The sequence below is a fragment of the Enterobacter cloacae complex sp. 394F7 genome, from assembly GCF_057320385.1.
In genome coordinates, this window is the sequence record NZ_JBXWCS010000006.1 from 56841 (window position 1) to 114511 (window position 57671).

Here is a 57671-nt window from a genome sequence, read left to right on the forward strand (position 1 = left end):
GCTAACGCTGAACGCGGCGCAGATCGTCAACAGCGGTACGCTTTCCGGTGTCCGGGGGCTCACCACCTCAGGGAAGACGTTCACCGCCAGCGCAACGTCAGTGACCCACAGCGACGGGGATGTGGCGCTGAACAACACCGATACCACGCTTGCAGGTGAAACCAGTGCCGGTGGTGCCGTTACCGTGCAGGGCCGCAGCCTCAACACCACGGCCACGGCACAGACACAGGGCAACAGCGTCGGCGTGGCCGTGCAAAGCGCAACACTTGAAGGAACTCAGGCTGCCAAAGGCAACATGACGTTCAAGGCTGACAGCAGCCTCAACCACACGGGAAAATCATCAGCTTCAGGGCTTAAGGTTGAAACCGGCCATCTCAGCAACGGTGGAACCCTGACGGCCCCCTCGCTTGCAATCGACAGCCCTGAGGTCATTAACGGTGGTCTGATTCACGCCGGACAAACGCTGTCGCTGGTTACCCGTCTGCTGGATAACCGCAGCAGCGGCGTGCTGTACAGCCCGTCGGCACTGTCACTTTCCCTCTCTGAACTGAACAACGCCGGTATTATCACCAGCGACGCGGCGCTTTCCCTCTCTGGTTCAAATCTGACCAACAGCGGCGAGCTGAGCGGTACTTCACTGGCAATTGATTACGAGACGCTGAAGAACAGCGCGGAGGGGATGCTGCTGGCTCAAGGGGCAAACCGCATCACGGCACAGTCGGTGTCCAGTGCGGGCAGCATGGTGGGCAACACCCTGACGCTGAATGCCGATCGCCTGGAAAGTGCCGGTCTGTTACAGGGCGATAGCGCATTATCACTGACCGCCGGAATCCTGAATTTACTGACAGGCTCCCGCACGCTGACGGGGGGAGAACTCGGCCTTTCAGGTACCACGCTGACTACCGCAGGGCAGCTCCAGGGACAGGATGTCAGCATCCGTGCCCACGACTGGACTAACCGCGGAAGTTCCCTCGCGACCGGCTCACTTGACGTGACGACCGCTGGAACGCTCAGCAATACCGGCGAACTGATGAGCCAGGGCAACGGCACGCTGAATGCGGTCAATACCGTTAACAGCGGCAATATGTTGTCGGCCGGTGACCTTTCGCTTAACGGAAAGACGCTGCGCAACAGTGGTACGCTTCAGGGGAATCGCGTCACCGCGCATCAGGACAACATCACGAACAGCGGAACGCTGACCGGGATTGCCGCCCTGACGCTGGCCGCGCGCCTGGAGATGGCGGCGCCATTACTGACGCTGGTGAATGACGCGTCGGGATCGTTGCTGACCGCGGGCGAGTTGTCCGTGACGGGCGGCGATCTGCGTAACGCAGGGCAATGGCAGGGGAAACGGGTACTTATTCATGCGCAGGCGCTTACGAACGGCGGTGCGATCCAGGCAGAAAATTTACTGGATGCGCAAATTGTCAGCACCCTTACCGGGACAACGGGCAGCAAAATCACCTCCAATGGAGAACTGGCGCTCTCAGCACTGACGCTGGCAAACAGCGGGCAGTGGATTGCAAAACACCTCACGCTGGGGGCCAGTACCCTGAACAACAGCGGTGAGATCACCGGCGTTGATGCGCTTTCGGTCGCCCTTACGCAGATGAATAACCAGGCCGGAGGAAAACTGCTCAGTGCAGGCGCGCTGACGCTTGATGCGGATAATGCAACGAATGCCGGGCAAATCCAGGGGAAAGCGACCACGGTTACCGCCGGGCAACTCATTAACAGCGGACGGCTTCAGGGAGAAGCGCTGACGCTGAATGCCTCGGGCGCGCTGAACAATACCGCCAGCGGTGTGCTGCTGAGCGAGAATGCGCTGACGGTATCGACAGCCACGCTGAACAATCAGGGCACGCTACAGGGCGGTGGGGAATCTTCGGTGAAGGCCACCACCCGCGTACAGAACGACGGCAAAATGCTCTCCGGTGGCAAACTCACGCTGACCGCACCGGAACTGGCGAACAGCAGCAGTGGTCTGGTTCAGGCGGTGAGGTTGCTGCTGGATGTGGTGAACGCGGCAAATAGTGGGCGGATACTCGCCACTGACAACGCTGAGCTACGGGGAACGACGCTGACCAACGACGGCATGCTGCAGGGTGCAGACCTGCTGGTTAATTATCAAAAACTGAGTAACAACGGTACGGCTCTCGGTACCCGTTCGCTTACGGTGAAGGGCGATGAGATTACCCATACCATCAGCGGTAAGTTGTTCAGCGCGGGTAACCTCACGCTCAACAGCGGCACGCTGAAAAACGCCGGACAGATTGTGGCGCTGGGAGATGTCACGCTTCATCTGTTAAATGCGCTTGAGTTCAGTGGAACGCTGGCCGCCAGCAACACCCTGTCTCTCACCGCTCAGGGGGATATCACCAATAATGGCACCCTACAGGGAAACAGCCTCGTTCTGAGCACGGGTGGAGTATTAACCAACAACGGCCAGTTCACTGCAGGTAAGGGTGATAGCACGTTCAGCGCGCAACGTATTGTGCTCAATGCAGCCGGTAGCCTCTCGGCAGGCGGCGACGTGGTATTTAACAGCCTGAGTGACATAACCGTAAATGGCTTTACCGGTACGGCTGGCAGCCTGACGATGAATGCTGTGGGCACCTTGCTCAATACCGCACTGATTTATGCCGCGAATAATATGCAGCTCTTTGCCGACCGTATTCATAACGTCTACGGCGATATTCTGGCAGGGAATAGCCTGTGGATGCAGAAAAATGCGGCGGGTGCGGCTAACAGTGAAGTGGTGAATACGTCCGGGAATATTGAGACGCAGAAGGGTGACATTACGATCAATACAGCCCACTTATTAAATGAGCGGGATGGAAGTAATTCGAATACACAGATAACTGATTTGGATAACCCTTCCTGGGTTGGCGAATCATCCTTTGTCGTAAGCCTGGATGATATGGAGGAAGGAAGTTATTCAACAGAAAAAAATCGTACGGATGTCTGGGTAGGAAGCTGCATGAGTTTTCCAACCTATCCAGGTGCGTGCAGCATGGATGAGCCTTTCTTTACCACTTCTTATCGGATTAATGATTCGGGTCAAACCAAACGTTTTGCGATTAAAAGAACTGAGGTTGATGTAACCAGTACTGGCCATGCAGCGCGCATCGCATCAGCTAATAATCTCAATATCACTGCCAATTATCTCGACAATAGCGGTAGCAATATACTTGCTAATCGCGATATTAGCCTAAAAGGTGAGCAGCTCAACAATCAAAGCTACCAGGCGAGTTCTGAGACTGAATATCTTGTCTACACGGCATCAACCATTAATGCTGGTGGTGTAACCTATATTCTGACTGGGCGTGAGGCCGAATCAGAAAATACCGCTAATGTTGTCAGAGCTGTAATACAGGCAGGCGGTAATGTCTCTGCCACCTTCACCAACGACATCAGCAACACTCTCGTCACCGCCAACACGGATGGCTTTAGCAATACGATTGCCGCCCCTACGCTGACTCCGCTCAGCAACCAGTCCATTACCAGCAGCGAGCAGGCGCAGTCCCTTGTCGAAGCGGATGCGCAGGACATCACCACCCCGCAATGGCGTGATGCGGTGAGTGACGCCCTGAAAGATATCTCCGGCGGTTCATCACTCTCCGACCAAAACGGCAGCAGCGGTAACTATCCACTGCCGTCCGGCAACAACGGCTATTTTGTTCCCTCCAACGATCCCGATAGCCCGTATCTGATTACGGTGAACCCGAAGCTCGATGACCTCGGCAACATGGACGACAGCCTGTTTAATGGACTGTATGACCTGCTTGGCATAACACCCGATGCCACACCGCGTGAAACCAACAGCGCGTACACCGACCGGAACCAGTTCCTTGGCTCGTCCTATTTCCTGGACAGGCTCGGCCTGAACCCGGATCGCGACTACCGGTTCCTCGGCGACGCGGCGTTTGATACCCGTTACGTCAGTAACGCGATTCTGAACCAGACCGGCAGCCGCTATATCAACGGCATCGGCACCGATCTCGATCAGATGCGCTACCTGATGGACAGCGCCGCAGAGCAACAAAAAACGCTGGGGCTGAAATTCGGCGTGGCGCTCACGGCTGAGCAGGTTGCTGCACTCGATAAAAGCATGCTCTGGTGGGAGTCAGCGACCATCAATGGTCAGACGGTGATGATCCCGAAAGTCTACCTGTCGCCGAAGGATGTCACCGTTCACAGCGGCAGCGTGATTAGCGGCAATAACGTCCAGCTGGCGGGCGGTAACGTCATTAACAGCGGTAGTACAATTGCGTCGCAGAATGGGCTCTCAATCGACAGCAGCAACAGCCTGAGCAACCTCAACGCCGGACTGCTGAGCGCAGGCGGCGGGCTTAACCTGAGCGCGCTGGGGGATATCAATAACATCGGATCCACCATCAGCGGCAAAACGGTAGGGCTGGAGAGCGTCGCGGGCAGCATTAACAACATCACCCGCGCACAGCAGTGGAATGTCGATGCGGGAAATGTGCATTTCAGTGGCACCGATGTCGGCAAGACGGCCTCCATCATCGCCACCGACGGGCTGACGATGCGCGCCGGACAGGATATCAACGTGACCGGCGCAAACGTGTCGGCGGGTGGCAGCCTGGGTATGGCGGCGGGGAATGATATCAACATCACCGCCAACGAGATCGCGACCAGCGAAGGACGTGCCGGGCGCAACCGTGCGACCACGGAGACGGCGTCCGTCGCGCATCAGGGCAGCACCCTGAGCGCGGGCGGTGACCTCACCCTGCAGGCGGGTAACGACGTGAATGCCCGTGCGGCGGCGATAGCGGCGGAAGACGATGTGGGCATTCAGGCCGGTCGGGATGTGAACCTGCTGGCGGAAGCGTCGATGGAACGCTCCAGCAGCCATGCGAAGAAAAAAACCGCCATTGACGAATCTGTTCGTCAGCAGGGTACGGAGATTGCCAGCGGGGGGAATACGGTGATCCTCGCAGGGCGCGACGTAACCGCGCAGGCGGCTGACGTGACAGCGCAGGGCGATATTGGCGTGGCGGCAGGCCGCGACGTAAATCTGACGACGGCGACGGAGAGCGATTACCGCTATCGAGAACAAACTAAAACCAGTAGCGGCTTCCTGAGCAAAAAGACCACCCACACCATCGAGGAAGACAGCGCGACACGGGAGAAAGGCTCGCTGCTGAGCGGCGACAATGTAACGGTGTCGGCGGGTAACAACCTGCGGGTGTTAGGTTCTGCGGTCGCTGGCGACGGCGATGTGGCCCTGTCCGCAGGCAACAATGTGGACATCGTGGCGGCGACCAACACCGACACGGCCTGGCGCTTTAAGGAGACCAAAAAGTCCGGTCTGATGGGCACGGGTGGCATTGGCTTCACCATCGGCAGCAGCAAGTCCACCCACGATCTTCGCGAGCAGGGTACCACCCAGAGCGAGAGCTTCAGCACCGTCGGCTCGACGGGCGGCAACGTCAGCATTGCAGCGCGCAAACAGGCGCATATCGGTGGGGCAGATATCATCGCACAGAAGGATATCAGCCTGACCGGTGACAGCGTGGTGATTGAGCCGGGGCATGACAAACGCACCCGCGATGAGACCTTTGAGCAGAAGAGCAGCGGGCTGACGGTGGCGCTGTCCGGGGCGGCGGGGAGCGCGGTGAACAGTGCAGTGCAGACGGCACGTGACGCGAAAGGCGAGAGCGATGACCGCCTTGCGGCGCTGAAGGCCACCAAAGCGGCACTGTCAGGCGTACAGGCGTCGCAGGGTGCAGAAATGGCGCAGATTAACGGCGATCCCAACAGCGGTATCGGCGTCAGCGTTTCGCTCTCTTCGCAGAAATCGAAATCCGAGCAGCACATGCAGAGTGACACGGTTGCGGGCAGTACGCTGAATGCGGGGAATAATCTGTCCATTACCGCGACCGGAAAAGGGAAAGGGGAGAACAGCGGCAACATCCTTATCGGCGGCAGCCAGCTGAAGGCGGGCGGCGACACCGCGCTTGTCGCAGCGAACGACATAGTGCTGGGCGGTGCGGCCAGCACACAGCAGACGACAGGAAAGAACAGCAGCAGCGGTGGCGGTGCAGGCGTCAGCATTGGCGGCGGCAAGAGCGGTTACGGCATCGGTGTGTTTGCGAATGTGAATGCTTCGAAAGGCAGTGAAAAGGGCGACGGTACGGCCTGGACGGAAACGACGCTCGACAGCGGCGGTACGGTCTCCATGACCAGCGGTCGGGACGCCATTCTGAACGGCGCGCAGATAAGTGGCGATAAAATCGTTGCGGATATCGGGCGCGACCTGTGGATGAGCAGCCAGCAGGACAGCAACGATTATAAATCGACGCAGAACAGCACGGCGGCAGGCGGCAGCTTCTCGTTCGGCAGCATGACGGGGTCCGGCTACATCAGTGCCAGCCAGGACAAAATGAAGAGCACGTATGACTCGGTGCAGGAGCAGACAGGGCTCTTCGCGGGCGATGGCGGTTTTGATGTGACGGTGGGACGCCACACGCAGCTTGACGGTGCGGTGATTGCCTCGACGGCGACGGCGGACAAAAACAGTCTCGATACAGCAACGCTGGGCTTCCGGGATATCCACAACGAGGCGGATTACAAGGTCAGCCACAGCGGCGTCAGCCTGAGCGGCGGCGGTGACTTTGGCGGTGATGCATTCAAGGGCAACCTGCCGGGCGGCGTGGTATCGGCAGCGGGCAGCAGCGGTCATGCGGAGGGTACGACACAGGCGGCGGTGGGCGAGGGTAACATCACCATCCGTGATACCGAAAACCAGCAGCAGGATGTGGCCAGCCTGAGCCGGGATACAGAACACGCAAACGACAGCATCAGCCCGATATTTGACAAAGAGAAGGAGCAGCGGCGGCTCGCGCAGGTGAGTGCCATCAGCGATATCGGCGGGCAGGTGGCAGACATCGCCAGAACGCAGGGCGAGCTGAATGCGCTGAAGGAAGCGCGTAAGACGCACCCTGACCTGACGGTTGAGCAACTGAAAGAGACGCAGACGTACCGGGATGAGCAGGCGAAGTTTGGTACGGGCAGCACCATTCAGCGTGGCATTCAGGCGGCGACGGCTGCGCTTCAGGGGCTGGCAGGCGGAGATATCGCCGGCGCGCTGGCGGGAGCCTCGGCACCGGAGCTGGCGCATCTGCTGAAATCGACGGAGGGCAATCCGGCGGTCAACACCATTGCGCACGCGATACTGGGCGGCGCGGTTGCGGCGCTGCAGGGGAACAGTGCAGCGGCGGGTGCGGCCGGTGCCGCTACGGGGGAACTGGCTGCGCGTGCAATCATGCAGGCGATGTATCCGGGCAAAGCGGTGAGTGACCTGAGCGAGGAGCAGAAGCAGACGGTCAGCACGCTGGCGACGATATCGGCGGGGATGGCTGGAGGAATAGCGGGAGACAGCACGGCTTCAGCAGCTGCTGGGGCGCAGGGCGGGAAGAATGCGGTTGAGAATAACTATCTTAGCGTGTCTGAAAAGACAGAGCTTGAGCTGGCGAAACAGACTCTCCAGAACAGCAAAGACCCAAAAGAGCGTGAGTTAGCGAAACAGAAATATGACGCTCTGCGCGAGAAAGACATTGCCAGTGATAAAGACGTTATTGATGCCTGCGGAAATGGTAATGCGGGTAGCTCAGCGTGTGCAGGTGCAAGACTAAAAGTCATTGCGACAAAAGAGGGGTATGAAGATGGCCCGTATAACTCGAAATATAGCCAACAGTACTCTGATGCGTATGGGCAGATAGTCAATCTCCTTGATATCACTAGTGTTGATGCACAGAATCAGCAGCAGGTGAAAGATGCCATGATTAACTATTTCATGGTCACCAAAGGGGTTGATCGTCAGACCGCAGAAAGCTACACCGAAACGAAGCAGGGTCTGGAGATCATTGCGACTTCAGTAACACCAATTTTGGGTTCTGCTGCAGCAAAACAATTAAGTAAAATCGTTGATGCTAGTCTTAAGGTCGTGGCAAAAGGTAATGTTGATGGAGCAAAGTTCACTGATACTAATCAGGGGGCAAGACCTTCTAACTTAGCAGATGTGAATAAGCCAACACTCATCGATGGACGAATCCAGGCTAAAATAGATAAGCAAAACAAGCCTCTTCCTAACGGCAATATGGCTACAGCTCATGCGGAAGTAGGTGTTATACAGCAAGCTTTTGAAAAAGGGATGTCTCAAGGGCGTGAGATGACAATGAGTGTATCTAAAGAGCCTGTATGTGGTTATTGCCGCGGTGATATAGCAGCTATGGCTGATAAAGCGGGGCTAAAATCTTTAACAATTTATGAAGAGGCTACTGGATCAGTCCTCTTCTGGCAGCCTGGCATGAAATCTCTCAAGGTTAGGGATTAAAATGAATTTTAAAATGAGTTGGACACTGGACGAAATTGGTGGCAATAAACAGATCCAAAATTTGGATATGGTATTAAATCAGTTTAAACTAATTCAGGGGAAAAAAGGAACCCTTACTCTTGATATACTGAATAGTAGCGATGATAGCGCTGAAATGCTTCAGATTAGAACGGAGAATGGTTATTATTTGATAACATTAGGTGAAATTGTTGAGGATGAATACCAAGTAAGAACGTACTGGGATTCATCTAAACCTGATACAGGAATATTGATTCTTGGAGATTACTGGCCAGAGTCTCAGCTTACAAAAGACTCTGAATTTATTGTAAAGATCTTAAAAGAGTTTTTTGATACTGGCAACGTATCAAAGGAACTTCTTAGTTGAAATATAAATCCAAGATTTCAGCATCCTAATTGATGCTGAAGTTTGCTTATATGATGGTGCTGCGATAGATCTTGTGTCACGGCTGGGCGGTAGCGTCTCCGGGCCAGGAAAGCGCGTCGGGGTAAAAAGTTGGCAGGGACAAAATGTTTAAGCGAAACGGCCTGTAACAATCTGATTTAAAACGGAAAAAGCCTTTCATTCTCAATGAGTGCATCGGAGCGAGTTATTGTTGAGAATAATGCGCTAAGTGCCGATCAGATTGACAGTTTTGCGGCAAGGGCGAGAAGGTGTGAGACTCGTGGCGACTGCAAACAGGTCGTCAAGGAGATGGAAGATCTCAGCCTGAAGCAACAGCAGGAAATGATCGCTGTCTGTGCAACAAACCCGGCGGCCTGTAAAGAAAAAATATGGAGATATACCTGCTAACGGAATGCTGGTACGAGAAGCTATTAATCGCGTGTTAGGTGCAGATGTGCAGATGTGCCGTCTGCAATGAAGAACGATATGTCCTCGTTGCTGGCGCAACAGATCGAAGCAGAAGGTGTTGTTACCAGTACTGAGTTTGCCAGCCAGTTACAGAGTCGTTATGGTATCGACAAGCAACAGGCCGAAATTCTTGCTGTGGCTGCGCTTGGGGCTGTAACCGGAGGGATGAGTAAAGGCGGGAAACCAGCCGCGGGAACAGAAGGAAAAAACATTGTCATTGTTGACTCCGGTAAGAAAGGTGCTTGGAACAAGACCTTAAATAAACCTGAGCCGAATACGGTTTATAAGGTTGATGGTAACAAGACCTATCATACTAATGAACTTAGCAGACCAAGTGACATTAAAGCCACCCTCGAGTTCTCAAAAAATGATCGCAATACATATCAGCAATGTGTTGGTGGGAAATGCGGTAATCCTGGCGATGAGGGCGGTCATTTAGTAGCCAGTATTTTTGGTGGACCTGGAGAAAGATTAAATATAGTTCCTATGGATGGGAATCTAAACAAAGGCGTTTGGAAACAGATGGAAAATAGCTGGGCGAAAGATCTTAAAGCGGGTAAAAAGGTTGATGTGCAAATACAACCCATCTATGCTGACAACAGCAAGCGGCCCAGCAGCTTTAATGTGACTTATTCTGTTGATAATGGAAGGCCAACTCGTGTAAACATTGACAACGCTCCAGGAGGCAAAAAATGAGTCTAGATGATGAAATATACAAAGAAATCGGACAGTTGCTTTATAACTCGGCTCCTGGTGATGCAAAGTTAGTCATAATGGAAGCAGAGCTATCTCCGGAAGGCGATAGCTGCCATTTTAATTATGATTATATTAACGAGAAAAACGAAAAAAATTGGTTTTTACCTGAGGATGGGGTAACGGATCAAAGATTAAGGGAGTTATTGGTTTTACTTAGAAGGTTTTTTATAGAGAATTTTAAATCAAAAGAAAAACCGTTTTGGCATGGTTGTATAGCTAAGCTTGATATACCGAAATCAGAGATAACTATCGATTTTAAATACAACTGATGAAAGGATTCCGGAGAGTTGCTTGTACACTGCACATCACTGGTGTACAAGCTCTTTCCTTCCCCCGATATGGCTGTCCGACATTTACAGACAGGGCTGTTGCAGAGGCTGTAACAAGTAAAGCCATTGATAGTAACCAAGCAAAGATCCAAAATTATTTATCTGGTAGCCAAAAAGGCTACTTAGAGCTTGACTATCAATCCTCTACTCCTATTGGCATTAGTGTTACTCGCGGTTTAACAAGTGCTGTACCTGTAACAAATGCCAGAATCATCATAGGAAGAGATCCTTCAATGCCAGATGGCTATAAAATTATTACTGGATATCCAATGCAATGAATATTAGAGAAAAATACCCATCTCTTACATATCTACTAAGGTGCTATTTTAACCAAGATTTTGAAGTGCTATTTGGAAATGCGGATGAAACATTTGCTGCTTACAAAGCTACTGAAACTGTGGAAAAGCAGTTGCAGCTGAAATCTGAAATAGATTATCTGTTGGCTCTTTCGCTATCAGATGATGAATTACAGGACATAGTACTTAATCAAATGGATTGTAATTATTATTATCCTAACGAATGGCCTTCATCTGAAGAATGGCTGAAACATATAAGTATTCAAATCAAATGATCAGTCCCGGCCACTGAGCAGGGACCTTTTACCTGTTAGTTCTTAATCCCTCTCTTCATGCACCACTAATGCCGGAGGGGTATGATGTTGCGGCTATCAGCTCTTTACCATTACTGGGAAAAGTAGAGAACGGGGTGCAAAACTGCGTATTGAGGCATTGCGCCCTATTCAGTGGAGTGTTCGGGAGAAAGTAGTTGTAACATACTGATGTAGCAGTGGAAATGTAGCTCCGGCGGTCTGCGTCATATCGGATAAAGTTGTTGTTGAGAATAACTCGCTTAGCAAGGATAAGATCTTTGACATAAACCCAATGCTGAAGATAGGTATTGAAGAGGCTGATGACGATCCGCTGAAAGGCGGTGGTGGAATAGCTAAAGGTGAAAACCGTACAGTTAGTGCCCTGGAAGGGACGAAACTAAAAGAATGCTCCGACAGACTGAGAAATATGGGAAGGCTGGAGTTAAGGAGCTGCATAATGGAAATTATCGCTTTTATGGTGGAATGACGCCTTCCAGAACAACTGGGGAAATGGCTGGGGCCAGATTGATAAGATAGTGGGATCCAAAAAACAGGCCAAATCAGATCCTGGTATGAAACACTCGACCATTCTGGAAATATTCATAGTGTGGCTACGAAAATCGTTACCAATGATAAGATCCACCATATTTTTGATGCTGATGGTAATTATCGAGGAAGGAGATAAGTATGAACATATTTCCATCGCGTTATGAAATTGCTAGCGTAATTAATAAGTTAAAATCGGGTACGCTAGATAGAACCAATATTGCGCAATGGGCTTTTTCAATTATTGATGCAGATGATATTAGAATCACAGATCAAGTTGCCTGGAAAGTGATTCAAAGCTTAGGTGCGGTCGATCTTCCTTCCTCAGATCGAGATTATTTGTATGGTATTGATGATTTTGATGATTGGTTGCGATTATTGGAATCATGATATTAGAGATCCCGCCTCTTGCGCCGGGATCTTTCCCTCGACGATTACTACAGCGGTCGGGACGCCAGCCTGAACAGTGCGCAGGTGAGTGGCGATAAAATCGTTGCGGATATCGGACGCGACCTGTGGATGAGTAGCCAGCCAGGACAAAACTATAGGGCGGAGTGGTTTTGGGAGCGGGCAGCGGCAGCAAAAGATTCTCCAAACTGAAGACTGAAGGGGTAATACAAAGGGATTATCAGTATTACTGAAAAAAATTAGTAATAGCGGTTCTGAGCACCTGCTCGGAATCCTTGTGGGATGAGGGCATTATGGTGCCTTCTAAATTAGGATAAAATTTATTAAGGATATTTAAATATGTCAAAAAAATTACTGTTAAGTGTTGCTGTAGCATCAATGTTACTGACTGCTTGCTCTGCATTTAACGGCGGTAGTGAATTATTGTCTGATAAGAATAACAGTGACGCTTTAATTAATTCAAAAATAATAGACGGAGAAACAAATGTCTCTTCTTTGTCCAGTGTTATTGGCAAAAAAGATGAATCCCGTTCTGCTTTAAAGAAAACATTCCCTGATGGGAAGCTTTCGGTTGCTTCATATACAGGATTTTTGAACGGCATGACCGGCACTTATGCACATAGAGTTCTTTCAGTAGTCTATGGGCCTGATAATATTGTCATTAATCATGGTATCTTTGTAAAAGATTTACATAATCCTAATAAATATAATCTTGATTATGTAAGTGCCCGTAATTTGGCATTTACAGAATTAGAAAAAGGTAGTGATAAAACGAAAGTAATAAATTTATTAGGTAATCCTGATGGTATGACGTTCACGGATGAGGGTAACCTTCTGCTTATCTATTCTAAAACGGATGTTTCCAGAGATGCCTCATCTTATATCCCAGTGGTTAACATGATAAGTGGGACAGAGTCTGGTGTATCAGAAAGACTCTATATTGAGATGAGTAAAGATGAAAAAGTAAAAAATGTTATTTCAGCTACTGTGCAAATTATTCAGGGAAGAGGTATTGGCAATGCGGATAGTTATAATGAAAAATACGAAAATATTAAAAGTAAGTTCTAGATAGCGTATCAATGTCAAATCATAATCGTAAATGCTAATAGCATTTTGCGATTTTATATTTCTTCATAAATTGACATTCCTGTTAGCCCAGTAATTATTTACTGGGCTGCTCAGTAGCAGAGCATTGATATCGGCGAGCAGATGGCAGGCATAGCCAGAATGCAGGCATAGCCAGAATGCAGGCCATAAAATTCCTAAAATGTGTAATTTGCCAGCGACATCACTTTATCCTGCTCTGGATTGTACATCTTCCATGTTAAAATACGTAGCAAACAACATTGTTAAAGGACAAACGATAAAAATGAAGCTTTCCCTGTTTTGCGCAAATACAGGTTTAAGTAAAAAGGACTTCCCCTTATGGTCAGATGTTTACGATGCGCTTCATCAGCTCAGGACGAATACGGGAAGCGTTAATATTGTAGATGTTGATAATCAAAAAACGCTCAGCATCCATTCGGATGGTATGCATTTCCTGCTCTCATTAATTGAGGGTAAGGATGATAAAACAAAAATACAAAGCATCCAGACTGCTTGTTTTGAAAGGAAAGAAAGTTCTGTTCCGCCTGTTTTTCTGAGTCATTCTCATGGCCTGATAAGTGATTTCGAGTTTGTGACTGAGGTTTCCAGAACCTTTTTCATCACAGGACAGGTTTAGCGTTTTGCTGCATTAAAACAACCTGTTATATCCGGCATCTAAATTCCAAACCCATTTATTTAAATCATTATGCCTAATGAAAAGTAGGTTGTGGTCGTGTATTTCGTATTTTTTCTGAATTATTCTCAAACCAGACAAACCTTGTCCAGATTCATCCCGTGGTAGGCTATGGTATACATCGCGTAATGAAGCCGTTAATGCCTCAGGAAAGAATAAACAACAATGATGAAAATACTGCTTGTGGATGACCATCCGGCAATCTGCTTTGCGCTCAAGGTGCTGCTTGAAAAGAATCCGGATTTTATCGTGACGACATCCTCCGGCGAGAACCTGCTGGCGCTGCTGCATCGGGAACAGCCGTCGCTGCTGATCCTCGATCTGGAACTCAAAAACGCTGACGGGCTGGATATTCTCCCGCGTATCAAGCACCACTTCCCTGCGCTCAGGGTGCTGGTTTATACCAACCAGCCTGCAGGGATCTACGCACTGCGTACGCTGAAGGCCGGGGCGAGCGGGTTTATCAATAAAAGCCTGGCGCTGGAGCGCGTCGAGCCGGTTTGCCAGCTGCTGCTGGACGGCTATCACTGTTTCCCGGAAGAGACGTTCACGAAAATCGTCGAGGCTACTGAAATACAACATGATAGCCGGGCGCTGCTGGCGAGTTTCTCCGATCGTGAAATCGCGGTGCTGAACTATCTGAAGCAGGGCAAAAGCAACAAGGAGATTGCCGACCGGCTGGCGCTCAGCAACAAAACCATCAGCACCTATAAGGCGCGAATGATGAAAAAAAGCGGCTTTGCGCATTTTGAACAACTTTTCGATCTTATTGATACTTCAGAGCCAGAGACGTGAGAGCCGTTACTTTTATCCTGCTTTTTTGTATTGCCTTTACCGTGTGCGCCACACAACCGGGGGAATCCCTTCGCCTGCTGGCGCGTAGCCATGAAAAGGTGATCGAGCCGGGACTCAGCGGCAGCGAATGGCGCTGGATGCGCGAACACCGCAAAATCCGTCTGGCGGTCTGGGAGCCGATGATGCCCCCTTACGACATCACCACCGGGCTGAATGATTACGGTGGTATCAATGCGGATTTCACCGGGCTGGTGGCGGAAAACCTCGGCCTGGAGATCGAGGTGGTGCGTTATCCCACCTATGAGGATGCCTTGTCAGCATTGCGGGCAGGCAAGGCGGATTTTATGCCTCAGGCAGGGGATAGCCAGCAACAACAGGGGCTGATGCTGAGTGTGCCCTACAGCGACAACATCCCGGTTGAAGTGGTGAATACCGATGCCTCGCCCGATGAGCCGGTGAAAAGGATCGCCGTTTCGCCTGTCTACAGCCGCAGCGACGTGCTGGCCCGTTATCCGGGGGCTGACATTGTGAATTTCTCCTCCACGCGGCATGCGCTGGAGGCGCTGGCGTTTCGCGAAATCGATCTGTTCTTCAGCGATGCGATCACCGCGCGCTATCTGGCGAGTCAGTCCAATTTAAGCAATCTCAGTATTCGTCCGGTGGCGGACACGTTCGAGGCGTCGGGATTCTCGTTCGCCGCGATGCCAAAGATGGCGGTCTGGATCGCGATCCTCAACAAGATGCTGATGGCGCTGCCGGAGAACGCGGGCGTGGAGATCCACCGTCGCTGGAGCGGGGGGATCCCGCTTTCCCTGAGCGAAGAGCCACCGCGTTACACCTCGCTCGAACATAAATGGATCAAAGAACATTCCCGGATCCGCGTCGCGGTGGCGCAGGATAACGCCCCCATTGCCTTTTTCAACGAGCGCGGGCAGCTGCGCGGCATCCTGGCGGATCTGCTGACCGCGCTCCGCCTGCGTACCGGGTTTACCTTTGAAATCCGCCGTTATCCCAGCCAGGCCGCCGCCTTCAGGGCCATAAATCGCGGAGAGGCCGAGCTGATTGCAGGCGTCACGCAGGAGGGGATCTGGCAGGCGGATCTCCTCACCACCCGAACCTGGTTGTATAACTCCTGGGTTATGGTTGGACGTGCGCTCCCGGGGAAGGAGGCGCTTCAGCCCCGTGTGGTGAGCCTGCGCGGTGAAGCGCCTGATGACTGGCTTGGCCGACAAAATAGCGGCCAGACGGCGAAGGTCGATACCTGGTGGCAGGGTTTTAATAGCGTGGTGAAGGATAAAAACGACATGATGGTGGTGCCGCTGATCATTGCCAACGCCCAGCTCACCCGCAAAGAATTTGCCTCACTGAAAATTCTTGCCAGCATCGATGCCGAACCGTTGCGCTTTGCCTTTGGCGCATCGCGGCAGGCCTGGCCGCTGATCACCATTCTGAATAAAGCGCTGATCAACATCCCGCCGGAAGATCTCCACGCCCTGACGCGCGGCAGCAATACGGGCAATGCGTTTGCCTCTGTGTCAACGTCGGCGCTGTCGATTACGTGGATGGTGACGTTCACCGCCACCGGTCTGGCCTTGCTGGCGCTGGTGGCCGGGTGGATTTACCGTCGGCGGCGCATCCAACAGGCGCGCATCCGCAAGCTTATTCAGACGCTGCGTGCGGCGAAACAGCGCGCAGAGCGAGCCCGTCGGGGAAAAAGCGCCTTTCTGGCGACCATGAGCCATGAAATTCGCACGCCCGTCAGCGCCATTATCGGCATGCTGGAGCTGGTGATGAAACGTCCTGACCATGCCCCGCAAAACCCGCAGTCGATACGGGTCGCCTGGGACGCGGCGCAGTCGCTGTTGCTGCTTATCGGGAATATCCTGGATGTGGAGCGTATTGCGTCCGGCCGTCTGGTGCTCCGCCCGGAGCGCGCCTCGCTTCGAAACCTGATTGAAGGAACGGTGTCGCAGTTTGAGGGGCTGGCGGCGCAGAAATCATTGAAGCTGCTGCTGGAAATGGATACCGCCCTGAAGGGGGACGTATTGATCGATGTGATGCGTTTTCGTCAGATCGTCACCAACCTGCTGGGCAACGCCATTAAATTCACCGACCACGGTCAGGTGATGCTGCGGGCGCAGCCGCAATGGCAGGACGGCGAGTTTATGCTGCTGGAGCTGACAATAGCAGACACCGGCGAGGGGATTGATGCTGCGACGCAACAGCGTCTGTTCCAGCCTTTTAGTCAGGGTGAGAGCCGTACCCGGGCGCAGGGCAGCGGGCTGGGGCTCTATATCTGCCGCCAGCTCGCGGACATGATGGATGGGGATCTCACGCTGAATAGCGTGCCGGGTGAGGGGACAACGGTCACGGTGACGCTCAGGCTGCCCGTCATGGCCGCACTGCCAGAGAAAGAGACTAAAGCTTGTGTGCCACCCGGCAAACGCGCAGCCTTGACCATCATGGTGGTAGACGATAATCCGGTCGGGCGGATGCTACTTACCCAGCAGCTTGAGTGGCTGGGGCATGCTGTCACCCAGCACGACAGCCCGGCAAAGCTGCTTGAGAGCCTGGCAATCCGACAGCCGGACGCGGTGATCACCGACTGCAACATGCCCGAGATGAGTGGCTATGCCCTGTCGCGCATCATCAATGAACATTACCCCAGTGTCACGGTGTTTGGCATGACGGCGGACGCGCGTGAATCCGTGCGGGATGAGGCGCGGGAAGCAGGCATGCGCGACTGTATCTTCAAGCCGGTCACGCTGGTTGCGCTGGAAAATCTGCTTGCCCCTCTGGCCCCCTCCGGTAAATCGCCGGTTGCTTCGCCATATTCCATCACGCTCCCCCCAGCACTGCTGGACGGTGAGCATCTGGCAACGTTTCTGGATTTGCAGATAACCGTGCTGGAGGAGACGCTGGGCGATATTGCGCTGTGGCGAAAGGACCCCGGTACACCCTTGAAGGACGCGCTGCACCGACTGCGGGGCGGTATTCAACTGCTCGGTATGACGGCGCTTGAGGCGCGCTGTCTGGAGCAGGAGCGGGCTGCCGACAGCGGCGGCATCCGTCAGCTTGAGGAGGAGATTCAGGCATTAAGGGCTGCATTACAGCGCTGGCGCGAGACGGGACTACAACCGGGCGAGACCGTCCTACAGCAGAATGAGGACGGGCGTACAGCGTAAGCTTCCCCTCCATCGGGGTACGCTTTTAGTCGGGGAAGTTCACATATAAAGGAGATATCCCGATGAAAAAACTCGTATCCGCGCTGGCCGTTATTGCCTCTGTTGGTATGTTCACCTCCGCCCAGGCGGCAGAAAGCTGCTCTGCCAAAGCCGCGGCACTGGAAAAAGAGATCCGTATTGCCCAGCAGTACGGTAATACCTATAAGGTCAACGGGCTGAAAAAAGCACTGGCCGAAGTGAAAGCACACTGCACCCCGGCAAGCGTACAGGCTGATGCGCAAAAAGAGGTGAAGAAGCTGGAGAAGAAACTGGCCGAGAAGCGTGAAGATATTGCCGAGGTTCAGGCAGATCTGCGTGAAGCGAAAGCCAAAGGCGACAGCAAGAAAGTGGCGAAATACCAGCGCAAACTGGCTGAAAAACAGAGCGATCTGAGCAGCATTCAGCAAGAGCTGAGCCGTGCTCGCGCTGCGCTCGCCTCCCTGCAGAAATAACGCTTTTTTGTAAAACAGGTGAGGGGGCGTGAGCCTCCTCACCTTTTTGCGCTGCCTGCCATCATGATGCGACTCCATCTTCTTTTTTTTGTGCTGCTTTTCGCCATGGCAGAGAGCCGCGCGGCCACCCAAAAGACGTGGGTGATCCTTAATAACCTCTACAAAGGGGCGATTTCGTTTGAGGTGTCTGCCTCGGGGCCTTGCCTTAGCCAGCCGCTGATGGAGGAGTGGGGCGTACGTGACGCGGTGCTTGCGCGTCTGGTCTGGGATGCCAAAGGGTGCCTGACGCCACAGTCTGCGGAGCAGTTTAACCTCAAATACTGGTATCGCCCGCAGGCGCAACTGCTGACGCTTCTGTTCCCGACAGACGCCATTAGCCCGCAGCAGAACGGCATCAGCACCAGCCGCTGGGATGATGGCATCAACGCGCTGTTTATTAACTATCGTCTGGATGCGGATCACAGCCAGGCGCAGTACGACTGGGAGCGTTCCGGTACTGACGCCACGCTGAGCCTGGACAACGGCCTTAATGTGGGCCCCTGGCGTTTGCGTTATCAAAACACCTTCTGGCATGAAAAAGAGGGACAACACGGTTCGTACACCAATGCGATGTCGCTCTGGCGCAGCATCACGCCGCTGCGTTCGCGTGTGACGCTGGGCGACGGCAATACCTCTTCAAATATGTTCGACAGCCTGGCGTTTCGCGGTGCATCGCTCGCCAGTGACGAGGCGATGTACCCTGATAGCTGGCGACCCTATTCGCCGTGGATCAACGGCTATGCCCGCACAGAGGCGGAAGTCACCATTCACCAGAACGGGGTACGTGTTTACCGTATTCACGTCCCGCCCGGGCCGTTTACCATTCGCGATTTTTATCCACCGGACCCGGACGGCAACCTGGAACTGACGGTGCAGGAGAGCGACGGTACGGAGCGTACCCGCCTGCTGCCCTATTCCAGCATGCCCAATCTGGTGCATCACGGGCTCTTTAGCTACGAGCTGGCCGCCGGTCGGTATAAACCTTTTCACGGTATCGACAGGGACAAGGATCGCTTCTGGCAGAGTACGTTCTCGTGGGGAGTTGCCCCGCAGGTCACCGTGTTTGCCGGGCTGCAGCAAGGGGAGCACTATTTCAGCCAGGTCGCGGGTTTTGGCGCTAACCTCGGGCGGTGGGGGGCGTTTTCCGCAGATGTCAGCGCGGCTCGCTATACGCAAGAGGCGGAGACGCAACGGGGCAAGGTGTGGCGTCTGCGCTATGCCAAAGCGTTCTTTACGACCGAAACCAGCCTCACCGCTCAGCTCCAGTGGTATCCACGTAATGAACATTACCGGTCGCTGGAAGAAAAAATCACGCGGGCGGAGCTGCTGAGATACGGCTGGGACGATGACGTCACCCGGCGGGCGCTGCGCGGGCAGCTGGAGCTTAACCAGAATCTTGGCGAGGACGCCAGCCTGAGCCTGTCGTGGCACGGGTTGAAGTCACGTGAACCTGACGCAGGTAGCATGGGGATGACGCTGAGCCTGGATGCGACCTTACAGAATGTGGATGTCAGCCTGTACGGCGGTTATGAACGCTACGGTAAAAACCCGGATGAAACCACCGTGGGTATCAACATCAGTGTGCCTTTATCCCTTTGGGGGACGATGAGTAATGTCGGCTATATCACCGAGCTCGCCAGCCGGGAGGAAGATAGCCATGGAGTGACTGTGTACGGTTCGGCGTTGAGTGATTACAGCCTGCGTTACGATCTGCAGGCGACGCATACCCTACACCGCAATGATGAGTTGTCTGCGAGCCTGGGCTATCAGTACAACGCGGGCGAGCTGAACCTCAGTATGGTACGCGGGGGAACGCGCCGTGATTATCATGCCGACACCAGCGGCAGCATTCTGGTGCACGCTGACGGCGTGACGCTGGGCCAACAGCTCGGCAGCACCGCTGCGCTGGTGGACGTACCGGACTCGCCGGGAATTGGCTTCTATAACCAGTTTGGCTCCACAACCAATGCCAGAGGCGAGCTGCTGGTGAGTTACTTAACGCCGTGGCGCGTGAACCGCATTACGGTCGATAGCCTGAGCATGCCGGAAAACACCACGCTGGATGTGACGGAACTGGAATCGGTGCCCACCGATGGCGCGATTGTCCTGCTGCGTTTTCCTCAACCGGTAACGGATTGAAATAAAAAGGAACGGTACTAAAAACGAGACAAATCCCTACGTAAAATTACCAGGTAAAACGCGTATTCATCCTAATAGTTTGCCCTTTCGGGACTGCTTATGATTCGTCTCACTGACTGTTTTTCAATGGAGTGTAGATGAAGATGAAAGCAATTTTAATCGCCCTGCCTGTGGCGATGATCCCGGCTACCGTTCTGGCAGCAAATACGGAAGAAGGGTATTACGGTTCGGCAAAATACCTGCAGATTGAACAGCGTGCGAAAGAGATGGATACCAGCGCGCGTCCGGGTGTCGGGCAGTTTGTGGGCGGTAAAGAGAAAGAGCATTTTGGCGGCGCGGCGATTGCCGCAGGTTACCAGTTCGGTAACGGCTGGCGTACCGAAGGGGAATACACCTTTAAACAAAAAACGGAGTACACCAGCGGCTCCAGCACATTCGCGAACAGCTTTAACCATCTGCAGACCGAAACAGAACGACTGATGTTGAATGTCTACCGCGATTATGAACTCGGCTACGGTGTCTCTGTTTACGGTACCGCAGGGCTTGGTGTGAGCAAGATCAAAGCGGGCGGCTGGCAGGGTAACGCCGGACGTGAATACGCCTCGACCACCCAAAGCAACCTGACCTACGCGTTAGGAGCGGGCGTAAGCTACACGCCGGTTGAGCGTCTGTATGTCGATCTGGGCTATCGCTATATCGATATGGGCAAGATCGAAAGCGGATATAACAATTTCACTAACGCGCGCGGCTTAAAAGATGAGCAGATGAAAGCGCATATTGTCTCTAACGAATTTACGCTGGGTATGCGTTACGTGTTTTAACCTGTTGTGACCGTCACTGCTTTAAAACAGGGCCAACACCGTGGGAGTGCGGGGTTGGCTTTTTTATTGCGCAAACAAAAAAGCCACTCATATGAGTAGCTTAATTATATGATTCTAAAGCTAAAATTTGGTGGCCCCTGCTGGTCTTGAACCAGCGACCAAGCGATTATGAGTTATCATGATAATGCAGATATATCAGTAAGTTACATTTAAAATCAAACGGTTGTGTTATCAACCGTTATCATTGATTATAAAAGTTGCTCAGTTGCATCGCCATTTGATCGCCATTTTCGATGTTTTCCATCCTTCAGCCGGAAGGATAACTTCTGCTCTTGAAGGAAAGCTATCCCTAAGTTTCATGAGGGGTTTCAGCTCATGCTCATAGTGTGTCTGTTGTTGAGCTGGTTTATAGGAGTAAACATGCTATTAAAAATAGGGATTGAATATCACATTCAAGAGAGTATATATTTATTGCTTATTTTAAAATTATGGACTTAATGAAATGATAACTGGCGGCTATGTCAAAACAATCGAAGGATCTTATCATTTAGAATTTAGAAATAAAAGGAGAGAACGACTAATAAGTAAAAAATACAGTTCCCTTCAATCTTTGAAAAAATCATATCCTAGAATTGTTAAGGCGTTGTCAGATGGTAAGAATTATAGAAAGAAAGTTTTTGAAAATGACTCCGCTTTTTTAGCATGTTTTTCTCCTAAATTAGTAGCGTATACTTCAACATTTAAAGATTTAAAGTCTGCAATTGATTTTGCTAAAGAAATTAAGAATTTCATTTCTGATGAAAAAAACACATCTAAAATTTTTAGTACGTGCTTATCAGACCAAAGCGAAAATGTCATTAGGATAAAAAAGGTTTCCCAGTTTTTAGATGAGTTAGAAAAAATATCTTTACCACCTTCATCTATGTTTTATTTTAGAGGGCACTCGAGTTATTTATATAAAATGGAGCCGGGCGTTTACAGGAAGCCGGAGTTAATAAATAATGAGAATGTTATTTATAATGAACTTCTTGTAAGATGTCCTGATGACTTTACATATACAGCATCAACTTTTGAAACGTTAGTAAAAATGCAGCACTATTCGTTACCAACGCGATTACTAGATATTACTACTAACCCGCTGATAGCACTATATTTTGCTTGTTCATCTTATAAAACTGATTCATATGATGGAGAGGTGAAAATCCTAAATATCCCTACTGGTGAAGTTAAATATTTCGACAGTGATACTGTCACTGTAATTTCAAACATCGCAAAGCAGCAAAGAAGCTTCAGCACTGCGTGCTTGGATAATGATGATAATGATAAATTAATCCATTTCATGGATGACATCAAACGTGAAAAATCGTACTTTATAAATAGAATTAAGAAAACTACTCTGACTTCTGTTGTCTGTGTTAAACCTAAGCTCAATAACGCTAGAATCATAAGGCAGGATGGAGCTTTTCTAATTTTTGGAATTAAGTCAGACAAGTCAAAACCGGCTGAAATACCATCAGCATATCAACTCAAAAATGGTGTTAGATTTTTCATTGATAAGAATTCTAAGGAGTTAATTCTCGCTCAACTCGAAAAAATTGGTATTAATGAAGCTACCATCTATCCAGAAATAGATAAGGTCTCAACATATGTAAGCAACCGATATGGTAAGCCTGTAGACCTACGCGATGAGCAAGATGAGGTTATTGAAAACCATAAAACAGATAGCGGAAGTAGTATATAAATTTTAAACGATTCATGGGTGATTAGATTTATATAAGTATTTGCAAGGTGATGTCAGATATTTTATTTAAATGGCACCATCTTGCATAATATATGTTTTTATCGGTGAGGATATGCTGGCAGTTTATTTTATAGGGTGCTGTTGAACAATGGATTGAGTCTGACTACATCTTCTAAATGATCCGGAGCAAAGTGAGCATAGCGCATAGTCATCTTTATATCTGTATGGCCGAGTACTCGCTGTAACACCAAAATGTTGCCACCATTCATCATAAAATGGCTGGCGAATGTATGCCGCAAAACATGGGTAAGCTGGCCGGCGGGCAACTTTATCCCTGTTCTTTCCAAAGCGGCTCTGAACGCGCCATAACAATTATTAAACAGGTCCCTCTTATTTGCTTTCTTATCTTCGAGTAAAGCGTCGTGAAATTCTTGGCTTATTGGTACAGTTCGGTTCTTTTTGCTCTTAGTTTTAATGAAAGTGATTTTGTATTTAGATAGTTGTTTTTTTTGTAACCCTTCGGCCTCAGACCAGCGAGCACCAGTGACAAGGCAAATTCTTACAACTGTTTCTAAATCTCGATTTTCATGGCGTTTGCATTCAGAAAGCAGCATTGCGATCTGCTCATGTGTCAACCAGGCCATTTCCATTTCTTCAGTACGGAAAGGACGCATATTTTTTAGAGAGTTTTCGCCCTTCCATTCTCCAAGCCGGTTTAGCTCATTGAACATTGCTCTAAAGTAAACAAGTTCAAGATTGAGTGTACGTGGTGATACCTCTTTTACCCGATTTGAGCGGGCATATTCACCTTGTAACCTCTTTTCCCTATAGCGGGAAAACATTTGAGCATTGTAATCGCGCGCGAGCGGTTCCCCCATGCACACAAATGCGTGATGCATTGCTAATTGACGTTTTAAGCCATCTTTCAGAGTGATGCCGTGGGCGCTATACCACGAGTCAACTAGCTCTTTTACCGTTCGGCGATCTTCGTTCTCTTCATTCCACGGATTTTGTACGGTGTATTGTTCAAAGGCCAGCGCCTCACCTTTAGTCGCGAATTTTTTCCTAATACGTTTCCCTTTCGCTCCGTTTGGATAGAGCTCGCAAATCCAGCCGCCAGCCGAATTTTTACGTACAGCCATTGGTTAACCTCGCTGTATACACCGATCACGCGACCTAATATTTTTATTTCATCAACACCGCATTCAAAAGGCACTTTTCCACCTGCTACGTGCAATCTTCTACCCGGTAGAACCGTTAATCCGCGAATGCTCGCGGAGCCCTCTATATCAACTAGCCAAACACTATCCGAAAGAGATGCATCTTGTTCAACAAAATGCAGCTTCCCATCAGCTCGGACAGCAATACCCTGCGACATCTGCTTACTAAAAAATGATGAGTCGATGCTCAGAGTAGAACTTTTGGTGAGCTTTCCGTCACTCAGTGTGAACGACTCAAGGTTTTTTGACGAAGTTGTAGAAGAATTCACTTCATGCTGCGCGCCTTCTCCTGTTAAAAGCCATCGCAAATTTGCATCTGTTTCGAGGACGTACTGGACGGCGAAATCGTAGGAAACCGTGCCACGAGTGTATCGATTTTGTAGCGAACTGGTCGAAATATTGAAATGTCTCGCTAGTTGTATTTTTTGAGTAAATCCATACACTTGGCAAATTCTATCAAGCAACTCATCATTATTCAATTGGGTATCAAGAATCAAAGATGAGCTCATTTGGGTATTTGCTAATATCCAAATGGGTATTAATATGCGACTTGTGATTAGTTATTGATGACAATCGAAGAGCATCAATGACAATTATTTATAAACAGGGGAGCATGCAATATGGCTTCTGAAATTACAATTGTGAAAATACCGAGTGAGATTGTTTCCCCTCATGAATTTGCAGCCTTAGAGCGAGTCTCTATTGCAACCGTTCGTCGCTGGACTACAGGCGAAAATCCTTGCTTACCAATCGAGCCGCGTGTCATCAAACCTGAAACGTGCAAGCGGTATGGTCCGCATCTACTACGCGCGCTTTAAAGAAGAGCAGTTGCGTAAGGCGTTGGGTCATTCCCGTTTTCAACTCGTCATCGGCGCTTGATTCACTTTATATGAATTGTAAGGATGCAACATGTTTGATTTTCAGGTTTCCAAACATCCCCATTATGACGAAGCGTGTCGGGCTTTTGCGCTGTGTCACAATATGGCGAAGTTGGCCGAGCGTGCGGGTATGAACGTTCAAACGTTACGTAACAAGCTCAACCCGGAACAGCCTCACCAGTTCACACCGCCTGAATTGTGGCTGCTGACTGACCTGACCGAAGACTCAATCCTCATTGATGGTTTTCTGGCGCAGATTCATTGCCTGCCATGCGTGCCAGTTAATGAGCTGGCTAAAGAAAAATTGCAGTCTTATGTCATGCGCGCAATGAGTGAACTCAGCGAGCTGGCGAGCGGTGCGGTTTCTGATGAGCGCCTGACCTCCGCCCGTAAGCACAACATGATTGAAAGCGTTAACGCTGGTATTCGCATGTTGTCACTGTCGGCGCTGGCGCTCCATGCTCGTCTGCAGACTAATCCCGCTATGTCGAGCGTGGTCGATACCATGAGCGGTATTGGCGCATCGTTCGGGCTGATTTGAGGTGAGTATGCTGAAAGGTGAACCATCATTCGCATCTCTGCTTGATTTATCAAAACCGCTGAGTGGTCATGAAAGGCGATCTTTAACGAACCGGCTTAGAAAGAAAAAATCAGTATCACGGCGACAATTTATTCACGGAACTAATGAGCAAGATACCGCGATAGAGATAACTATCGATGAGATACACTTTACTACAGGCTTTAACATCAGCCGTGGTGAAGCCCTGCACCTGATGGCCAGTGGTAAAAGTTGTTTTGATGGCAAATGGCTACGCGGAACGTCCAAGGGAGAAATTTTTTCTGCAGCGCCATCGGAGCAGGATAAAGCTAGTAAAATCCTCAATCGTGTTGCAGCTTTAGCGGAAATGGCAACGAAAGAGTAAGCGGCAATATTCATCGATATCATGTACATACAGTACATTTCTTTGCGATTTTTTCTTCACACCATTTGCCGATACGTGATGCAGTGTTTTTATACAGCATCACGTTGTGGGGGGGTGGATAAAGAGTTGAGAGAGCACGTCATGATTGAGCGTGTCGAAATGATTGCGCGTCTAACGACTGAGGGGACTTGTCAGGAGTGAGACCGAGAAATTTCTTTAAATTTAATTGCGGAGATAGCAAGAGGTAACCTAATGAAAAATAATAATTTTTCTGTTGTTTTCGCCGCACCGCCTATTGATGAGCCTCTTGCAAGAGAGGGCAAAGTCAAAGTTAACATCACGTTAGATAAAGACCAGCAAATTGGCCAGCCAGTGATTGATGCCTTCCAGTGCGAATTGTCCCGGCGTATACGGTCTGTTTTCCCTCAACATGCGTTACTGTTAAAAGGGGTTCTATGACTGGCGTCGAGCTAATGGGGTTCGATAAAGATTCTGACCGCGAAGCGCTGGATAGCTTTCTTCAGAAAGTCTGGGAAGATGATAGTTGGCGTTAGAGGATTTAATATCTGAGTTGGCACTTCTAATTAGCTTTAATATTGATTCCTTAATGTAAGATATATTTTTAGTATGTGAGTTGACATTGCAATATTAAATGTGTGGTTATTTGGAGAAGCACTTCATGATTAAAATGAAGTGCTTTTTTTATTTTATAGGACATCTTGTGGGATATTTTTTTTAAATTCTTCAACAATCGATTTTATCATCGAGGAATATTCTCCATTAGAAGATGCCTCATTTTTAATGAAGTTGTTAAAGATTATTTTCCTTACGTTTAAAGGTTTCGTTGTATCTACTACATTTCTAAGGATATTCCAAGCGTCACATAACTTTTCCTTTCTTTTTTCAAGTAGTGCAGTTCTATTCAAGTCAAGAAGTAATTCAGTATTTTGACCTTTTTGAGTGAAGGTGAAAATAAGTGGCCCTGAGAAAATCATATGTTCTTCTGGTGGGTCAATATAAGGATTGATTATGGCTGTTAGATCTGGATCATTATCGGATTTGTTTTGATTGCAAATTTCACATGCCAACGTAAGATTAGTCCATTCAAAAGTTTTGTTTGAGTAGATTGACTTCGGAATAATGTGTTCAACATCTCCATGATGTATATGTAAAAGTTTGCTTTCACAGTAGACACACTTCCCATGGGTCTCTGCAATGAGTGCTTCCTTAATTTTTTTATGTCTATATTTTGTGGCTAAGGATGCTTTCGGTTTTGTATTTGAATTAATGTGTTTTAAAAGCTGGAGAGTCCATTTTTTTGAGTTGTCAAAAAGAATTTTAGGCTCTGCGCCTTTTGACATTTTAATCATGAAGTTTCCCCAGTAATGAATTTAAAGCAGCTGGGAAATGATCCTCTAACCCTGAATTTTTCAATTCTTCCCTTAGGTTTTCAAGGGTTTTATCATTGAAGTTAGTTGGTTGTATTTTCTTTATGATTGAATCAATTTCATCTTCGGCCCATTGTGGCAGGGTTACTGGTACGCCCAATACCTCACGAAGTGTTTCGCTAGCTGTTGCAGATTTATTGGTATCACCAAGAAGATGGGAATGAACCCACTTTGATTTATCTTTGTTATTAATGTTTTCATGTCGTAAAACATATATTGACGATTCTTTGACTGAGGTTACAACAAAGGGGCTATGTGTTGCTACTATAAATTGAACATTTGGAAAAGCACTGAGCAGAGAACTCATTACTGTGCGTTGCATTGAAGGATGGAGATGGTTCTCTGGCTCATCTAGCAAAACAGTAAATGATTCGTTATCTATCGAATATAAAAATATTTGCCATGCAAGATCGATAAGCGACATTAGTCCTCCTGATGAGGCGTCAATTATAAATTCGCCACTATCAGTTACGAGCACAACATCAGGAATACGGATACTTATATCTCTGAAGCCGATCTCCTTAGGTAATATATTTTTCAACATGTCTTTGAAATTATTGTAAATTGTGTTTATATCATCATTGCCCTGCACATTTGAATTTCCGGGGCCAAAAGTTGCCATTGATATAATGGCTTCTTTTATTCTATATGTTGTAGAGTATTGTGAATAGTTGTTGCTTAACAATTGATGTATTGTTTCTTGGTATGATGAATACGCATTTTGTGCTGTGATTATGTTGGTAGGTATATTTCCAACTTGTTGATATGAGGGAACGGGTCGGTGTGATCTGATGTGTAGGCCATTAAAGCCTTGGACTTGAGATATTCCGTATGGATAAGTTGCATCTATAGGTTCTTTAAATAATGCAGTGTTATAGGAAACTCCGGTGTCTCTTGGTACCCTTAATGAATAGTTTTGCTCATCAAAGGATATTGTGCCAATACGACTAAATGAATTTAGATTGGGATCTTTGCTGATGGATATTTTAGGCTTGGTTACCCCACTGCTATATACAAATCTTCTGTTGCTCGAAAGCAAAGGTGTTGCAATTAAAATCTCATTTTGACCGAAGGTGCTTGAAATTATTTTTAGCAGAGTGCTTTTCCCCGCACCATTGCTTCCGGTGAGTACGGTTAACCTAGGGTGAAACTTTATGTCGATTTTTCCGAACTGCCGCCAACCATCAATGCTTAATGTTTTTACTAACATGCTACCACCTTAGCTATTTAAAATGGTTCCAATATTAGCTCTTGCGAGGTGAGACTATCAATATAGCGATGAAAAAATACCGTATAGATCACATCAAAAAGCCAGTGGTGAACATCTATATATTTCTCTCAAAACCTCGTATTAGCTAGTTCTGAAAATATTTTGTAAGACGCATAAACATCTCTATGTTCGTGCAACATATTGCATGCGTTTTCCTCCCTTGTTGCGTTTGAATGCCGCCAGTGCCGGTGTGCCTCCGGCGTGTTCTTGCACCTGCATTAAAAACGACCCATAAAGCGGGCAGGCGAGGCAGGGATAGCACTGCGCGCCAAACGTGGCGACAGAATTTATTTTACGCGTCTGTGCGCTTCGTGGTGTCGCGCTGTTGAGTGCGGGCGGTTCATGAGGTGGTGGCGTGGTTACGCCGCTTGTGCGGCGTCTGGCTCGCTCTGAGAGGATGCCGCCCGGAGGCGGCATTTTGGGCGGAGTTTAATCAGTCTCGATGCTGTAATCCTTAAAGCGGATCACCTCTAAACCGAGCCATTCATTGATTTCCTTGAAACGCTCCTGCAACGGCGTCAGCTCGTTACGCACAAATACCCGCGCCACTTTCTCGATATCGCCCATTGAGCCGATATTTTCGGGCTTGCCGCCTATAAGCTGGAACGGTACGCGGTGCGCATCGAGCAGGTCGGCGGCGCTCACCTTTTTGATGTTGAAGAAATCATCCTTCGTGGCGACTTCACTCAGCGGCACAATCTTGATGCCATCAGGTTTCCCGTTCGGGGCATAAAAAAACAGGTTTTTAAAATTCCCAAGCCCTTTAGAGTCACGCATCGCGGAGCGCAGCGCCTCGACGTCGATGCTGCTCTGCGCCGCGTCGGTGACGTACATGATGTAACCCGCGTGCGCGCCGTTCTGGTAATACTTGCGACGAAACAGCGTGGCGGATTCATTCAGCCAGGCGGAATTAAGCGCGCTCAGGTATTCCGGCATCCCGTAGAGCTCCTGATTGATGTCGGGCTCTAGCAGATGGCAGACTGACCCGGGGGCGAACTGGTGCGGGTGCGTGAAGTCCGACACGTACCAGTAAACCCCCTCCTCGACACCCCGACGGGTGTATTTGGTCGGGGAGGTTTCAAGCTTCATAAGCTGGCCGGTAACGCTCATGCGCTTCTCAAGATAGCCATTGGCAAACACTAGATAATCGAGCACAAGGCGGCTGAAATCCTGCCGTGAAAGCAACGGATGCGGGATATAAGTGCTCGTCAGGATGTTACGCTTCACGTAAATCGGGGAGCTGTGATGCACGGCGGCGCGCAGGCTTTTCGCCAGCCCGGAGAAGTTGACCGGCGGCTCGTACCATTTGCCGTTATTGATGCACTCGACATAGTCGAGAATATCGCGGCGATCCAGAACGGGTGACGGCTCGCCAAAGGTGAACGCCTCCATTTTCTGCGGTGCACTGGCGGTCATGTCGGTCTGTTTAGGCTGTTTCTTTTGGCGTTTTTTCATCTTGGTTGATATCCAGAATCGAGGTTGAATGCATACCGCTACCTGCGGAAAGTGGCTCGTTTAACAGGGTGTGCATGGTCGCCCATGCGATATCCGCGTGGCTGGCTTCCTCACTGCGGCTGGCTTCATAGGTGGCACTGCGGCCACTGCTGGTCATGGTTTTGCGGATAGCCATGAATGACTGCGTGATGTCGGTCGCACCGGCGTCATACTCCAGACACCCGCGTCGGATGGTGTCTTTCGCTTTCAGCACCATTGCAGTTTTCATTTCCGGCGTGTAGCGGATGGCGCGCGCCGCCGGGAAGAATGAGCGCACGAGCTGGTAAACCCCCTGGCCGATGCCGGTCGCATCGATGCCGATATAGTCGACCGTGTATTTCTCGGTCAGCGCACCGATGGCCTCGGCCTGCGCGGCAAAATCCATGCCTTTCCACTGGTGGCGCTCAAGGATGCGGAACTTGCCACCGGCAACCAGTGGTGGAGCCAGCACCGCACAGCCGGCGCTGTCGCCGGTATATGACGGGTCGTAGCCAATCCAGACCGGACGCCAGTTAAACGGACGGTCGGCAAACGGTTCGAAGTCCTCCCATTCTTCCATCGCATCGACCATGCAGCGTTGCAGCTCCTCGAACGGGAATACCGACGCCTTATCGTCGACGAACTCGCACATAAACAGGTTACTGAAGTCATCCGAGCTGTTTTCCTGCTTAAGCTGGTCGAGGTTAAATAGGGTGCAGCCACCGGCGAGCGCCTGATGACTGATGTCGATGTCGACACGTTCGTCGCGGTTACTGCGGCCACGGTTAAACAGCTCGCCTGACCAGAACGGGTAAGCACCGTGCGCCAGTGTCGATGGCGTCGAAAAATAGGTGGTGCGCAGGTGTGACTGCGAGGCCATGCCCGAGGCGACTTTGCGCAGCTTCTGGAAATTGGGGATCCAGAAAATTTCGTCGACATACAGGTCGCCGTTGTGGCTCTGCGCGGTGTTGGAATTGGTCCCGATGACAATCGGGTCGCCTGACAGGTCGACGTCGACCAGACGCGCAAAGGCGATAATGTACTTACGGAACACGTAAGCCTGCGTTTTACTGGCTGATAAAAATATCTGGTTTTGCCCGGTTTTAAGGGCACGCAGGAGCGACTCGCGTGCAAAGTAGAACGTCGCGCCAATCTGGCGGGATTTCAGGATGTGGCGGATGCGGTGCTCTAACCCGGCTTTATGCCACCTGAGCTGATACTCAAACGACTGGTCGAAGAAAATCTCTTCAAGCTTTTCTATCGCTTCATCACTGAAGAAATTGCGTTTCGGCTTTTTGCGATCCCCTTTGTTGCGGCTGGCAATATTGGGATTTAAATCCACCTCGTTTTCGGTCTGGCCGTAGCGGTTCACGCGCGCAAGGCGCTCCATCTGGCGCGACAGAAAATCAGCGACTTTAAAGTCGTGCGGCGTCAGGCCGGGCTTGGCGTAAATCTGGATGAGGCGCGCCTCTAACGTCGACTCAACGCGGTTAGCCTCGCTGGCAAACTCTGACGTTGACGCGCTGATTAAGGTGCTGCCGCGTATGACTTACCCGGCACTCACCGAGCATGAAATTGCCCGTCTCGATGCCTCAGACCTGATGCAGTTCGCCGCTGAGGTGATTGGTTTTTTTTGTCGCCATCTTCGGCTCGCTGACGTTCCCCACAAAACTTTCGGTCGATGACCTGATGGCGGATATCGCGGTGATTTTTCACTGGCCGCCATCAGAGCTGTATTCCCTGAGCGTGACCGAGCTCCTCACATGGCGCGACAAGGCGCTACAGCGAAGCGGAAACCACTATGAGCAATAACGTCAGGATCGAGGTGCTGCTTAACGCAGTAGACCGGGCAAGCCGACCACTAAAAGCTATCCAGAACGCCAGCAAATCCCTCGCTGGCGATATCCGCAACTCACAGACGACCCTGCGCGACCTTAACGCGCAGGCGTCCCGAATTGACGGATTCTGGAAAGCGAGCGCACAGCTTGCCGTGACCGGTCAGTCGCTTAACAAAGCGAAACAGGAGGCCGCAGCGCTGGCCGTCCAGTTTAAAAACACGGAAAACCCCACCAAAGCGCAGGCGCGCGCGATGGAGGCGGCAAAAAAATCCGCCGCTGACCTGCACGGGCTCAGGCAGTCGGTACAGCGCCAGCGCACCGAGCTTGCACAGGCCGGGATAAACACCCGCACGTTGTCGGCTGACGAGCGTCGCCTTAAAACCAGCATTAGTGAGACAACTGCGCAGCTTAACCGGAAACGTGAGGCGCTGGCCCGGGTCAGTCAGCAACAGGAAAAGCTGAGCCGGGTTAAAGAGTGCTATCAGGCCGGAAAGAATATGGCCGGTAGCATGGCGGCGGCTGGCGCGGCGGGTACAGGTATAGCCACGGCTGGCACCATGGCCGGGGTAAAACTGCTGATGCCTGCTATTCGTTTGCACAGAAAAACTCTGAGCTGCAAGCCGTGCTCGGGGTCGACAAACAGTCGCCGGAAATGGAGGCGTTACGCAAACAGGCCAGACTGCTCGGTCACAATACCGCCGCATCTGCGGACGACGCAGCGAGTGCACAAATCATCATCGCCAAAAGTGGCGGGGATGCTGATGCCATTCAGGCGGCGACGCCGGTCACGCTGAATATGGCGCTGTCGAATCAGCGCTCAATGGAGGAAAACGCCGCCCTGCTGACAGGGATGAAATCTGCGTTCCAGCTTTCCAACGACCAGATCGCCCACATTGGCGACGTGCTGTCGATGACGATGAACAAAACCGCCGCCGACTTTGATGGGCTGAGTGATGCGCTGCCCTATGCCGCACCGGTGGCGAAAAATGCCGGGGTCAGTATCGAGCAAATCGCCGCGATGGTCGGTGCGTTGCTCGATGCGAAAATTACCGGCTCGATGGCGGGAACGGGGACCGTCATCAGTTTGCGATTGCTGACCGCGAAGCCTACACCGGCGTAACGGCGAAATGGCCACACACAAAAGACCCGAAGCCCCAAAAGCAAAAGGTGAAGCTCAAGCGCAAGCCGAAGGAGCAGCACCTGCGCGCGCTGCAACATCCAAAAGCGACAAAAACCACGTAAAAGGCCAGAGCCAAAAAAGAGCAGGAGACGCGCGAGGGCGAGTATATGGTCGGTGAGTCTGAGAACGTGCCGGAGCTGACGACCATCTACGCGACAAAGGCGCAGGCCATGCGTGCAGCTCAGGCGAAGTGGGACAAAATTCAGCGCGGAGTCGCGGAGTTTTCAATCTCGCTGGCAATTGGTCGTGCTGATTTATTTCCTGAGACACCGATAGCGGTCAGAGGCTTTAAGCGCATTATAGACGAGCAAGCTTGGATAATCAGTTGGGTGGTGCACTACCTTAACGGGAGCGGCTACACGACGGGCTTAGAGCTTGAGGTTAAAGTGTCGGATGTGGAGTATGTTAATGAAGAGATGAATAAATAAAGCATTCTCAAATTGTGAAAAATTGAGTGTCATTTATTCACTTATTGTGAGTCGAGGGCTTGATGATGTTCCATTGTCGTAAGTGCCAGCACGCAGCGCATTCTCGTACGAGTAGATATTTAAGTGAGAATACTAAAGAACGCTATCATCAATACACAAATATAAATTGCAGCTGTACATTTGCGACGATGGAGTCGGTCAAGCGTTTTATTGTTACACCTGGACCCATAACTCCTGCTCCACCTCACCCGACTGTTGGTGGTCAGCGGCCATTATGGCTGTGATAAATTCCTGCTAAGTGCCCGCCCTGTGCGGTTTTTTTATGCACTGAGGAAAGTCGCTTTATAAATTTACCGCCATTTCATCGCCACTGAAAATTAAGCCAACAAAAAAGCCACTCATGTGAGTGGCTTAATTATATGATTCTAAAGCTAAAATTTGGTGGCCCCTGCTGGACTTGAACCAGCGACCAAGCGATTATGAGTCGCCTGCTCTAACCACTGAGCTAAGGGGCCGTGGCGGTGGATTATAATGTAACTCCCCGCAGCAATCCAGCCATTCACACCCGCCTGCTGTTTTTATAAACAACGCATAATCAATCCTTTATACTTCCATGATGATGTATCAATCGGGAGTAAATATGATCAACGATATTCTGGCCCCGGGATTACGGGTGGTGTTCTGTGGGATCAACCCCGGTAAATCCTCGGCGCATACCGGTTTTCACTTTGCTCATCCGGGGAACCGCTTCTGGAAAGTGATCTACCAGGCCGGCTTTACCGACCGGTTACTCAAGCCTGAAGAGGAGCAGCATCTGCTGGATACGCGCTGCGGGATCACCATGCTGGTGGAGAGACCAACCGTGCAGGCGAGCGAAGTCAACCTGCATGAACTGCGCACTGGCGGGCGGGAACTGATTAAGAAGATCGAAGACTACCAGCCTGCCGCGCTGGCGATTCTGGGGAAACAGGCCTATGAGCAGGCGTTCAGCCAGCGCGGGGTGAAATGGGGGAAACAGGCCATCACCATCGGCGTGACGCAGGTATGGGTGCTGCCAAACCCGAGCGGACTTAACAGGGCAACGCTGGATAAACTGGTGGAAGCTTACAGGGAGCTCGACGAGGCGCTGGTGGTGCGGGGGCTTTAGGGGGCTCTGCGGCCTGATGCCTCGTCCTGGCCCTCTCTCACAGGGAGAGGGAATAAACAAAAAAAAAGCTCCCGATTGGGAGCTTTTTGCTGTTTATCTGGATTAATCGTCCAGGAAGCTACGCAGCACTTCAGAGCGGCTCGGATGGCGCAGTTTACGCAGCGCCTTCGCTTCGATCTGACGGATACGTTCGCGGGTAACGTCAAACTGTTTACCCACTTCTTCCAGCGTGTGGTCGGTGTTCATATCAATACCAAAACGCATACGCAGTACTTTCGCTTCACGGGCGGTCAGGCCAGCCAGAACGTCGTGCGTGGCAGCACGCAGGCTCTCGGTGGTGGCAGAGTCCAGCGGCAGCTCGAGGGTGGTATCCTCGATGAAATCACCCAGATGCGAATCTTCATCATCACCGATTGGTGTTTCCATGGAGATTGGCTCTTTGGCGATCTTCAGCACTTTACGGATCTTGTCTTCCGGCATCAGCATGCGTTCAGCCAGCTCTTCCGGCGTCGGCTCGCGACCCATCTCCTGCAGCATCTGGCGGGAAATACGGTTGAGCTTGTTGATGGTCTCAATCATATGCACCGGAATACGGATGGTGCGCGCCTGATCCGCGATAGAGCGGGTAATTGCCTGACGGATCCACCAGGTCGCATAGGTGGAGAACTTGTAACCACGACGGTATTCAAACTTATCTACCGCTTTCATCAGACCGATGTTGCCTTCCTGAATCAGATCCAGGAACTGCAGACCGCGGTTGGTGTATTTCTTGGCGATAGAGATAACCAGACGTAAGTTTGCTTCAACCATCTCTTTCTTCGCACGACGGGCTTTCGCTTCACCGATGGACATACGACGGTTGATGTCTTTCACCTGCTCGATGGTCAGGCCGGTCTCTTCTTCAATCTGCTGCAGCTTCTGCAGACCGCGATGCACGTCTTCTTTCACGTCGTGCAGTTTTTCAGACCACGGTTTGTTCATCGCGATAGCCGCGTTGAACCAGGTTTCGCTGGTTTCGTTGCCGGTGAAGAGGGTGATGAAGTTCTTCTTCGGCATTTTGCACTGCTCAACGCACAGCTTCATGATGATGCGTTCCTGGGTACGTACGCGATCCATCATCACGCGCATGCTGTTCACCAGGTAGTCGAACTGTTTTGGCACCAGGCGGAACTGTTTGAAGACTTCAGACAGTTTCAGGATCTCTTCCTGGGCAGCAGCGTGACTGCGACCTTTGGCTTTGATGGTGTCACGCGTCACTTCGTACTGGGTACGCAGTTCGGCGAACTTCTCACGAGCCAGTTCCGGGTCGATGCTGTTGTCATCATCGGCGCTGTCGTCATCGCTCTCTTCTTCATCTTCGTCTTCGTCGTCATCCATCTCTTCCTGAGACAGTTCAGAACCGACGTGAGTGGCGGTTGGCGCCATATCTTCTTCAGCGTTCGGGTCGACAAAACCGGTGATCAGATCGGACAGACGCGCTTCTTCCGCTTCAACACGATCGTACTGCTCCAGCAGATAGGTGATCGCTTCCGGGTACTCAGCAACAGAGCACTGTACCTGGTTGATCCCGTCTTCAATGCGTTTTGCGATGTCAATTTCGCCTTCGCGGGTCAACAGTTCAACGGTACCCATTTCGCGCATGTACATGCGGACCGGGTCAGTGGTACGCCCGATTTCAGATTCCACGCTGGACAGTACCTGTGCAGCAGCTTCTTCCGCATCTTCGTCAGTGTTGTTGGAGGTTTCAGCCAGCAACAGATCATCGGCATCCGGTGCTTCTTCCATCACCTGAATGCCCATGTCATTGATCATTTGGATGATGTCTTCGATTTGATCTGAATCGACGATATCTTCCGGCAGATGGTCATTGACCTCGGCATAGGTCAGATAGCCTTGCTCCTTACCACGTTGGACAAGAAGTTTCAGCTGTGACTGCGGGTTTTGCTCCATAAGACGGTATCCACACTTAATTCGTTTGATTGGTGTCGGCGATGGTTTGCCAACCTTTAAAGCGAGGGCGTACTTATATTTTTGCCGCTGCCTCTCAGTGCGGCTGCCGGGGGCTTCCCGATCGATATTCGGCACTTAAGCCGTTAAATACTTTTGTCTTTTTGCTTATTTCTTCGCCAGTTCCTGGTTTATCATCCAGAGCTCCCGGCGTTCTTCGCTGCTCAAACCGTGTGTGCGCTCGCGAGCAATCAACTCTTCCTGGCGCAGCTCGAGCATCGAATCAAACATATGGTTGAGTGAGTCGGTGAACGTTTTTTCTGCAATGTCCTTATCTGCTATATCGTCCCACATCGACAATTTTTCAAGGGTAGCGGCCTCTTTTGTGCCGCGATAATGTTCTAAAAGTTGTCCGGTGGTCAGACCTGGCTGAGACAAACATGTGTTGACCAGTTCTGAAAATAAGCCAAGCCCGGGCAATTTTTCGTGGTTCAAACCCGCCAGCGATGGCACTTGCGGTGCAAGTGCGGGGTTTTGGACCAGTAACCCTATCAGTATACGCATGGTTGTGCGTTTTAGCTGAGGCGCGGGGCGAACCGTGCCGTTTTCAGCCTGTTTTGGCATTAAACGTTCAAGCTGGCTGTCATCCAGAATGCCGAGCTTGTTGCCTAACTCCTGACGCAGATAGATGCGCAGCGTTTCGCCGGGCACCTGGCTGATTAACGGCAGCGCCAGCGTGCTGAGCTGCGCGCGCCCGTCAGGGGTACTTAAATCAACCTGCGGCATCAGGCTGTTAAACAAGAACGTGGAGAGCGGCTGAGCCTGCTCCATCCGCGCTTCAAACGCCGCTTTGCCCTCTTTACGCACCAGCGTATCCGGGTCTTCACCGTCGGGCAGGAACATAAAGCGTAACTGCCGCCCGTCGGTCATATAAGGTAGCGCAGTTTCCAGCGCACGCCAGGCGGCATCGCGCCCTGCGCGGTCACCGTCGTAGCAGCAGATGACGTTGTTGGTCACCCGAAACAGCAGCTGAATATGATCGGCCGTGGTGGACGTGCCCAACGAGGCCACCGCGTAATTGATGTCATACTGCGCCAGCGCAACGACATCCATATACCCTTCGACGACGAGAAGGCGCGGAGGTTCCGCATTTGCCTGCTGCGCCTCATAAAGACCGTAAAGCTGACGGCCCTTATGGAAAATGTCGGTTTCCGGGGAGTTGAGGTACTTGGGCAGGGCATCACCCAGCACGCGACCACCAAAACCAATCACCCGGCCACGCTTGTCGCGGATCGGGAACATCACCCGTTCGCGGAAGCGGTCGTAGCTTCGTCCCTGGTCGTTGGTGACCAGCATACCTGCGTCGATCAACGATTTACGATCTTCGCTATTGCCGCCAAAACGCTTTAACACGTTGTCCCAGCCGGGCGGGGCGTAACCAATAGCGAAACGCGCAATGACATCGTCGCTCAGTCCGCGCTTGTTCAGATACTGACGCGCAGGCTCAGCCGCAGAGTGCTTAAGAGACTGTTGGTAAAACGAATTCAGGCCATCCATCAGTTGATACAGCGTTTGACGCTGATGGCGCTCTATCTGGCTTGGTCCACTGCCCGCTTCATACGGCACTTCAAGGTTGTGCATCGCCGCCAGCTCTTCGACGGTTTCAACAAACTCGAGCTTGTCGTAGTTCATTAAAAAATCGACGGCATTACCGTGTGCGCCACAGCCGAAGCAATGGTAAAACTGCTTTTCACCGTTGACGGTGAAGGAGGGGGTTTTTTCGTTATGGAAAGGACAGCACGCATGGTAGTTCTTGCCCTGCTTTTTCAGCTTTACCCGCGCGTCGATAAGATCGACGATGTCGGTTCTTGCCAGCAGGTCATTGATGAAAACGCGTGGGATTCGTCCGGCCATATGCCCCAAAAGTTTTTAGCAACTCATAAACGAAAACAAGCCGCGCATTCCTTCCGGAAGCACGGCCTTACGACTATTACTCTGTCTGTCAATTGAGGACTGTCGCCCTCAACGGATTAGTACAGACGAGTACGGCGTGCGTTTTCGCGAGCCAGTTTCTTCGCGTGACGTTTCACTGCAGAAGCTTTAGCGCGCTTACGTTCAGTCGTTGGTTTTTCATAGAACTCACGACGACGAACTTCAGCCAGAACACCTGCTTTCTCGCATGAACGTTTGAAGCGACGCAGTGCTACGTCGAACGGCTCGTTTTCACGTACTTTAATTACCGGCATGTAACTCTCACCTTTGATAAATTCGGTTTGCCGCTGGCATCAACGCCAGCTTATTTCAAAATGGTGCGGAATTTTACTGCAAATGCTGCTGCTTTGTAAAGCACCGACGCGTTTTTGAAAGGGACTTTTATAAGGGGGAAGAGTATACACGAGCGGATGTCCTGGGGCGAACAAAGTTTTACATCAACCCGCCCAGGCTCTACACTGCGCGGTACTGAAACGAGGTAAAACAAGTCATGCGTGTACTGGGTATTGAAACATCCTGCGATGAAACCGGCATCGCCATTTACGACGACGAAAAAGGGCTTCTGGCCAACCAACTGTATAGTCAGGTGAAATTGCATGCTGACTACGGCGGCGTCGTGCCTGAACTGGCCTCTCGTGACCACGTGCGTAAAACGGTTCCCCTGATTCAGGCGGCGCTGAAAGAGGCCGGATTGAGCTCAACTGATATTGATGCCGTCGCCTACACGGCAGGCCCGGGTCTGGTCGGCGCGCTGCTGGTCGGTGCGACGGTGGGCCGTTCCCTGGCCTTCGCGTGGGATGTTCCTGCCATTCCGGTTCACCATATGGAAGGGCATCTTCTGGCACCGATGCTGGAAGAGAATCCGCCCGAATTCCCGTTTGTGGCGCTGCTGGTCTCTGGCGGCCATACCCAGCTGATTAGCGTGACGGGTATTGGCAAGTATGAACTGCTGGGCGAGTCGATTGATGACGCTGCCGGAGAAGCCTTCGACAAAACCGCTAAGCTGCTGGGTCTGGATTACCCGGGCGGCCCGATGCTCTCGAAAATGGCGTCGCAAGGCACGGAAGGGCGTTTTGTCTTCCCGCGTCCAATGACCGACCGTCCGGGGCTGGATTTCAGCTTCTCCGGCCTGAAAACCTTCGCCGCCAATACCATCCGCAATAACGATGACAGCGAGCAGACCCGTGCGGACATCGCTCGCGCATTCGAAGATGCGGTGGTCGATACGCTGATGATCAAGTGTAAACGCGCGCTGGATCAGACCGGCTTTAAGCGCCTGGTGATGGCGGGTGGCGTCAGCGCTAACCGTACGCTGCGTGCGAAGCTGGCGGAGATGATGCAAAAGCGTCGCGGGGAAGTGTTTTATGCGCGCCCGGAATTCTGTACTGATAACGGGGCGATGATCGCCTACGCCGGGATGGTGCGCCTGAACGCTGGCGCAACGGCGGATCTGAGCGTCTCCGTACGTCCACGCTGGCCGCTGGCGGAATTACCTGCAGCCTGAGTCGTTATCCCGGATGTCAGAAAACAATCTCAAACATCCGGGTTCTCGCAAGCAGGTAGTAAAGCTGACAATCATTTTTTACATGCAGTTTCTCCATTGCCCGTATTTTATGTGCGCTGACGGTTTTGATGCTTAAGTGCATCTGACGCGAAACATCCGTCAGGTTTCCCCATTTACAGAGTAAACGCAGCACTTCAATTTCTCGGGCTGAAAGCGACGCCTCGCTTTGAAGAAACCCTTTCACTAGCGTGGGCTCTATATAAACTTCATCTTTCATCACGCACGCGAGCGCATCCTGTAATGTCTTCTCGCTAATGGTGTGACTAATATAGGCCTTCGCACCTGCCTCTATCGCCATGCGAATAAGCTGTGGGCTTTTATACGACGCCACCAGGACAATCTTTAGCGCGGGGTATTTCTGGCTAAGCCCTTTAACCAGTTCCAGCCCGCTTACCTCCCCAGCGCGGCCTAAGGTCTGTGAGGTGTTGAGCGTATAACCAAGCAGCAGGATTTCTGGCGTTGTCTGCGTCAGTAACGTGAACAGCGCGTGTGTCGACCCGGCTTCTCCTGCCAGCAAATAGGCTGGAGCTGCATCGGAATTGCCAATACCCTCAAGCATTGCGTGAATGCCCCGACGAATCAGAGGATGCTCATCGGCTATGACAATCTTTATTAACATCGCAATCTCCAGTGTAAAAGAGGGATAGTGTACAAACCGCCCGCGGATATTGATTGTCCTTTAAAAGATATTTTAATTTTAAAATATTCGCGAATGCTTCTCGTTGAAATCTCAAAATAGTATTGAGGATATTTTTATTCTTTTTGTTTATTGACATGCGATCGTAAATGTTTCTGGTTGGAGAATATCGCTATGCAGAATTATCTTATTAATTAAAAGAGTTCTCTAATAGTTCCTGTTGGCATTTTAATTTATTTTTGAAAATGAAAATCTACTCTCCATGTCATAAAGGAATATTGACAAAAATGAAAAAAAGTATCTTATCAATATTAGTCTGTGCAGCCATTACCTGCACTGCGTATGCGCAAACCGGACCATCCGTACAACAGGAACAACCGCAGGTGCTGCAGGGCGTTTCGTATGATGCCATTGTCGTTAAGCTCAAGCCAGGAAAAGCCAAAACCTATCAGCTGAAACTTCATGATCCCGCTTTGGTTGCCACCCGTATGTATCATGCGGAGAACCTAAGTAGTGAACGTGCCGCCGAACTGGCCAAACTGAACGAGCGCTATGGTTTTGATCGCTATCTACGTATTACTTTGCCTGCGGACAAAAAGCAGGATCGAAACTATATCGAGAATATTATTACCGCGCTTGAACAGAATCAGGATGTCGAGTCTGTTTCTCCAGAAGCGTTGCCCGTATTTCAAGAAACTGAGCAGACTTCGGCTAAACTGAAGTCAACGGTAAATAATAATCTCGGTGCGGTATCAGTACCCGATTTTCGCGATCAGCAGGATTATTTAAAAGCCCCTACAGATAAGCGTGTGGGTTATTATATGGGTGGGGTAAACCGCGACAGTGTAAATCAGTATAAAGGCAATGAAGGTGAAGACATCACCATTGTTTCCTCTGAAAACTGCGGCTGGAATACTAACCATGTGAATTTACCGCCAATGGCGTTCGTGAAGGGGCCCAATGAGGTTACCTGCAGTGAACGGGAACATAATACAGCTTCTGTCGGGATCCTCGCTGCGCGGGATATTGGCAGCGGCGTTCGTGGGTTAAGTGATAAAAGTAAGATAGGTTATGCGGCCTGGCCGGCGTCCAACCTCTATAACGTTATTCCCCTATTAAAAGCGGGGGATGTTGTCTCGCTAAACATGCAGACCTACGGCGGTGAAATCGCAGGAACCTGTACCAAAAATTGTTATATCCCCATTGAATGGCTGGACAGTTACTATAACGTCATTAAGGCGCTGACCGATAAAGGCGTGTTTGTTATTACCTCCGCAGCCAACGGAAACATCAACCTGGATTCGCCAGCCTTTAACGGCAAGTGGGATCTTAACGTCCGGGATTCCGGTGCGATTATCGCCGGGGCATTCTGCTCAAAAGACGGTAAAAAAGCGAGTTTTAGCACCTACGGTTCGCGCGTGACCAGCTCCTCAAGGGGGTGTAATGATGTCACCACAACCGGTTATGGCAACCTCTATAACAGGACTAATGCAACCTATACCAGCACTTTTGGCGGGACATCGTCAGCCACGCCAATTGTGGCGGGCGTAGTGGCCAGCCTGTCGGGCATTGCCAAAGCTCACGGAATTACGGTCACGCCGCGGCAGATGCGTCAAATTCTTGCTGAAACGGGTACGCCGATCGCTAACGGTGACTCTGCGAAAGTGGGTACGCAGCCCGATATGGAGCGCGCGGTCGCCCGCATTCTGGCGCTAAAAGATGGGGGAGATATGACGATCCCAGCCCCAACCGCTGCGGCAGGCGCGGATTACACCATGGTCTCCCCGACCACTGGCGTGAGCACCTACCCGCTGGATGGCAGCAAGAGCCTGAATGCCAAATCGTATAACTGGAGCGTGACGAAAGGGGCGGAAACCTTCTCGCTGGAGGCGAACCTGAACGGCACGCTGGTGAAGAGCGTGGATAGCGCGCATGCCTATGCCGTTATTCCTGCCAACAGCGAAGGAGAAGCGGTTTTCACGCTGACCACAACCGGCGCAGATGGCCGGACCGCGACGGACAGCATGACCATTAAGGTCACTAAGCCTGCGGTACCCGCGAAAGACGACACCACGGAAAAAGATGACACGCCGGTAAAACCTGCCGCACCGGCCTATAACGCCAAAATCGCTTATCCGACCAAATGCACCAAAGTCTCTTACAACGGTAAAATTTGGTTCAACCAGTGGTATGTCAACCCGGGTCAGGAAACCCCGGGAACCGGCGGCCAGTGGGGCGCGTGGCGCGAGCAGGGTTCTTCCAGTAACAGCTGTAAATAACCCTCACGGCCTGGCATTGCGCCAGGCCTTTTTTCAGATCCGCAGCATCCCTTTCTCTTCCAGAAACGCAATAATCGTTGCCAGACCGTCACCCGCTTTCAGGTTGGTAAAGGCCCACGGACGCTCGCCGCGCATGCGGTTGGTGTCGCGCGCCATCACCTCCAGCGAGGCACCCACGTACGGCGCGAGATCGGTTTTGTTGATCACCAGAAAATCGGATTTGGTGATCCCCGGCCCGCCCTTGCGCGGGATCTTCTCCCCTTCGGCGACGTCGATCACGTAGATCGTCAGATCCGCCAGCTCCGGGCTGAAGGTGGCGCTCAGGTTATCGCCGCCGCTTTCGACGAAGATCAGATCCAGATTGCCGAACTTCTCGCTGAGCGCTTCCACTGCGGCCAGGTTCATCGAGGCATCTTCGCGAATGGCGGTGTGCGGGCAGCCGCCCGTCTCTACGCCCACAATGCGCTCCGGCTCAAGCGCGCCCGCTTCGGTCAGAATGCGTTGATCCTCTTTGGTGTAGATATCGTTCGTCACCACCGCCAGATGATACGTATCGCGCATCGCCTTGCAGAGCGCTTCCAGCAGCGCGGTTTTGCCCGAACCGACCGGGCCGCCCACGCCAACGCGCAGGGGATGTTTGTAATCAGCCATGTTGCATCCTCAGGAACGGAATAACCGTGAATATTGTGTTTCGTGGCGGGCAGAGGCGATGGCGGAAAGCGGCGTCGCCGCGCCCAGTGCCTCATCGTCACGTAAAAATGCCTGTTCAAACCCGGCGGCAAAATGGTCGCTGAGTTCGATAATCAACTGTTGTGCGGCCTGTTGCCCAAACGGTACCAGCTTGACGCCGGCCATTACCGCGCTCTCAATCCAGCTGTAGCCCAGACTCAGAGCCAGCTCGTGCGCACTAATACCCCAACGCACGCCGAGCCACGCCATGCCGCTGAGCTGGCTTTGCATAAACAGCGGCTGCCAGAGGGGCGGGCAGTCCGGCTCCCAGCTTTTGATGAGCCGCGTAAAGGCGGCGCCGCGATTGCGTTCTTCTTCCCGCAGTTCACGGGTTTCCCGGCAGGCGAGCAGGTATGACGTCCAGCGTTTTGCTGCCGCCAGATCGCCCTCTTCACAGGCCCGATAGAGCCGGGCAAATAGCGGCAGGTCGACGCAGAAAAAACTCTGCTCCATCTGCAGGGTTTGCCAGTTTTTGAACGCCTCTGCGTCGGTAACCCAGCCTGTCTCGACGGCCCACTCCAGCCCCTGCGACCAGGTAAACGACCCGACCGGCAGGCTGCTACTGGAGAGCTGCATCAGACGCAGCCGCTGGCGGGCGAGTTCCATCAGCTCATCAGCGCCAGCAGGGCAGAGACGATAAGCCCACCGCCAAAGGTTTTACGCAGTCCGTCGTGACGGCGCAGCAGTAACCCGGCGGCGAAGCTGGCGCAAAGCACCGTGGCGCTGGCCAGCATAAAGCCGCTGGTGAAGAGCCAGAAGCTGTGGCCGGACATCTCCACCCCGTGCGCCCAGCCGTGGAACATTGCCAGGGCAGGCACCGCCAGCAGCAGACGATTTTCGGTTTTAAACATCATCACGCCGCAGACGCCCAGCGAGGCGATAATCAGCATCTCCATGCCGCTAAAACCGCCGAGCAGGCTGCCCGCAATGGCACCGACAAGCATCATCCCGAGAGTGGCAAAAGGCAGCAGCAGCTTGCGGCCGCTCAGCGCGGAGAGCACGCCCGCACCGGCGAGCATCAGCAGGTGATCAAGTCCGGTCAGCGGGTGGAAAAAACCAGCATGGAAGCTGTCGGCACCGTGTCCCGGATGTGCCAGTGCAGGCAGGGAAAAGGCCAGCAGTAACAGGGGTAAATATTTACGCATGATTAATCCTTAATGTGAATGAGCGTGAGAGTGGCTATGGCTGTGGGCTTCGCTGGTGTAGGCCCCCGCTTCAGGTTCAAACGGCAGGCTGGCGAAGGTGACCCCCAGCCCAAACTGGCGCAGCATGTCGTCGAGGACGTGATCGTGGTGATAGCGCAGCTCACCGGGCATGATTTGCAGCGGCACGTGGCGGTTGCCCAGGTGATAGCAGGCGCGGGCGAGGAGGAACGGATCGTCGCAGCGCACCACGGAGACGGACTCCGGGGCGGCAATCACTTCGATGACTTCGCTGCCGTCTTCGTTACAGAGCAGGTCGCCGCCGCGCAACAGTAAACCGCGCGGCAGCATGAGCCCGGCTTCGCGCCCGTCATTCAGCGCCACGCGGGCGCGGCTTTTCACCCGCACGTCAATCGGCAGCGTGACGCTGGCGGTAATCGGATGCGCATGGTCCAGGCGTTGGGTTAAATAGATCATCATCACTCCTCAAAACAGGAAATAGCGTTGCGCCATCGGCAGAACGTCAGCCGGTTCGCTGGTTATCAGTTCGCCGTCGACGCGCACTTCATAGGTTTGCGAATCGACGGTGATATTTGGCTGCAGGCCGTTGTGGATCATGTCGGCCTTTTTCACCGTGCGGCAGCCTTTGACCACCGCCGTGGCGCTCTGCAGGTTGAGCTGTTGCGTTATTCCCAGCGCGTCAGCAGCCTGCGAGACAAACGTCAGCCGGGTGGCGTGACGCGCAGCACCCAGTGCGCCAAACATCGGACGATAATGGACCGGTTGCGGCGTGGGAATCGAGGCGTTGATATCCCCCATCGGAGCGCAGGCAATCATCCCACCCTTAACGATGGTGGCGGGTTTCACGCCAAAGAACGCCGGGGACCAGACCACTAAATCCGCCAGCTTACCCGCTTCGATGGAGCCCACTTCATGGGCGATACCGTGCGTCAGCGCCGGGTTAATGGTGTATTTGGCGATGTAGCGCTTCACGCGAAAGTTGTCGTTATCGCCAGTCTCTTCCGGCAGTGCGCCGCGCTGCACCTTCATGCGGTGCGCCACCTGCCAGGTGCGGAGAATCACTTCGCCCACGCGGCCCATCGCCTGGGAATCAGAGGAGGTCAGCGAGAATGCGCCGATATCGTGCAGCACATCCTCCGCGGCGATGGTTTCCCGGCGAATGCGCGATTCGGCAAAGGCTACGTCCTCGGCGATATCCGGATCGAGGTGGTGGCAGACCATCAGCATATCGAGATGTTCATCGATGGTATTGACCGTATAGGGCAGGGTCGGGTTGGTGGAGGAGGGCAGAATATTCGGGTGCGCACAGGCGGTAATAATATCCGGCGCGTGGCCGCCACCGGCCCCTTCCGTGTGGAAGGTATGGATGGTGCGCCCGCCGATGGCCGCCAGCGTGTCTTCGACGAAACCGGATTCGTTCAGCGTGTCGCTGTGCAGCGCCACCTGGATATCCATCTCTTCCGCCACCTCCAGCGAGCAGTTGATGGCCGCAGGCGTTGCGCCCCAGTCTTCGTGGATCTTCAGCCCGATGGCCCCGGCGGCTATCTGCTCGCGCAGGGCATCCGGGTTAGAACCGTTGCCTTTGCCCAGCAGGCCGATATTCACTGGCAGGGTATCGGCAGCCTGCAGCATGCGGGCGATATACCACGGCCCCGGCGTGCAGGTGGTGGCGTTGGTCCCTGCCGCGGGACCTGTGCCGCCGCCGATCATCGTCGTGACGCCGGAAACCAGCGCCTCTTCGGCCTGCTGCGGGCAGATCCAGTGGATATGAGTATCGATCCCGCCAGCGGTGACGATCTTTCCTTCGGCGGCGATCGCTTCCGTGGCGGCACCGATCGGGATCGTCACCCCGGGCTGAATGTCCGGGTTGCCAGCTTTACCGACGGCGAAGATCCGCCCGTTCTTCACGCCGATATCCGCTTTCACGATCCCCCAGTGATCGACAATCAACGCGTTAGTCAGCACCAGATCCACGCAGTCATCCGCGGTCATCTGCCCCTGGCCCATACCGTCGCGGATCACTTTCCCGCCGCCGAATTTGACCTCTTCGCCGTAGACGGTGAGATCGTTTTCGACTTCGATCCACAGCTCGCTGTCGGCTAAACGCACTTTATCGCCGGTGGTGGGGCCGAACATATCGGCATAAGCCTGGCGCGAAATCTCAGCCATTTTTCACTTCTCCCATCACGTCACCCCGGAAACCGAAAATGCGTTGCGCCCCGGTGACCTTCACCAGCGTCACTTCGCGCTTCTGGCCGGGTTCGAACCGCACCGCGGTGCCTGCCGGGATATTCAGTCGAAAGCCCCGGGTGGCTTCCCGGTCAAATTTCAGCGCCGGATTCACCTCGTAAAAGTGATAGTGCGATCCCACCTGGATAGGCCGGTCGCCGTGGTTTTCGACGATGATGAGCCGGGTTTCTCGCCCGACGTTGAGGGCAATATTGCCGGACTGGATCTGGTATTCGCCTGGGATCATCACGCGCTCCTTACACGATCGGGTTATGCACGGTGACGAGTTTTGACCCGTCCGGGAAGGTGGCTTCCACCTGAATATCCGGGATCATCTCCGGTACGCCCTCCATCACCTGGTCGCGCGTCAGGACGTGACGGCCCGCTTCCATCAGTGAGGCGACGGTTTCGCCATCGCGCGCGCCTTCCATAATGAAGGCGCTGATCAGCGCGACCGATTCCGGGTAGTTGAGCTTTACCCCGCGCGCAAGGCGGCGTTCGGCAACCAGCGCGGCGGTGAACAGCAACAGCTTGTCTTTTTCTCTGGGGGTCAGTTCCATAACGTTTCTCTTATGTCTGCCAGATACGCGGCGAACAGGCGGTTTTGGTGGTGAGAAGCGGGCGAAGCGACTGCCAGATATCGCGCATCACCCGCTGGCAAATCAGGTTGTCGTGGGAGAGAAAACGCACCGACAGCAGATCGTCAGTGAGCGTCGCCCCGGCAAAGGTATTCAGTGGTGCGAGCAGCTCACGCGCCGTGTCGAGGTGCGTTTCTCCGGCCGGATAGAACAGCAGCGTACCGAGCCACGGCTGCCCGGCAACAGGGGTAAGATCGCCGTCGCTGAGATGCTGACGCTCAATCAGACGTGGCTCGTCATCCACCCAGACCTCAAGGCGGCTCTCCAGCGTGCCGTGGCTGAAGGTCTCGCCGATCACCGGGCGACCCAGACAGTACAGCTCCCACGCCAGCAGCGTGCTGGAGGCCTTCAGGTGGAAGACGGAGCGCAGCGCGGCATTGGCGCCGGGAAAGATAATGGTGTCCTGCGGCAGCCACTCCAGCGTGGACGCCTCATCGAGATAAAAGTGCTGGTTAAGGCGGGCCTGTGGGCCGCTGCTGCGATAGAACTTACTGGCGCCGGGCATGGTGATAAGCGCGTGGCTATTGGCGTCCAGACGTACGGTAATATCCAGCCTGTCACCGCCCACCACGCCACCCGGCGGGTGCAGCAGATAAAGGTGGCAGGTTTCCCCTTCGGGGTAGAACGGACGCTGTACCGTGAGCGGCCCGACGTGGTGCGCGGCATGGAGGAGGGTTTTCTCAGGCGTGTGGCAAAACCGCAGGTCAAGTGAGGCCTGCCAGCCTTTGTACGAACTATCAGTGACCTGAGTTGCTAACATGGTGCTTCCATTCGCGCGCCCGGGAGATACGTTTCAGTATGCCCTGGCGGAAATGAAGGCTGTCATATGAGTCGCTTATGGATAAGACTTTGTCGTTCCCGGCGCGCAGGCGCGGCGCTGCCGGGATAAATGAGGGGCGCTGCACTTTATTCAGGATCTTTTTTCTTTCGCTTGAGCTTCGTCCAGATTTTCGTCTCCTGACGTCGCCACAGACGCTGAATATTATCGTGATGACGCAGCAGGATAAGGCAGGAGAGCATCGACACCGGGAAGGTGAACTGGGGTTTAAACCACCAGACATAGAATGGGGCAATCAGCGCGCTGACAATGGCGCCCAGCGACGAATAGCCGCTCAGAAGAATAGTCAGCAGCCAGGTGCCTGCCATCACGCCTGTGAGATCCCAGCCGATGGGCGCGATGGCACCAAAGGCCGTCGCGACGCCTTTGCCGCCTTTAAAACCGAAGAATACGGGCCAGATGTGGCCGACACAGGCGGCGATGGCAATAAGCCCCAGCCAGAACGGGGTCACGCCCAGCGCATACGCGCCCCAGACGGGTAACATCCCTTTCAGAACGTCAAAAATCAAAACCGCTACGGCTGCTCCCTTGCCGCCAATTCGTAGTACATTGGTCGCTCCCGGATTCCCGGAGCCACTTTCGCGCGGGTCAGGTAACCCGGCAATGCGGCAGACCAGAATGGCGCTGGAGATTGAGCCGCAAAGGTAGGCGAGGAGAATCATTCCAGGCGCGATTGCACTCATAACGCTGTTCCGTTTTGAAAATGTATCTGTATTCTCAGCATCTGTGGATAATACGCATAATTCACCGGAAGTGGTATCCGGTTTAGCCAAAAGCAGGCAGGTCGTGATGGATATTGTATTTATAGAGCAACTTTCGGTAATCACCACTATTGGTGTTTACGACTGGGAACAGACCATCGAGCAGAAGCTGGTGTTCGATATCGAAATGGGCTGGGATAACCGCAAGTCGGCAAAAAGTGATGACGTGAATGACTGTCTGAGCTATGCCGACATTAGTGAAACGGTCATCGCCCACGTTGAAGGGCAGCGTTTTGCGCTGGTGGAGCGCGTGGCGGAAGAGGTGGCAGAGTTACTGCTGACCAAATTCAACTCGCCGTGGGTGCGCATTAAGCTGAGTAAGCCGGGCGCGGTGGCGCGTGCCGCCAATGTGGGGGTCATCATTGAGCGTGGCACAAATCTGAAAGGAAAGATTTAACGTCATAATAGCTAAACCATTTTAGGTTATATCGGTCTTAAAGCTGTATCTTTCACGGTAGCTGTTGGGGCGACCGTTTTTTTTATATTTTTTTAGGGGTTTATAGATGAGCGATATGCACTCGCTGCTGGTGGCGGCAATTCTGGGTGTGGTCGAAGGATTGACGGAGTTTTTGCCGGTTTCCAGTACGGGCCATATGATTATTGTTGGCCACCTGCTGGGCTTTGAAGGCGATACCGCAAAAACGTTCGAGGTGGTCATCCAGTTGGGTTCCATTCTGGCTGTGGTCGTGATGTTCTGGCGTCGTCTGTTTGGGCTGATCGGCATCCACTTCGGGCGTTTGCCACAGCGTGAAGGAGAGAGCAAGGGCCGCCTGACGCTGATTCATATCCTGCTCGGGATGATCCCGGCGGTGGTGCTGGGGCTGGTTTTCCACGACACCATCAAATCGCTGTTTAACCCGATTAACGTGATGTACGCGCTGGTGGTCGGTGGTTTCCTGCTGATTGCGGCGGAAGTGCTGAAGCCAAAAACGCCGCGCGCAGAAGGTCTGGATGATATGACGTATCGCCAGGCCTTTATCATTGGCTGTTTCCAGTGTCTGGCGCTGTGGCCGGGCTTCTCCCGTTCAGGAGCAACGATTTCCGGCGGGATGCTGATGGGTGTAAGCCGTTACGCGGCATCTGAGTTCTCGTTCCTGCTGGCGGTGCCGATGATGATGGGCGCCACCGCGCTGGACCTCTACAAAAGCATTGGTTTTCTCACCACGGGCGATATTCCGATGTTCGCCGTGGGCTTTATCACCGCCTTTATCGTGGCGCTGATTGCCATTAAAACCTTCCTGCAACTGATTAAGCGTATCTCGTTTATCCCGTTCGCGATCTACCGCTTTATCGTCGCGGCTGCGGTATACGTGGTCTTCTTCTGACCGGCTGCCCTCAGTCTTTTGGCTGAGGGCAATGCTTTTCCTTCCACTCTGAAACCGCCTGAATCCGCCGTTTCGTCAGCTCTTCGCGAATTTCCGGGCCTTTAAATCCTGCTTCGACGACCTCTTTGGTTGGCACGGCTTTGGCCACCTCCCACGCGGCGCGCAGCAAGCGCCCCTGCGGATAGTCGCACGCTTCGAACCCGGTGCGCCCACGCACGTCAGCCTCGCTGGTGAGCGCGATCTGCTCGACGCGCTGGGGTTTACGCCAGGCGTCGATGTTATCGAACAGCTTAACGATGGTGGCCGGTTTCAGGATCGGGAAGGTGTGGATAAGGTCGTGGAATTCGGCCACCAGTTTCGCCAGATCGCGGATCTCGTTCGGCACCCGCAGGCGCTGGCACAGCCCCTCGACCAGCTTCACCCCAGCCGGGCCGTGCCCGTGATGGCGAGGCCAGAATTCTTTTGGCGTTAAGCCTTTGCCGAGATCGTGGCACAGCGTTGAGAAGCGCACGTCCACCTCCGGGCTGAGCATGGCCGCCATACTGAGCGTCATCAGGGTGTGCACGCCAGTGTCGATTTCCGGGTGCCATTTCGCCGGGGCAGGCACACCAAACAACGCGTCTATCTCCGGGAACAGCACCTTCAGGGCGCCGCAGTCGCGCAGCACCTGGAAAAAGACCTGTGGGTTGCGGGTGGTGAGGGCGTTCTCCGTCTCTTTCCAGACGCGCTCTGGCGTCAGGTGTTCAAGCTCACCCGCCTTGGTCATGGCGGTCATCAGTGCCATCGTCTCATCGGCAATACGGAAACTGAGATGGGCGTAACGTGCGGCAAAGCGCGCCACGCGCAGCACCCGGAGCGGATCTTCCGAAAACGCCGGGGAGACGTGACGTAAAAGACGGTTGCGCAGATCGTCCTGGCCGCCATAAGCATCAACGATCTGGCCGTTCTCGTCCTGCGCCAGCGCGTTGATGGTGAGATCGCGACGCAGGAGATCCTGCTCCAGCGTGACGTCGGGCGCGGCATAGCAAGTGAAGCCAGTATAGCCGGAACCGGATTTACGCTCCGTACGCGCCAGGGCGTACTCTTCCCGGCTTTGCGGATGGAGAAACACGGGAAAATCGCGGCCTACCTGCTGGTAGCCCGCGTTAAGCATCTCTTCGGGGGTGGCGCCTACCACCACCCAGTCTTTATCTTTGACCGGCAGACCTAACAACGCATCACGTACCGCACCACCGACCAGATAACTCTTCACGCCCTACACTCCCGTTTTCTCTTTTGGCAAGATAATACGTAAGTCTGGCAGAGAAGACGAATTAGTTCATCCAGCGGTCTTTACGTTTACGGCTTGGGATCAGGTGTGGCAGAACAAGACCCAGCACCAGGCCGACGCCCAGCACGCCGCCGCCATACATAAACCACTGCATGATGATGGTGCGCTGTTTGTCATCGAGCTGCAGATTAGCGGCATTCACCTTCTTCTGCGCCACAATCAGCTCGTTCTTCAGTTTCTGGTTCTCTTCTTTCAGACCGTTAATCACGCTGTCGCTCTGCGCGACTTTCTGCTGCATTTCAGCGGTGCGCTGGTTCCAGGTACCGTCAATGTTGTTCAGCTTATCGGTGAGGGTTTTCACCTGGTTTTCCAGATCCGGCACGCGGGTGCGCAGGCTTGGCACGGTGCTCAGCTCTTTCAGTGGGATCCAGGAGGTACGGCCGGAACTGTCGCGAACCTGACCATAATTGGTCTCGGTGTTGGTCTGTAACAGGGTGACTTCCTCGCCGGCATTTACCGTACCCACGAGGCGATAATTATCTCCGGGGCCGCTACGTACCCAGGTGTTCAGTTCGTCAGAAACGTAACGCTTTTCTTCAGCGTGGACCGCAGTCGCGGCGCTAAAAGCGAGTAAAGTAAGTCCAATCAGGCGTAATTTAAGCATATCAGTCGTTATTTTCATAAATAGTGGAACGATAGTAGTGGCATCAGTGTCTCTACGCAAAGGATTCGTCATCAATCAGAATCATCTGTGTCCCGATTGCCGCCGCTGCAAACTTTTTACGCCCGTCAAATTGCTCATTGCGTGGCAATTTGGCGCAAAATACTATGTACTGACAAACAAATGGCGAGGAAGTTCGCCTTCATCGACGCGTCTGTGACGCACGCAAAAGTACAAGGCTATGGCACAAGAGATCGAATTAAAGTTTATCGTCGAAAAAGACAGCGTTGACGCGCTCCGCCAGCATCTGCAAACGCTGTCCGGCGAACACCATGAACCCGTACAGCTGCTCAATATCTATTACGAAACGCCGGACAACTGGCTGCGTCGTCATGATATGGGCTTGCGCATCCGCGGCGCGAACGGGCGCTACGAGATGACGATGAAAATCGCCGGTCGCGTTGTGGGCGGTTTGCATCAGCGCCCCGAATACAATATCGACATCAATCAGCCAGAACTTGAGCTGGAACGTTTACCGGCAGAAGTGTGGCCAAACGGCGAACTGCCATCCACCCTGGCAGCAGAGGTGCAGCCGCTGTTCAGCACCGATTTCTGGCGCGAGAAATGGCTGGTAACGGAAGGCAAAAGCCGCATTGAAATCGCCCTTGATTTGGGCGAGGTGAAAGCGGGGGAATACCAGGAGCCAATTTGCGAACTGGAGCTTGAACTGCTGGAAGGCGAGACGAACGATGTGCTGAAGCTGGCGCGTAAGCTAGTGAGTCAGTCAGGCTTACGTCAGGGCAGCCTCAGCAAAGCCGCCCGCGGCTATCATCTGGCCGCCGGGAACGCGCCACGGGCGCTGAAAGAGACCCCTGTGTTACGCGTAGCCCCAAAAGCCAGCGTTGAGCAGGGCATGGAGGCGGCTCTGGAGCTGGCGCTTTCGCAGTGGCAGTACCACGAAGAGCTCTGGGTGCGTAATGTGAAAAACGCAAAAGCCCACGTCCTGGCCGCCATCGGTCTGGTTCGTCATACTCTGATGCTGTTTGGCGGCATCGTGCCTCGCAAAGCAAGTGCTCACTTACGCGATCTGCTGACACAAACTGAAACGCTGATGCTCTCTGATGTGTCTGCGCAAACGGCGATCTACAGCCCGCAAACCGCGGCCGCCAAACTGGCGCTGACCGAGTTTCTGGTGACGCGCGGCTGGCGCACTTTCCTGGACGCGAAAGCCCAGACCAAAATCGCAGAAAACTTCAAACGTTTCGCGGATATCCACCTCTCCCGCCATGCCGCAGAGCTGAAAACCACCTTTGCTTATCCGCTGGGTGACCAGTACGGCGACCAGCTGATCCGTCTGACGCGCAACATCGACTGCATGCTACTGCTGTCGGGTGCCTATGATGACGTCAAAACGCAGGCATGGCTGGAAAACTGGCAGGGGCTGAAACATGCCATCGAAACCCGTCAGCATATTGAGATTGAGCATTTCCGCAACGAGGCCATTTCGCAGGAGCCATTCTGGCTGCACAGCGGAAAACGTTAACTCTGGCAAGGAACCCCTATAATGCCGCTTTCTTCGCAGTTACAGCAGCAGTGGCAGACCGTTTGCGAACGTCTGCCTGAGTCATTACCGGCGTCATCGTTAAGCGAGCAGGCAAAGTGCGTGCTCACGTTCAGTGATTTTGTGCAGGAAAGTATTACTGCTAACCCGGACTGGCTGGTGGAGCTTGAAAACGCCCCGCCGCAGGCTGACGAGTGGCGGCATTATGCAGGCTGGCTGCAAAGCGCGCTGGCTGAGGTGGCGGATGAAGCCACGCTGATGCGCGTTTTGCGCCAGTTTCGCCGCCGGGTGATGGTTCGCATTGCCTGGGCGCAGGCGCTTGAGCTGGTCAGTGAAGAGAGCACGCTCCAGCAGTTGAGCGAGCTGGCGCAGACGCTGATTGTCGCTGCGCGAGACTGGCTTTACGCCGCCTGCTGTAAAGAGTGGGGCACGCCGTGCAGCGAGGAAGGGGTTCCTCAGCCGCTGTTGATTCTGGGGATGGGCAAGCTGGGCGGCTGCGAGCTGAACTTCTCCTCCGATATCGACCTGATTTTTGCCTGGCCGGAGAACGGCTCCACGCGCGGAGGCCGTCGTGAACTGGACAATGCCCAGTTCTTCACCCGTCTTGGCCAGCGTCTGATCAAGGCGCTGGATCAGCCGACGCAGGACGGTTTTGTCTATCGCGTGGATATGCGTCTGCGTCCGTTTGGCGACAGCGGCCCGCTGGTGCTGAGCTTTGCGGCGCTGGAAGATTACTATCAGGAGCAGGGGCGCGACTGGGAGCGTTACGCGATGGTCAAAGCGCGGATCATGGGTGACAGCGACGACGCTTACGCCAACGAACTACGCGCCATGCTGCGCCCGTTTGTGTTCCGTCGCTATATCGACTTCAGCGTGATCCAGTCCCTGCGTAACATGAAAGGGATGATCGCCCGTGAGGTACGCCGTCGTGGGCTGAAAGATAACATTAAGCTCGGCGCGGGCGGCATTCGTGAAATCGAGTTTATTGTCCAGGTCTTCCAGCTTATCCGCGGTGGTCGCGAGCCGTCGCTGCAATCCCGCTCGTTGCTTCCGACGCTGTCGGCGATTGAGCAACTCCATCTCCTGCCAGAGGGGGACGCGCAAACCCTGCGTGAGGCATACCTGTTCCTGCGTCGTCTGGAAAACCTGCTGCAAAGCATCAATGACGAGCAAACCCAGACCCTGCCGGGGGATGACCTGAACCGGGCGCGTCTGGCGTGGGGCATGCGCGTGGACGACTGGGCCGCATTGACCGAACGGCTGGAGGCGCATATGGCAGGCGTGCGCCGTATCTTTAACGAGCTGATTGGCGATGATGAAAGCGAATCGCAGGACGATACGCTCTCTGAACACTGGCGTGAACTGTGGCAGGATGCCCTGCAGGAAGATGACACTACGCCCGTGCTGGCGCACCTGAGCGACGACGATCGCCATCGGGTGGTGGCGCTGATCGCCGATTTCCGCCTCGAACTCAACAAGCGTGCCATTGGTCCGCGTGGTCGCCAGGTGCTGGATCACCTGATGCCGCACCTGCTGAGCGATGTCTGTTCCCGTGCCGACGCCCCGGTGCCGCTTTCCCGCATGATGCCGCTGCTGAGCGGCATTATTACGCGTACCACCTATCTTGAACTGCTGAGCGAATTCCCGGGGGCGCTGAAGCACCTGATCACGCTCTGCGCGGCGTCACCGATGGTGGCCAACAAGCTGGCGCGTTACCCGCTGCTGCTGGATGAACTGCTCGATCCTAATACCCTCTATCAGCCGACGGCGACCGATGCCTACCGCGATGAGTTGCGCCAGTATCTGCTACGCGTTCCGGAAGAAGATGAAGAGCAGCAGTTGGAAGCGCTGCGCCAGTTCAAACAGGCCCAGATGCTGCGCGTCGCGGCGGCGGATATTGCCGAAACGCTGCCGGTGATGAAAGTGAGCGATCACTTAACCTGGCTTGCGGAAGCGATCATCGATGCGGTGGTGAATCAGGCGTGGATCCAGATGGTGGCGCGTTACGGTCAGCCAAAACATCTTGCTGAACGAGAAGGCCGCGGTTTTGCCGTGGTGGGCTACGGCAAGCTCGGCGGGTGGGAGCTGGGATACAGTTCCGATCTGGATTTAATCTTCCTGCACGACTGCCCGGCAGACGTGATGACCGACGGCGAGCGAGAAATTGACGGACGCCAGTTCTATCTGCGTCTGGCCCAGCGCATTATGCACCTGTTCAGCACCCGCACGTCATCGGGGATTCTGTACGAAGTGGATGCCCGTCTGCGCCCGTCCGGCGCGGCTGGCATGCTGGTGACCTCAACGGAATCCTTCGCCGATTATCAGAAAAACGAAGCCTGGACGTGGGAGCATCAGGCGCTGGTGCGCGCCCGCGTGGTGTATGGCGATCCGCAGTTAAAAACGCAGTTTGATGCCATTCGTAAAGCGGTGATGACCACCCCGCGTGAAGGCAGTAAGTTGCAGACCGAAGTGCGCGAAATGCGTGAAAAAATGCGTGCGCATCTGGGCAATAAACACCGCGATCGGTTTGATATTAAAGCCGATGAGGGTGGCATTACCGACATTGAGTTTATCACCCAGTATCTGGTGCTCCTGCACGCGCATGACAAGCCGAAGCTGACCCGCTGGTCGGATAATGTGCGCATTCTGGAGCTGCTTGCGCAAAACGACATCATGGATGAGCAGGAGACACAGGCCTTAACCCGCGCCTACACCACGCTGCGCGATGAGTTGCACCACCTCGCCTTGCAGGAACAGCCGGGCCATGTGGCGCTCGACTGCTTTACCCGTGAACGCGACCAGGTGAAAGCGAGCTGGCAGAAGTGGCTGGTGGAACCGTGCGTAACAAAACAAGTGTGATATCATCGCGCGCAAATTGTGAATCTTTCTGGAGTCAGGAATGAAAGTAACACTGCCAGAGTTTGAACGTGCTGGAGTTATGGTTGTCGGCGATGTAATGCTTGATCGCTACTGGTATGGGCCGACCAGCCGTATCTCCCCGGAAGCACCGGTGCCGGTCGTTAAGGTCGATACCATTGAAGAGCGTCCTGGCGGCGCGGCAAACGTGGCGATGAACATTGCTTCTCTGGGCGCGCATTCGCGTCTGGTGGGCCTCACCGGTATCGACGATGCAGCGCGCGCGCTGAGCAAGTCGCTGGCGGACGTGAACGTGAAGTGCGATTTCGTTTCTGTTCCGACGCACCCGACCATTACCAAGCTGCGCGTGTTGTCGCGTAACCAGCAGCTGATCCGCCTCGACTTTGAAGAAGGGTTTGAGGGTGTTGATCCTGAGCCGCTGCACGAGCGCATTAATCAGGCGCTGGGCAATATCGGCGCGCTGGTACTGTCTGATTATGCCAAAGGGGCACTGGCAAGCGTACAGCAGATGATCCAGCTGGCGCGTAAAGCCAATGTGCCGGT

The 57671-nt window shown here is 52.9% G+C and carries 47 protein-coding genes, 1 tRNA gene and 8 pseudogenes (2 of these 56 cut by a window edge); 34 read left to right on the forward strand and 22 right to left on the reverse strand.

The genetic code is table 11. The annotated features are described in order from the left end of the window. The 17 genes from AC2FAK_RS10735 to AC2FAK_RS10815 form a co-directional block, all read left to right on the forward strand. A protein-coding gene (locus AC2FAK_RS10735) for a hemagglutinin repeat-containing protein (RefSeq protein ID WP_095454870.1) crosses the window boundary here: on the forward strand, positions 1-8362 show its 3' portion. The gene continues 1661 nt to the left of window position 1, outside the view; the window shows 8362 of its 10023 coding nt (coding positions 1662-10023); the start codon falls outside the window, past its left edge; the stop codon is at positions 8360-8362. A 13-nt stretch (positions 8363-8375) separates the two neighbouring features. Next, on the forward strand, positions 8376-8747 hold the full coding sequence (locus tag AC2FAK_RS10740; protein ID WP_235147819.1) for a DUF6911 family protein: 372 nt from the start codon (positions 8376-8378) through the stop codon (positions 8745-8747). Between the two features lie 504 nt (positions 8748-9251). Further along, positions 9252-9929: a DNA/RNA non-specific endonuclease gene (locus tag AC2FAK_RS10745; protein WP_170942744.1), complete on the forward strand. Its 678-nt coding sequence runs from the start codon at positions 9252-9254 to the stop codon at positions 9927-9929. Beyond that, positions 9926-10258, forward strand: a complete 333-nt coding sequence (locus AC2FAK_RS10750) for a hypothetical protein (protein ID WP_047361260.1) — start codon at positions 9926-9928, stop codon at positions 10256-10258. Before AC2FAK_RS10745 ends, AC2FAK_RS10750 begins: the two co-directional genes overlap by 4 nt. Continuing rightward, entirely contained in the window at positions 10258-10596 is a 339-nt protein-coding gene (locus tag AC2FAK_RS10755; protein ID WP_141236761.1) for an RNase A-like domain-containing protein, read from the forward strand. Before AC2FAK_RS10750 ends, AC2FAK_RS10755 begins: the two co-directional genes overlap by 1 nt. After that, entirely contained in the window at positions 10593-10889 is a 297-nt protein-coding gene (locus tag AC2FAK_RS10760) for a contact-dependent growth inhibition system immunity protein (protein ID WP_170942745.1), read from the forward strand. Before AC2FAK_RS10755 ends, AC2FAK_RS10760 begins: the two co-directional genes overlap by 4 nt. A gap of 310 nt (positions 10890-11199) precedes the next feature. Then, complete coding sequence (locus AC2FAK_RS10765; RefSeq protein WP_095454871.1) at positions 11200-11394, forward strand: hypothetical protein; 195 nt, start codon at positions 11200-11202, stop codon at positions 11392-11394. Positions 11395-11594: 200 nt separating this feature from the next. Beyond that, a complete protein-coding gene (locus AC2FAK_RS10770) occupies positions 11595-11843 on the forward strand; it encodes a hypothetical protein (protein ID WP_095454872.1) in 249 nt (82 codons plus the stop codon). 18 nt (positions 11844-11861) lie between these two features. Further along, complete coding sequence (locus AC2FAK_RS10775; protein ID WP_095454873.1) at positions 11862-12053, forward strand: hemagglutinin repeat-containing protein; 192 nt, start codon at positions 11862-11864, stop codon at positions 12051-12053. A gap of 147 nt (positions 12054-12200) precedes the next feature. Further along, positions 12201-12929, forward strand: coding sequence for a hypothetical protein (locus tag AC2FAK_RS10780; RefSeq protein WP_095454874.1), 729 nt, complete (start codon positions 12201-12203; stop codon positions 12927-12929). A gap of 253 nt (positions 12930-13182) precedes the next feature. After that, positions 13183-13584 carry a hypothetical protein gene (locus tag AC2FAK_RS10785; RefSeq protein WP_095454875.1) on the forward strand — a complete coding sequence of 134 codons (402 nt, stop codon included), beginning with the start codon at positions 13183-13185 and terminating at the stop codon, positions 13582-13584. 222 nt (positions 13585-13806) lie between these two features. Then, positions 13807-14436 (forward strand): response regulator transcription factor, encoded by a 630-nt coding sequence (locus AC2FAK_RS10790; RefSeq protein ID WP_095454876.1) that lies wholly within the window; start codon positions 13807-13809, stop codon positions 14434-14436. Continuing rightward, positions 14433-17621: an ATP-binding protein gene (locus AC2FAK_RS10795; RefSeq protein WP_095454877.1), complete on the forward strand. Its 3189-nt coding sequence runs from the start codon at positions 14433-14435 to the stop codon at positions 17619-17621. The genes AC2FAK_RS10790 and AC2FAK_RS10795 overlap by 4 nt, the downstream gene beginning before the upstream one ends. Before the next feature lie 62 nt (positions 17622-17683). Then, positions 17684-18112: a DUF1090 domain-containing protein gene (locus AC2FAK_RS10800; protein ID WP_013098815.1), complete on the forward strand. Its 429-nt coding sequence runs from the start codon at positions 17684-17686 to the stop codon at positions 18110-18112. 105 nt (positions 18113-18217) lie between these two features. Continuing rightward, complete coding sequence (locus tag AC2FAK_RS10805; RefSeq protein WP_311379539.1) at positions 18218-20290, forward strand: fimbria/pilus outer membrane usher protein; 2073 nt, start codon at positions 18218-18220, stop codon at positions 20288-20290. A gap of 137 nt (positions 20291-20427) precedes the next feature. Further along, entirely contained in the window at positions 20428-21111 is a 684-nt protein-coding gene (locus tag AC2FAK_RS10810) for an outer membrane protein (RefSeq protein ID WP_013098813.1), read from the forward strand. A gap of 502 nt (positions 21112-21613) precedes the next feature. Next, a complete protein-coding gene (locus AC2FAK_RS10815; protein WP_095454878.1) occupies positions 21614-22852 on the forward strand; it encodes an FRG domain-containing protein in 1239 nt (412 codons plus the stop codon). Between the two features lie 128 nt (positions 22853-22980). Here the strand turns inward: AC2FAK_RS10815 and AC2FAK_RS10820 are convergent, their stop codons facing one another. Then, complete coding sequence (locus AC2FAK_RS10820) at positions 22981-23994, reverse strand: phage integrase (RefSeq protein ID WP_095454879.1); 1014 nt, start codon at positions 23992-23994, stop codon at positions 22981-22983. A gap of 2 nt (positions 23995-23996) precedes the next feature. Further along, positions 23997-24569: pseudogene (locus tag AC2FAK_RS10825) on the reverse strand (phage repressor protein CI); the annotation flags it as partial. A gap of 123 nt (positions 24570-24692) precedes the next feature. On the opposite strand from AC2FAK_RS10825, the pseudogene AC2FAK_RS10830 reads away from it, so the two are divergent. From AC2FAK_RS10830 to AC2FAK_RS10845, 4 genes and pseudogenes are all read left to right on the forward strand, one after another. After that, positions 24693-24951, forward strand: a pseudogene (locus tag AC2FAK_RS10830) (hypothetical protein). A gap of 30 nt (positions 24952-24981) precedes the next feature. Continuing rightward, complete coding sequence (locus tag AC2FAK_RS10835) at positions 24982-25491, forward strand: phage regulatory CII family protein (protein WP_095454880.1); 510 nt, start codon at positions 24982-24984, stop codon at positions 25489-25491. A 34-nt stretch (positions 25492-25525) separates the two neighbouring features. Further along, positions 25526-25873 (forward strand): annotated as a pseudogene (locus tag AC2FAK_RS10840) (replication endonuclease); the annotation flags it as partial. A 114-nt stretch (positions 25874-25987) separates the two neighbouring features. Continuing rightward, positions 25988-26427 (forward strand): annotated as a pseudogene (locus tag AC2FAK_RS10845) (DinI-like family protein). A gap of 153 nt (positions 26428-26580) precedes the next feature. Here AC2FAK_RS10845 and AC2FAK_RS10850 read toward each other — a convergent pair. The 4 genes and pseudogenes from AC2FAK_RS10850 to AC2FAK_RS10865 all read right to left on the reverse strand — a co-directional run. After that, positions 26581-27243 carry an HNH endonuclease gene (locus AC2FAK_RS10850; RefSeq protein ID WP_095454881.1) on the reverse strand — a complete coding sequence of 221 codons (663 nt, stop codon included), beginning with the start codon at positions 27241-27243 and terminating at the stop codon, positions 26581-26583. After that, the gene (locus AC2FAK_RS10855) at positions 27236-28531 is read right to left on the reverse strand and encodes an AAA family ATPase (protein WP_095454882.1); all 1296 of its coding nucleotides are present in this window, start codon (positions 28529-28531) and stop codon (positions 27236-27238) included. Before AC2FAK_RS10855 ends, AC2FAK_RS10850 begins: the two co-directional genes overlap by 8 nt. 489 nt (positions 28532-29020) lie before the next feature. Then, a complete protein-coding gene (locus AC2FAK_RS10860) occupies positions 29021-30046 on the reverse strand; it encodes a phage portal protein (RefSeq protein ID WP_095454883.1) in 1026 nt (341 codons plus the stop codon). Beyond that, positions 30018-31559: pseudogene (locus AC2FAK_RS10865) on the reverse strand (terminase large subunit domain-containing protein); the annotation flags it as partial. The pseudogene AC2FAK_RS10865 and the gene AC2FAK_RS10860, both read right to left, overlap by 29 nt. Between AC2FAK_RS10865 and AC2FAK_RS10870 the strand changes: the two are divergent. The 5 genes and pseudogenes from AC2FAK_RS10870 to AC2FAK_RS10890 form a co-directional block, all read left to right on the forward strand. Beyond that, positions 31552-31721, forward strand: a pseudogene (locus AC2FAK_RS10870) (phage tail assembly protein); the annotation flags it as partial. The pseudogenes AC2FAK_RS10865 and AC2FAK_RS10870 sit on opposite strands and share 8 nt — an antisense overlap. Before the next feature lie 32 nt (positions 31722-31753). Further along, a complete protein-coding gene (locus tag AC2FAK_RS10875; protein WP_017382998.1) occupies positions 31754-31876 on the forward strand; it encodes a GpE family phage tail protein in 123 nt (40 codons plus the stop codon). Further along, positions 31866-33004 (forward strand): annotated as a pseudogene (locus AC2FAK_RS10880) (phage tail tape measure protein); the annotation flags it as partial. The gene AC2FAK_RS10875 and the pseudogene AC2FAK_RS10880, both read left to right, overlap by 11 nt. After that, positions 32956-33510, forward strand: a pseudogene (locus tag AC2FAK_RS10885) (phage late control D family protein); the annotation flags it as partial. The pseudogenes AC2FAK_RS10880 and AC2FAK_RS10885, both read left to right, overlap by 49 nt. A gap of 65 nt (positions 33511-33575) precedes the next feature. Beyond that, positions 33576-33794, forward strand: coding sequence for a DNA-binding transcriptional regulator (locus tag AC2FAK_RS10890; protein WP_095454884.1), 219 nt, complete (start codon positions 33576-33578; stop codon positions 33792-33794). Positions 33795-33949: 155 nt separating this feature from the next. On the opposite strand, the gene AC2FAK_RS10895 is transcribed toward AC2FAK_RS10890, so the two are convergent. Continuing rightward, positions 33950-34025 (reverse strand) — tRNA-Ile (locus AC2FAK_RS10895). A 125-nt stretch (positions 34026-34150) separates the two neighbouring features. Between AC2FAK_RS10895 and mug the strand changes: the two genes are divergently transcribed. Next, positions 34151-34657 (forward strand): G/U mismatch-specific DNA glycosylase, encoded by a 507-nt coding sequence (gene mug, locus AC2FAK_RS10900; RefSeq protein WP_020689452.1) that lies wholly within the window; start codon positions 34151-34153, stop codon positions 34655-34657. Between the two features lie 102 nt (positions 34658-34759). Here the strand turns inward: mug and rpoD are convergent, their stop codons facing one another. The 3 genes from rpoD to rpsU form a co-directional block, all read right to left on the reverse strand. Beyond that, on the reverse strand, positions 34760-36607 hold the full coding sequence (gene rpoD, locus AC2FAK_RS10905) for an RNA polymerase sigma factor RpoD (protein WP_013098777.1): 1848 nt from the start codon (positions 36605-36607) through the stop codon (positions 34760-34762). A 165-nt stretch (positions 36608-36772) separates the two neighbouring features. Then, positions 36773-38518, reverse strand: coding sequence for a DNA primase (gene dnaG, locus AC2FAK_RS10910; RefSeq protein WP_095454885.1), 1746 nt, complete (start codon positions 38516-38518; stop codon positions 36773-36775). 116 nt (positions 38519-38634) lie between these two features. Then, positions 38635-38850: a 30S ribosomal protein S21 gene (gene rpsU, locus AC2FAK_RS10915; protein WP_001144069.1), complete on the reverse strand. Its 216-nt coding sequence runs from the start codon at positions 38848-38850 to the stop codon at positions 38635-38637. 236 nt (positions 38851-39086) lie between these two features. Between rpsU and tsaD the strand changes: the two genes are divergently transcribed. Then, entirely contained in the window at positions 39087-40100 is a 1014-nt protein-coding gene (gene tsaD, locus AC2FAK_RS10920; RefSeq protein WP_023620527.1) for a tRNA (adenosine(37)-N6)-threonylcarbamoyltransferase complex transferase subunit TsaD, read from the forward strand. A gap of 16 nt (positions 40101-40116) precedes the next feature. Here the strand turns inward: tsaD and AC2FAK_RS10925 are convergent, their stop codons facing one another. Beyond that, the gene (locus AC2FAK_RS10925; RefSeq protein ID WP_095454886.1) at positions 40117-40779 is read right to left on the reverse strand and encodes a LuxR C-terminal-related transcriptional regulator; all 663 of its coding nucleotides are present in this window, start codon (positions 40777-40779) and stop codon (positions 40117-40119) included. A gap of 305 nt (positions 40780-41084) precedes the next feature. Here AC2FAK_RS10925 and AC2FAK_RS10930 point away from each other — a divergent pair, with 305 nt between their 5' ends. Next, positions 41085-43076, forward strand: coding sequence for a S8 family peptidase (locus AC2FAK_RS10930; RefSeq protein ID WP_023620525.1), 1992 nt, complete (start codon positions 41085-41087; stop codon positions 43074-43076). A gap of 33 nt (positions 43077-43109) precedes the next feature. Here the strand turns inward: AC2FAK_RS10930 and ureG are convergent, their stop codons facing one another. From ureG to plsY, 9 genes are all read right to left on the reverse strand, one after another. Beyond that, positions 43110-43727, reverse strand: a complete 618-nt coding sequence (gene ureG / locus AC2FAK_RS10935; RefSeq protein ID WP_023620524.1) for an urease accessory protein UreG — start codon at positions 43725-43727, stop codon at positions 43110-43112. A 9-nt stretch (positions 43728-43736) separates the two neighbouring features. Next, entirely contained in the window at positions 43737-44411 is a 675-nt protein-coding gene (locus AC2FAK_RS10940; protein ID WP_013098771.1) for an urease accessory protein UreF, read from the reverse strand. Continuing rightward, positions 44411-44950, reverse strand: a complete 540-nt coding sequence (locus AC2FAK_RS10945) for a HupE/UreJ family protein (protein WP_020689458.1) — start codon at positions 44948-44950, stop codon at positions 44411-44413. The genes AC2FAK_RS10940 and AC2FAK_RS10945 overlap by 1 nt, the downstream gene beginning before the upstream one ends. Before the next feature lie 9 nt (positions 44951-44959). After that, entirely contained in the window at positions 44960-45424 is a 465-nt protein-coding gene (gene ureE / locus AC2FAK_RS10950) for an urease accessory protein UreE (protein ID WP_095454887.1), read from the reverse strand. A 9-nt stretch (positions 45425-45433) separates the two neighbouring features. Beyond that, on the reverse strand, positions 45434-47137 hold the full coding sequence (gene ureC, locus AC2FAK_RS10955) for an urease subunit alpha (RefSeq protein WP_095454888.1): 1704 nt from the start codon (positions 47135-47137) through the stop codon (positions 45434-45436). Continuing rightward, on the reverse strand, positions 47130-47444 hold the full coding sequence (locus AC2FAK_RS10960; RefSeq protein WP_013098767.1) for an urease subunit beta: 315 nt from the start codon (positions 47442-47444) through the stop codon (positions 47130-47132). Before AC2FAK_RS10960 ends, ureC begins: the two co-directional genes overlap by 8 nt. Before the next feature lie 10 nt (positions 47445-47454). After that, positions 47455-47757, reverse strand: coding sequence for an urease subunit gamma (locus tag AC2FAK_RS10965; protein WP_003862556.1), 303 nt, complete (start codon positions 47755-47757; stop codon positions 47455-47457). A gap of 10 nt (positions 47758-47767) precedes the next feature. Further along, positions 47768-48595 (reverse strand): urease accessory protein UreD, encoded by an 828-nt coding sequence (locus AC2FAK_RS10970; protein ID WP_094915923.1) that lies wholly within the window; start codon positions 48593-48595, stop codon positions 47768-47770. Positions 48596-48741: 146 nt separating this feature from the next. Further along, on the reverse strand, positions 48742-49356 hold the full coding sequence (gene plsY / locus AC2FAK_RS10975) for a glycerol-3-phosphate 1-O-acyltransferase PlsY (RefSeq protein WP_014833311.1): 615 nt from the start codon (positions 49354-49356) through the stop codon (positions 48742-48744). Between the two features lie 106 nt (positions 49357-49462). On the opposite strand from plsY, the gene folB reads away from it, so the two are divergent. Next, entirely contained in the window at positions 49463-49831 is a 369-nt protein-coding gene (folB, locus tag AC2FAK_RS10980; protein WP_013098764.1) for a bifunctional dihydroneopterin aldolase/7,8-dihydroneopterin epimerase, read from the forward strand. Between the two features lie 106 nt (positions 49832-49937). Further along, the gene (bacA, locus tag AC2FAK_RS10985) at positions 49938-50759 is read left to right on the forward strand and encodes an undecaprenyl-diphosphate phosphatase (RefSeq protein ID WP_014833310.1); all 822 of its coding nucleotides are present in this window, start codon (positions 49938-49940) and stop codon (positions 50757-50759) included. 10 nt (positions 50760-50769) lie between these two features. Here the strand turns inward: bacA and AC2FAK_RS10990 are convergent, their stop codons facing one another. Beyond that, a complete protein-coding gene (locus AC2FAK_RS10990; protein ID WP_045902672.1) occupies positions 50770-52011 on the reverse strand; it encodes a multifunctional CCA addition/repair protein in 1242 nt (413 codons plus the stop codon). 61 nt (positions 52012-52072) lie between these two features. Further along, positions 52073-52693: a TIGR04211 family SH3 domain-containing protein gene (locus tag AC2FAK_RS10995; RefSeq protein ID WP_013098761.1), complete on the reverse strand. Its 621-nt coding sequence runs from the start codon at positions 52691-52693 to the stop codon at positions 52073-52075. 238 nt (positions 52694-52931) lie between these two features. On the opposite strand from AC2FAK_RS10995, the gene AC2FAK_RS11000 reads away from it, so the two are divergent. The 3 genes in view from AC2FAK_RS11000 to hldE are tightly spaced (at most 40 nt apart) and all read left to right on the forward strand, a layout consistent with a single transcriptional unit that may run on beyond the window. Then, positions 52932-54233 carry a CYTH domain-containing protein gene (locus AC2FAK_RS11000; protein ID WP_023620519.1) on the forward strand — a complete coding sequence of 434 codons (1302 nt, stop codon included), beginning with the start codon at positions 52932-52934 and terminating at the stop codon, positions 54231-54233. A gap of 18 nt (positions 54234-54251) precedes the next feature. Further along, on the forward strand, positions 54252-57110 hold the full coding sequence (gene glnE, locus AC2FAK_RS11005; RefSeq protein ID WP_095454890.1) for a bifunctional [glutamate--ammonia ligase]-adenylyl-L-tyrosine phosphorylase/[glutamate--ammonia-ligase] adenylyltransferase: 2859 nt from the start codon (positions 54252-54254) through the stop codon (positions 57108-57110). A gap of 40 nt (positions 57111-57150) precedes the next feature. Next, positions 57151-57671, forward strand: the 5' portion of a protein-coding gene (gene hldE, locus AC2FAK_RS11010) for a bifunctional D-glycero-beta-D-manno-heptose-7-phosphate kinase/D-glycero-beta-D-manno-heptose 1-phosphate adenylyltransferase HldE (protein WP_013098758.1). Its footprint extends 910 nt past the window's final position; only the first 521 of its 1431 coding nucleotides appear in the window; the start codon lies at positions 57151-57153; its stop codon lies off the right edge, out of view.

Excerpts from the sequence above, each read along its gene's own strand:
- AC2FAK_RS10740 (WP_235147819.1), top strand. The coding sequence starts at position 8,376 with ATGAGTTGGACACTGGACGAAATTGGTGGCAATAAACAGATCCAAAAT.
- AC2FAK_RS10745 (WP_170942744.1), top strand. The coding sequence starts at position 9,252 with ATGTCCTCGTTGCTGGCGCAACAGATCGAAGCAGAAGGTGTTGTTACC.
- AC2FAK_RS10750 (WP_047361260.1), top strand. The coding sequence starts at position 9,926 with ATGAGTCTAGATGATGAAATATACAAAGAAATCGGACAGTTGCTTTAT.
- AC2FAK_RS10755 (WP_141236761.1), top strand. The coding sequence starts at position 10,258 with ATGAAAGGATTCCGGAGAGTTGCTTGTACACTGCACATCACTGGTGTA.
- AC2FAK_RS10760 (WP_170942745.1), top strand. The coding sequence starts at position 10,593 with ATGAATATTAGAGAAAAATACCCATCTCTTACATATCTACTAAGGTGC.
- AC2FAK_RS10765 (WP_095454871.1), top strand. The coding sequence starts at position 11,200 with ATGCTGAAGATAGGTATTGAAGAGGCTGATGACGATCCGCTGAAAGGC.
- AC2FAK_RS10770 (WP_095454872.1), top strand. The coding sequence starts at position 11,595 with ATGAACATATTTCCATCGCGTTATGAAATTGCTAGCGTAATTAATAAG.
- AC2FAK_RS10780 (WP_095454874.1), top strand. The coding sequence starts at position 12,201 with ATGTCAAAAAAATTACTGTTAAGTGTTGCTGTAGCATCAATGTTACTG.
- AC2FAK_RS10785 (WP_095454875.1), top strand. The coding sequence starts at position 13,183 with ATGTTAAAATACGTAGCAAACAACATTGTTAAAGGACAAACGATAAAA.
- AC2FAK_RS10790 (WP_095454876.1), top strand. The coding sequence starts at position 13,807 with ATGATGAAAATACTGCTTGTGGATGACCATCCGGCAATCTGCTTTGCG.
- AC2FAK_RS10800 (WP_013098815.1), top strand. The coding sequence starts at position 17,684 with ATGAAAAAACTCGTATCCGCGCTGGCCGTTATTGCCTCTGTTGGTATG.
- AC2FAK_RS10805 (WP_311379539.1), top strand. The coding sequence starts at position 18,218 with ATGGCAGAGAGCCGCGCGGCCACCCAAAAGACGTGGGTGATCCTTAAT.
- AC2FAK_RS10810 (WP_013098813.1), top strand. The coding sequence starts at position 20,428 with ATGAAGATGAAAGCAATTTTAATCGCCCTGCCTGTGGCGATGATCCCG.
- AC2FAK_RS10815 (WP_095454878.1), top strand. The coding sequence starts at position 21,614 with ATGATAACTGGCGGCTATGTCAAAACAATCGAAGGATCTTATCATTTA.
- AC2FAK_RS10820 (WP_095454879.1), bottom strand. The coding sequence starts at position 23,994 with ATGGCTGTACGTAAAAATTCGGCTGGCGGCTGGATTTGCGAGCTCTAT.
- AC2FAK_RS10835 (WP_095454880.1), top strand. The coding sequence starts at position 24,982 with ATGTTTGATTTTCAGGTTTCCAAACATCCCCATTATGACGAAGCGTGT.
- AC2FAK_RS10850 (WP_095454881.1), bottom strand. The coding sequence starts at position 27,243 with ATGATTAAAATGTCAAAAGGCGCAGAGCCTAAAATTCTTTTTGACAAC.
- AC2FAK_RS10855 (WP_095454882.1), bottom strand. The coding sequence starts at position 28,531 with ATGTTAGTAAAAACATTAAGCATTGATGGTTGGCGGCAGTTCGGAAAA.
- AC2FAK_RS10860 (WP_095454883.1), bottom strand. The coding sequence starts at position 30,046 with ATGAAAAAACGCCAAAAGAAACAGCCTAAACAGACCGACATGACCGCC.
- AC2FAK_RS10875 (WP_017382998.1), top strand. The coding sequence starts at position 31,754 with ATGGCGGATATCGCGGTGATTTTTCACTGGCCGCCATCAGAGCTGTAT.
- AC2FAK_RS10890 (WP_095454884.1), top strand. The coding sequence starts at position 33,576 with ATGTTCCATTGTCGTAAGTGCCAGCACGCAGCGCATTCTCGTACGAGT.
- mug (WP_020689452.1), top strand. The coding sequence starts at position 34,151 with ATGATCAACGATATTCTGGCCCCGGGATTACGGGTGGTGTTCTGTGGG.
- rpoD (WP_013098777.1), bottom strand. The coding sequence starts at position 36,607 with ATGGAGCAAAACCCGCAGTCACAGCTGAAACTTCTTGTCCAACGTGGT.
- dnaG (WP_095454885.1), bottom strand. The coding sequence starts at position 38,518 with ATGGCCGGACGAATCCCACGCGTTTTCATCAATGACCTGCTGGCAAGA.
- rpsU (WP_001144069.1), bottom strand. The coding sequence starts at position 38,850 with ATGCCGGTAATTAAAGTACGTGAAAACGAGCCGTTCGACGTAGCACTG.
- tsaD (WP_023620527.1), top strand. The coding sequence starts at position 39,087 with ATGCGTGTACTGGGTATTGAAACATCCTGCGATGAAACCGGCATCGCC.
- AC2FAK_RS10925 (WP_095454886.1), bottom strand. The coding sequence starts at position 40,779 with ATGTTAATAAAGATTGTCATAGCCGATGAGCATCCTCTGATTCGTCGG.
- AC2FAK_RS10930 (WP_023620525.1), top strand. The coding sequence starts at position 41,085 with ATGAAAAAAAGTATCTTATCAATATTAGTCTGTGCAGCCATTACCTGC.
- ureG (WP_023620524.1), bottom strand. The coding sequence starts at position 43,727 with ATGGCTGATTACAAACATCCCCTGCGCGTTGGCGTGGGCGGCCCGGTC.
- AC2FAK_RS10940 (WP_013098771.1), bottom strand. The coding sequence starts at position 44,411 with ATGGAACTCGCCCGCCAGCGGCTGCGTCTGATGCAGCTCTCCAGTAGC.
- AC2FAK_RS10945 (WP_020689458.1), bottom strand. The coding sequence starts at position 44,950 with ATGCGTAAATATTTACCCCTGTTACTGCTGGCCTTTTCCCTGCCTGCA.
- ureE (WP_095454887.1), bottom strand. The coding sequence starts at position 45,424 with ATGATCTATTTAACCCAACGCCTGGACCATGCGCATCCGATTACCGCC.
- ureC (WP_095454888.1), bottom strand. The coding sequence starts at position 47,137 with ATGGCTGAGATTTCGCGCCAGGCTTATGCCGATATGTTCGGCCCCACC.
- AC2FAK_RS10960 (WP_013098767.1), bottom strand. The coding sequence starts at position 47,444 with ATGATCCCAGGCGAATACCAGATCCAGTCCGGCAATATTGCCCTCAAC.
- AC2FAK_RS10965 (WP_003862556.1), bottom strand. The coding sequence starts at position 47,757 with ATGGAACTGACCCCCAGAGAAAAAGACAAGCTGTTGCTGTTCACCGCC.
- AC2FAK_RS10970 (WP_094915923.1), bottom strand. The coding sequence starts at position 48,595 with ATGTTAGCAACTCAGGTCACTGATAGTTCGTACAAAGGCTGGCAGGCC.
- plsY (WP_014833311.1), bottom strand. The coding sequence starts at position 49,356 with ATGAGTGCAATCGCGCCTGGAATGATTCTCCTCGCCTACCTTTGCGGC.
- folB (WP_013098764.1), top strand. The coding sequence starts at position 49,463 with ATGGATATTGTATTTATAGAGCAACTTTCGGTAATCACCACTATTGGT.
- bacA (WP_014833310.1), top strand. The coding sequence starts at position 49,938 with ATGAGCGATATGCACTCGCTGCTGGTGGCGGCAATTCTGGGTGTGGTC.
- AC2FAK_RS10995 (WP_013098761.1), bottom strand. The coding sequence starts at position 52,693 with ATGCTTAAATTACGCCTGATTGGACTTACTTTACTCGCTTTTAGCGCC.
- AC2FAK_RS11000 (WP_023620519.1), top strand. The coding sequence starts at position 52,932 with ATGGCACAAGAGATCGAATTAAAGTTTATCGTCGAAAAAGACAGCGTT.